The following is a 57,671-nucleotide window of genomic DNA, read 5'->3' on the forward strand; positions in this document are numbered from 1 at the left end:
AAACCGTCGTGATGCTTGGCGGTGAGGATGATGCCGCGCATCCCGCCGGCCTTGGCGGCGGCGACGATCTGGTCCGGCGCGAAGTCGGTCGGGTTGAACAGCGCCGGGCTCTCGTCGCCATAGCCCCATTCGCGATTGGTGAAGGTGTTGATCGAGAAATGGACGAAGGCGTAGCGTTCGCGGCGATGCCAGGCGAGCTGGCGCGGCGAGGGCGTCGCACCATAGGGCTTGGGCGCACCGGCCGTGAAGGCGGGCGCGGCGAGCGCGGGCATGGCGGTGGCGGCGAGGCCGGTGGCGAGGATGGTACGGCGGCTGAGGTCGGTCACGAAACTCTCCGATTGGATGGCGGTCAGGCGCTGGCAGCGCGGCCGTGCGATGGCGGCCGGTCGGCCTTGGCGGCACCGAAGGCCGTGTTGGGCATCGCGCTCATCGTGAAGCTGAGGCGGCCGCCCTGCATCAGCTCGGCATGGCTGATCCACGACTTGGTCCACGGCCGGCCGTTGAACGTCACCGCGCGGATATACGGCGTGTCGGCGCGGTTGCCCGGCGCCTCGATCGTCAGGCTCTTGCCGCCAGGCAGGCGCAACTCGGCGCGTTCGAACAGGGGCGAGCCGAAGACATAGACCGCCTCGACCGGATCGACCGGATAGAAGCCGAGCGACGACAGCACGAACCACGCGCTCATCTGGCCGCAATCGTCGTTGCCGATGATCCCGTCGGGGTCGTTCTTGTACATTTCGGTGCACAGGCGCCGCACCATCGCCTGCGTCTTCCACGCCGCGCCGGCATAGACGTAGAGATAGGCGACGTGATGGTTGGGCTCGTTGCCATGCGCATATTGGCCGACGAGGCCGCTGATGTCGGGCGGCGCATTGGCCGGCAGCGTCGACGGCGCGGTGAACAGCGCGTCGAGCCGCGCCTCGAACCTCGCATCGCCGCCCATATGGTCGATCAGGCCATAGACGTCATGCTGGTTGAGGAAGGTCGCCTGCCAGCCGTTCGCCTCGGTATAGTCGCGCCACCACGGCTTGGGCATATGGCCGAGCTGGACGGGATCATAGGGCGACCACCACTGGCCGTTGGCGAAGCGCGGCTTGGCGAAGCCCGCCTTGCCGTCGATGACGTTGCGCCAGTTGCCCGACCGCTTGAGCAGCCGGTCCGCCGCGGCGCCTTCCCCCGCCGCGCGGGCGAGGTGCGCCGAGGCCCAGTCGTCATAGGCATATTCCTGCGTCCGGCTGACGCTTTCGAACCAGACGTCGGCGGGGACATAGCCCTTGGCGTCATAGACGTCGCGGCCCTTGCTGTTGTCCAGGTCGGGCGCGGTGAAGTCGAAGCTGCGCTTGGCGATCGCCGGCCAGGCGGCGGCATAATCGGCGGCGATCCCCTTGGCCTGCGCCTCGGCGAGGACCGATACCGCGTGCCAGCCGATCATCGTCCCCGTCTCGACCCCCTGCAACGGCCAGACCGGCGGGCCGTAGACGCTCTGCTGCGTCTGGCGGATCAGGTCGTGGACCAGCGCCTGCGCCTGATCGGGGGCGACGATGGTGAGCAGCGGATGCAGCGCGCGATAGGTGTCCCACAGCGAATAGCTGCTGTACGCGCGCTCGCCCGCGCCGAGCCGGTGCGGCTTGCGGTCGAGCCCGATGTAGCGGCCGTCGACATCGGAGAAGAGCGTCGGCGCGAGCAGCGCATGATACAGCGCGGAGGCGAAGATGACGCGCTGATCGGCGCTGCCGCCGGCGATGCGCACGCCGGCGAAGGCCTCTGCCCAGCGGTCCTGCGCGGCGCGGCGCACCGCGTCGAAATCCCAGCTCTTGCCCTCGGCGGCGAGGTTGGCGCGCGCGCCGGCGACGTCGACGCCCGAAATGCCGCAGCGGACCAGGATCGGTGCCCCGCCGGCCTCGTCATAATGGAGCACCGCCTTCAGCCGGTTGCCCCGCACTGCGCGCGCGCCGGCGGGTTGTTCGGCATCGCCGTCGCCATAGAGCGTGACGCGGCTCGGCGTGCGCGAGGTCTGGAGCGCGAAATGGATATGCCGCCCCTTCGCCCAGCGGTTGACGGTGCGGCTCCCGGTCAGCGTGCCGTCGGCGTCGAGCGTCAGGCTCGCGTCGGTGATCAGCGGCGGCTGGTCGCTCTTGTCGAGAACGAGATGCGACAGGTCGATCAGGATATGCCCCGCACCCGCGGGAAAGGTATAGCGGTGATAGCCGGTCCGTTCGGTGACGGTCAGCTCGGCGCGCACGCCGCTTTCCAGCGCAACGCGATAATAGCCGGGCTCGGCCTGTTCGGCGGTGAACCGCTGGCGGTAGCCGGCATCGGGATCGGCGAGCGGCCCCGGCAGCAATTCGACCTTGCCGCCCGTTTTCGTGCCGGCCGTCGGCACCACCAGCACGTCGAGCATGTCGCCGATGCCGGTGCCCGACAGATGGGTATGGCTGAACCCCATGATCGACGTATCGTCGCGGTGATAGCCGGAGCAGGCGTCCCATCGCTCGACATCGGTGTCGGGGCTGAGCTGCACCATGCCGAACGGCAAAGTCGCGCCGGGATAGGTATGGCCGTGGCCGCCGGTACCGACGAACAGATTGGCCTTGGCCGGCGCGGTCGCCGCGGCGAGGACCGGCAACGGCAGGGCGAGCGGCAGGCCGGCGGCGGCGGTGCCGGCGAGCAAGGCGCGGCGGGAGAGGGTGCGATCGGTCATAGGGGCGCCTTGAGCAATGCGGGCCGGGTCGCGGCGAGATGGAGGATGAGTTCCGCGAACAGGCCATTCGCCCAGGCGAACCAGGCGCGGGTGAATTTGGCGGGATCGTCCTGGTCGAAGCTTTCGTGGATGAAGCCGGTGCCGCCGTCGGTATGGCGCAGACTGCGCAGCGCGGCGCGGATCGTCGCGTCGTCGGTCGCGGAAAGCGCGCGGATAGTCAGCGACATCGGCCAGATCTGGCCCGCACCGACATGCGGGCCGCCGATGCCCTCGCCGGCGCGGCCGCGGAAGAACCACGGATTGGCCGCGCTCCAGCACGCGGCCTGCGTCCGCCGCCACAGCGGATCGGCCGAGTCGACGCAGCCGAGATAGCCGAGCCCCGACAGCGACGGCACGTTGGCGTCGTCCATGAAGATGGCGTTGCCGAAGCCGTCGACCTCATAGGCCCAGACCTCGCTGCCGTCGCGCAGCCGCATCGTCCCATAGGCCTTGAGCGCCGCCTCGACCTCCGCCGCCAGCGCGGTGGCGGCGGCGGCGAGGGCGGCATCGTGCCGCGCCTCGTTGGCGACGACGGCGAGTTCGCGTAACGCCGTGACCGCGAACAGATTGCTCGGGATCAGGAAGGGATAGAGGCAGGCATCGTCCGACGGGCGGAAGCCCGAATGGATCAGCCCGACCGGCCGCGTCGGATGGCCGTGACCCCAGAGCAACGTCTCGGTCGGCTGCGGCGCGGAGCGGCGGAAGCTGTACGGGCCGGGGCCGTCCTTCCTCTGCTGTTCGCGGAAGGTGCGGATGCTCGCGCGCGCGGCCTCCGCCCAGGTCGCGTCGAAGGGCGCGGCATCGCCGGTCGCGCGCCAGTATCCATGCGCGAGCCGCATCGGATAGCAGAGCGAGTCGATTTCCCACTTCCGTTCGGCGACGCCCGGCTTCATCTCCGTTTCGTCCTTCTGCGACCATTCGAGGTTCGACCTGGCGGTCGGATCCTCCATGAAGGCGTTGGCATAGGGATCGATCAGGATGCAGCGCGCCTGCCGGGCGATCAGGCCGCCGATCAGTCGGCGCAGCTCGGGCGCCTTGCGGGCGAGGTGGAGATAGGGCTTCACCTGCGCCGACGAATCGCGCAGCCACAGGCAGGGGATGTCGCCGGTGATGACGAAGCTGTCCGGCTTGCCGTCCACCGTGCCGACCTGCGTCACCGTCGTGTCGAGCGTGTTCGGATAGCAATTGCCGAACATCCAGCGCAGCTTGTCGTCACCGATCCGGCCGGCGACGCGGACCAGCTCGCGCTCCACCGCGGGGCTGGTGAAGCGCCGGTCGGCCGGCGCCGGTCGTTTCGACGGCAGGGATGCGGCGAAGGCCGGCGTCGCCAGCCCCGCGGCGGCCACGACCCCGCCGGCGAGCACGCTGCGGCGGGGCAGGGCGATGTCGCCCGCGGCACGGAGTTCTCCGCTCATTTCGGCAGCTCCATGTCCGTCCCCGTCACGGTGAAGTCGAACCATTGCCCCGCGCCGTCACCCGGCTGACCACCGCCGACGTAGAGCCGGTAGGCGCCGGGGACGACGTGGCGGCGGCCGTCGCGATCGACGATGCTCATGCCGCGCGGATCGATCGTGAAGCGCACATTGCTGCTGCGCCCGCGCGCGACGGCGATGCGGCGGAAGCCGACGAGCTGGCGTTGCAGCACCGCGTCATTGCCGCCGAGGCCGGTTCCTGCCGGCGGGACGAGATAGGCCTGCACCACCTCCTCGCCGTCGCGTGCGCCGCTGTTCGTCACCATCGTGTCGATCGTCAGCGTGCCGCCCGCCGCGACCGAGGCGGCGCCGCGCGGTGCCGCATAGCCGAAGCGCGTGTAGCTGAGGCCATGGCCGAAGCCCCACAGCGGCGTGCCGGTGAAATAGCGATAGGTGCGCTCCTTCATGTTGTAATCGGTGAAGGCGGGCAGGTCGGCGGTGGTGCGGTACAGCGTCACCGGCAGGCGCCCGGCGGGATTGGTCGCACCCGACAGCACGTCGGCGAGTGCGGTGCCGCCCGCCTCGCCGCCATACCAATTGGCGAGGATCGCATCGGCGGCGGCGGGATCGACCGCCACCGCGCTGCCGCTGGTCAGCACCAGGACGATCGGCTTGCCCGTCGCCTTGAGCGCGGCGAGCAGCCGGAGCTGCGGCTCGGGCAGAGCGATGTCGGTCCGGTCGCCGCCGACGAAGCCGGGGACGGAGACGGAGAGCGCCTCGCCTTCCAGATCGGGCGACAGGCCGGCGACCACCACCGCGACGTCGGACTGGCGCGCCGCCTCGACCGCCTGCGCGAGCAACGGCTCGGCGGGCGGCAGCCACAACAGACGGAAGCTGTCGTCCTCCGACCGATGGTCGAGCCGGATGTCGATCGGCTGCGGCGTGCCGTCGCTGTCGATGACGAGGTCGACGCGGCCCTTGGGCAGATCGCCGTCGTGCAGCGTCTTGCCGCCGAGCGTCAGCGTCGCGCGGTCGTGGACCGTGCAATCCTTCCAGCATTGCGTCTGGTCGAGGATCAGATGGTAGCGGCCGGGCGCGGGCGGCACGAACTCGCCGGTCCAGCGCGCGGTATAGCCGATCGCGGGCAGGCCGGGCGCGGGCGGCGCGCGGTTGACGTCGAGGTCGATGCGACGGTCCTGCCGCACGGTCGGTGCGCCGCTGCCGCCGGTATAGGTGGCGCGCAGGCCGGGCTTGCCGTCGGCGCGCAGCGCGGTCTCCGGCACGACGATCGCCGAGCTTTCGGCGAGCAGCGAGCCTTGCGCATAACGGACATTGGCGGTGCCGAAACGCTGGCGAAGGCCTTCGAGCGGCGTCACCGGGTGCATCGCCGTGCCGTGGTAATTGCCCTGCAGCACGCCGAGATCGTCGGCATTGGCGCCGATCACCGCGATCCGGCTCCCGGCGGCGAGCGGCAGGCGCGCGTTGGTATTCTGCAACAGCACGATCGCCTTGCGTGCCGCCTCCAGCGCGACGGCATGATGCGCGGGCGTCGCCAGCTCGCTGGGCTTGATGCTCGCCCAGGGGCTGGTGCCCCCGTAAGCGATGCCGAGCGCGCGGCGGGCGCGCAGCGCGCGGGTCAGCGCGGTATCGACCTCCGCCTGGGTGACGAGGCCCTTGGCGAGCGCTTCGGGCAAGGCGGCATAGGCCGTACCGCAATTGATGTCGGTCCCGCCACGGATGCCCGCCGCCGCCGCGCCGGCCGCGTCGAGCCGGTAATGATGGTAGACCGAGATGTTCGACACCGCGTCGCAGTCCGAGACGGTGAAGCCGGCGAAGCCCCAGTCGTGGCGCAGGCGATCGTTCATCAGCCACGAGGCGGCGCAGGCCGGCACGCCGTGGATGCTGTTATAGGCACACATCAGCGACTGTGCCTTGCCCTCGGTGATCGCGCGGCGGAAGGCGGGAAGATAGGTCGCCTCGAGATCGCGCGGGCTGACGTCGACGTCGAAACTGTCGCGTCCCGCCTCGGGGCCGCTGTGCACCGCGAAATGCTTGGGCGTCGCGACGACGCGCGGATGCCGGGGGTCGGGGCCTTGCAGTCCGGTGATGAAGCCGACGCCGAGCGACCCGGTCAGATAGGGGTCCTCGCCATAGGTTTCCTGCCCGCGACCCCAGCGCGGATCACGGAAGATGTTGATGTTGGGCGACCAGATCGTCAGCCCCTGATAGATGCGGCGATCCGCGGCGGCGGGTTGCGCGTTGAACTTGGCGCGCGCCTCGATGCTGACGACGGTGCCGACCTTGTTCATCAGATCGACGTCCCAGGTCGCGGCAAGGCCGATCGCCTGCGGGAAGACGGTGGCATAGCCATCGCGCGCGAGGCCGTGCAGCCCTTCGTTCCACCAGTCATAGGCGGGCAGGCCCGCGGCGGCGTCGGCGGGCGCGGTGCTCTGCAATTGCGCGGCCTTGCGCTCGGGCGACATCGCCGCGACGCTCGCGGCGACCGGATCGGCGGCCTGGGCGAGCAGGAGGAGGGCGGGGATCATAAGGTCGCTCCGAGACAGGGGGAGGAAAGGGTCATCGCGCCAGCGTCCGCAGTACCGGCGTCTGCTGGCCGGTCAGTGTCACCGTGATGCTCTCGCCGGGCAATAGGTCAAAACCATTGTCGGAAGCCTGGCCCGGCATATCGCCCATGTCGATCATCACCGCGCGCGCCAGCCGGGTGGCGGTGATCGTCGCCCGGTCGCCGTCGCGGCGCAGCGTCAGGCCGGGATCGGGATAGGCCATGTCCTTGGGCGCGAGCCGCTCGACGATCGTGCGGCTGACGCTGCGCCCGTCGATCAGCAGCTCGGCGACCGCATAGCTCTGCGCCGGCGGGGCGGCGCCGAACAGCGCCGGATCGGGCAGCGTCGCCACCGTCGCGGCGGAGAGCGGCGCGAGCGTCGCCGCCGCCTCGCGCGTCGCCAGCGTCGCGCCGGTCATGTCGCGCACCGTCACCCGCCAGCGCGCCGCGATCGGCGTCGTCGCGTCCGAGATCAGCGTCACCTGGGTGCTCGCGTCCTTATGCTCCGCGACGATCGCCTGCGGTGCGAAGAACCGCCGCGCCTCATACTGGAGCAGCTTCCACTGGCCGAGGTGATCGATGCTCGCCCAGCTGATCGACGGCCAGACGTCGTTGAGCTGCCAGAACAGCGACCCCATCGTCACCGGCCGGCAGGCGCGGTGGTGGCGCGCGGCGAGGCCGATCGCCTGCGCCTGATTGACCTGCGTCAGATAGACGAAGTCGGCGAAGTCCTTGGCCGGCCGCAGCCGCTGGTCGAGATACAGCCGCAGCCGGGCATTGCCTTCGCCCGCCAGGAACTTCTGATGCGCCTTCATCACCGCGCCGTCAGCATCGAGCGCGCCCGGCCCGGCGAAGTCGCGGATCGTCGCCATCGTCGGCATCGCCTGGAAGCCATATTCGGACATGAAGCGCGGGCAGTGATCGAGATATTGCTCGACCGGCTTCGATCCCGACCAGACGTCCCAGAAATGGCGATCGCCATTGGCGTCGGTATCGGTCGGGCCTTCGTAATCGCTCGACGGCGATCCCGGCATATAGGGCGTGCCGGGACTGTTGCGCGTGACGGCATCGCGCAGCACCCGGTCGAACAGCACCGCCATGCCGGTGCCGATCCGCTCCTGCTCGTCTGGGCCGACCGCGGTCTTGAACGCCTTGCGGTCGCTCCAATTCTCCCAGCCGGACAGGACTTCGTTATTGCCCGCCCAGAGGACGATCGAGGGATGGTCGCCGAGCCGCGCGACCTGCTCGTCCGCCTCGATGCGGACGTTCTCGCGGAATGCGGCCTCGGGCGGCGTCACCGAGCCGCCGAACATGAAATCCTGCCAGATCATCAGACCCAGCCGGTCGGCCATTTCGTAAAAGGCATCGTCGAGATAATAGCCGCCGCCCCAGACGCGGATCATGTTCATATTGGCGTCGCGCGCCGCAGTGAGCAGCCCCTGCATCTCGGCCGCCTCGACACGCGCCGGGAAGCTGTCGAACGGGATCAGATTGGCGCCCTTGGCGAAGACGCGATTGCCGTTGACGACGAAGGCGAAGGCGCCATCACGCCGGTCGAGCGACACGGTGCGCAGCCCGATGCGCCGCGCCCGCTGCTCGCTCGCCGCGCCGTCGACCAGCAGGGTCGTCGCGACGGTGTAGAGCGGCTGCGCGCCATAACCGGCGGGTTGCCAGCGCTGCGGCGCGGCGACGGTGAGCGGGATCGCGACGCGGTTGAGCCCGGCGGCGACCGCCACCGCCTGTTCGACGGTGCGCGCGGTGCCGTCGGGCGCGGTCATCGTCGTGCGCAGCGTCACCGTCTTCGCCCGGTCGGCGACGATCGTCGCGCGCGCGGTCAGCCGCGCCTCGGCATCGTTGAGCGCATCCTGTTCGACGCGCAGCGTCTCGATCCGCGCCGCGTCCCACGCCTCGAGCCGCGCCGGCCGCCACAGGCCGATGGTGACGATCCGCGGGCCCCAGTCCCAGCCATATTGGTATTTCGGCTTGCGGATATAGGGCGAGGTCTGGCGGTCGCCGGGATCGTCCTTGAACGCCGAGACATATTCGCCGGGCAGCGGGTGCTTGGCGGCGAGGACCAGCGGCGCGAGCTGCTTGATCGGCGAGGCGATGGTGACGAGGATCTCATTGTCGCCGGCCTTGAGCAGCGACTTGGCATCCGCGCGCCAGCGGCGATGCGCATTGTCGGCGGAGAGCAGCACGCGACCGTTGACGCGCACCGTCGCGAAGGTGTCGAGCCCGTCGAAGACGAGGTCGAGATGATCGCGCGCCAGCATCGCCGGCGACACCGCGATCTGCGTGCGGAACTGCCAGTCGGTCAGGCCGACCCATTGGATCGCGGCTTCGTTGGTGCCCTTGAACGGATCGGGGACGCGGTGGGCGGCGATCAGATCCTGCTGGACGCTGCCCGGCACGTGCGCGGGCAGCCAGCGCGTTTCCTTGGGATGCGCCTGTCCGGCAGCGCTGTCGGCGGGATCGATCCGCACCTGCCAGCCACGGTCGAGCGCCACGTCCGTACGCGGCGCGGCGAAGGCCGGCGTCGATGCGAGCAGGGCGAAGAAAAGGGGGAGGGCGGGCTTCACTGGACAGGCTCCGTCAACTGGACGTGATCGACCACGTAGAGCGGGTCGGCTAGCGGCGAGGTGAATTGCAGGCAGAGGTCGGCGTCGCGCGTCTGCGGCGGCAGCGCGGCCTCGAAGCGCATCCGGTTGGGCGCGCTTGCCGGATCGGGCAGCGGGAAGGTCGCCAGCACCGCCGGCCGCGGCGCGTCCTTCGTCGGGCAGCCGGCGGTGACGACCAGCTCGCCGTGCGGCGTGACGTTGTAATGCGCGCGCACCTTGGTGAACTCGTGCGCGAGCCCGAACGGCCGCGGCAGTCGCGCGACGTCCAGCGCGATCGTCCTCGCGCGGGCGATCGGCGAAGCAGGGAAGACCGAGCAAGTGTCGAACAGGTCGATCTTATAGGCGGGCGCGTCGGCGGGGGGGTCGGCGGTCAGCGGTACGTGCAGCGCCAGCGATCCGGTCGGGCAGGCGGTGAGCGCGTCATTGCCGGCGCCGAGCAACGCCTGCCGGTCGGTCGCGAAGCTGCGCGGCGCCGCCAGCGCCACGCCCGCGGCATCGAAGGCGGCGGCGCGGATCGTCGCGCCGGGTGGCAGCGTCAGCGGCGCGGCGTAGCGCCGGCTGCTGGCGGCGGGAGCGCTGCCGTCGAGCGTGTAGCGGATCGTGCCGAGCGGGGCCTGTGTCGCCAGGGCGACCGTCACGCGCCCGCTGCGCAGCACGTCGCCGCGCTTGCCCTGCAGCATGTACGTGACCGCAAAGGCGCTGTCGGCGACCTCCAGCCCTGCCCGCCGCCAGCGCGCGATTTGCGGCTGGAGCCGTGCGACGAAGCCGGGAAAGTCGCGCGCACCCGGCGCCGACCAGCTGATCTCGGCGAGCGCCGCGGCGCGCGGGAAGATCGCATGCTGCACCTGCCGCGCGGTGATGAGATATTCGCTGAACGCATTGCCCTGCGCGCCGAGGATATGTCCGGCGGCGGCGGCATCGATGCCCGCGGGCAGCGGATCGTAGCGATACAGGTCGGCCAGCGTCTGGATCGCCAGCCGGCCGGGCGGCTCGTCCGCCTGATCGCTCTGCGCATTGTCGAGGTAGAGCGTCGGCCCCGGCGACAGCACGACATCGTGCCCGCGCTTCGCCGCCTCGACCGCGCCCGTCTCGCCGCGCCACGACATCACCGCCGCCGATTGCGGCAATTCGCCTTCGAGGATCTCGTCCCAGCCGATCAGCCGCCGGTTGCGCTTGGCGAGATAGGCGGCGAGCTGGTCGATCAGCCAGCTCTGCATCTGCATCTCGGTCTTGAGGCCGAGCGATGCCATCTGCGCCTGCACAGCGGGCGAGCGCTCCCATTGATCCTTGACCGCCTCGTCGCCGCCGAGATGGATATACGGGCCCGGAAACACCGCGAGCAGCTCGTCGAGAATGTCCTCGACGAAACGCACCGTTTCGGGGCGCGGGTTGAGCAGATACGGGTTGACGCCCCAGTCGTGGCCGACTGCGGGCCGATCGCCGAGCACGCCATGTTCGGGATAGGCGGCGACCAGGGCCTGCGCATGGCCGGGCAGGTCGATCTCTGGCACGATGACGATACCACGCTCGGCGGCATAGGCGACGAGGCCGCGCAGCTCCGCCTGCGTATAGAAGCCGCCGACGCGCGCTCCCGGCGGGCCGCCGGCGGAGGGCGGGGTGCGCCAGGCGCCGACCTCGGTCAGCTTGGGATAGCGTCTGACCTCGAACCGCCAGCCCTGATCGTCGCTGAGATGGAGATGGAGCGTGTTGAGCTTCACCGCCGCCATCTGGTCGACGATATCGCGCAGCACCGCGACGGGCTGGAAATGCCGCGCCGGATCGATCATCAGCCCGCGCCAGGCGAAGCGCGGCGCATCGGCGATGGCGAGCGCCGGCACCGCGACCGGCCGGCCATAAGCGCGATCCGGGCTGAGCAATTGCGCGAGCGTCATCGCGCCGTGGACGAGGCCGCGATCGCCCGATGCACTGATCCGGATGCCGTGCGCATCGCTGTCGAGCCGATAGGCCTCGTCGCCGGTGACGGTCGCATCGCGGACGAAGCGGATCGCGGCCTCGCCGGCGACTGGTGCGAGCGCGATCCCGCGCGCGACGCGGACGTGCTGGGCGAGCAACCGCGCGGCGGCCGCCGCACCGGCATCGCCCGGCGGTGTGCCGACCCGCGCGCCGTCGGCGACGAGGAAGCTTCCGCTGCCCTGCGTCACGCTCTGCGGCAGGGGGACGAGCGGCAGCTCGCCCGCAGCCGGCGGGGCGGGGCGGGCGGCGGCGGGCGCGGTCAGCAGCGCCAACGCAGCGCCGACGACGATCGCGATTCCCGGTTGCTCCCTCATGGCCGCCCCTTGGTCCTGTTTTGGTATTGATGGTATCTTGGCCGACGCTTTCCGCGGCGTCCATGCCTGATCTGCAAAAAAGCCCCGGCAGCCGCATCACGGGCTGCCGAGGCAATGATTTTTTACACACGTTATTTGAGTGGTTTGGTCGGGGCGTCTTACATCCGGAACGACACCGCCGCCGCAAAGGTGCGGCCGTTCTTGTAGAAGGCGGTGGGCCGGTCCGGCGTCGCATTATATTGCAGGTACGTCTCGTCGAGCAGGTTCTGCGCGTTGACGCTGAGCACGATGCCCTTGGTGATGTTGAGCGAGGCGGAGGCATCGAGCTGGCTGTAGGGCGCGACCATTTCGCGCGAGCCGAGCCGGCCGATCGTGCGGAAATAGCTCGACCGGTAATTGTAACTGACCCGCGCCTGGAACGGTCCCTTTTCGAAATAGGGGATCACGTTGACCGTATGCTTCGACAGATAGGGCAGGTTGAGCGTCGTGCCGGTCACGTCGGTATTGGAGGTCGAACTCTCCTGATAGGAATAATTCGCCTGCAAGCCGAAGCCGCCCCAGATGTCGCTCTGCGCGGAGATCAACGCGCCGTTAACCTTCGCCTTGCCGCCATTGATCGGCTGGTTGACGTTATAGGTCGCCAGCGCGCCGGTCAGTGAGTTGAAGAAGACCGCATTGGTCCGCGTGTTGAAGATATAGTTGCTGATCTCGCGTCGGAACAGCTCGACCGCCAGCAGGCTGCCGGCGCGGGGGTAATATTCGGCGGTCAGTTCGTAATTCGTCGACTCATAGGGCTTGAGGTTGGGATTGCCGCCGCCACCGTCGAGCGTGACGTTGTTGAGTGAGGTCGCCGCCGCCAGATCCTCGTAGCGCGGCCGCGCGATGACCCGCGCCGCCGCACCGCGGACGATCACCTTCGGCGTGATCGAATAGGCGATGTTGAGGCTCGGCAGGAACTTGAGATAGTCGTTCACCGTGCGGGTCGGCACCGGCACCGGATTGACCGTGTTGCTCAGCGTCGTCGCGTAATTGGAGATGTCGCGGGTATAGACGAGCCGGCCGCCGATATTGCCGCGCAGCCCGTCCTGATCGAAATTGGCCTGGGCATAGGAGGCCATCACCGTTTCGCGCACCTCGGTCGAGGCACCGACCTTGGTGACCAGCGGGCTGTTGATCGCATTGGCGAGGATGTCGATCACCGACTGCTGCGGCAGGTTGAGATATTTGGTGGCATTGCCCATGCCGCCGCTGCCGTCGAACGTACCGTCGGGCGTGGTCAGCGCGGTGACGCCGAGCTGGGTGACGTCGAGCGACTGCTGCAGATAGGTGTTGATCCCGCGCGCATCGACGCGATTGACGTGATCGGTGACGCGGCTGCCGAGCAGGATCTCCGTGAACGGCCCGACGCTGACCGGGATGGTCGCGTCATAGCCGCCGAAGATATCGCGATCGGTGGTGACGCTATAGTCCAGCCCGCCGATCTGCGCCGCGATCAATTGCGCCCCGGTTGACGTCAGCACCGGCCGCCCCTCGATCTGCGCGGCGTTGTTGTTCGGATTGGTGAAATAGTTCGCCGGATTGGTCAGGTCGCCGACGAAATTGACCGTCGCGGTGTTGTTGGTGAAGGCGTAGCTGTACGGCAGCTTGGTCTGCACGTTGAACAGATATTCGGGATTGCGGCCGCCCTTGGCGCGCGACCAGCCGCCCGAGAAGTTGACCTTGGCGCCGCCGTCGCCCTCCCAGTCGGCGAACAGGTTGAGATTGTCGGTCTTGAGGCTGGTGCGGCGGACGAGCGTATCGAGCTGCGCGCTCTGGCTCGTCGCCGCGCCGAAGCTCGCGGCGGTGACGACGCCGTTGCTGATCGTCGCGGACTGCAACACGTTCCCCGTCCAGGCGCCGGGGATGGTGTACATCGACTGGCTGTAATTGTTGTAATTGCCGTCGATATGCGTGCCGTTGAGGGTGAGAGTCAGATCGCTGCTCGGCCGGAACTGCATCGTGCCCGACACGCTCTTGCGCTCGCGCTGCTGCTGGAAATAGGCGTAGTTGATGCCGAAGGGCGAGGCCGCCTTGTACAGATCCTCGATCGTGCCGCCGGTGATCGTCGCGCCGGGGCTCTTGAGGCTGAGGGTGCCGTCGCTGGCGCGATTGACGAACGGGCTGTTGTAGGTGCCGTCGGCATTGGGTGCGGTATTGTCATAGCCGAAGAATTCGACGCCGGCGCGGGTCAGGTTCTGCTTGTCGTAGGTGGCGGCGACGAGCACGCCGAACGTCTCGTCGGCGTTGCGCCAGCTGTACAGGCCCGAGCCGCGGGCGTTGCCCTTGTCCGACCGGTCATTGTACGAATAGCCGCCCGAGGCGAAGATCGAATTGGCCGGCAGATCGAGCGGCCGGCGCGTGCGGACGATCACCGTACCGCCGAGGCTGCCCTCCTCGATCCGCGGCTCGGGCGACTTGTACACTTCGAGCCGGTCGACCAGTTCGGGAGCGAGCAGCGAATAGTTGAAGGTGCGGCTCGACGGATCATTGTCGTTGCCGCCCCAGTCGGCCGAGGCGAGCGCATGGCCGTCGAGCAGCATGCGGTTGAGCGCCGGATCGGTGCCGAGGATCGCCACCTTCTCGCCTTCGCCGAAGCGCCGGTCGATGCTGACGCCGGGAATGTGCGACAGCGATTCCGCGACGTTGCGATCGGGGAATTTGCCGACGTCTTCCGAGGTGATGACATCGACCACCGCATTGGCGTTGCGCTTGACGTTGATCGCCTTTTGCAGACTGCCGCGATAGCCGGTGACGATGATGTCGCCGTCGGCCGGTGCGTCCGTCGCGGTCGTCGTCGCCGCCTGATCGTCGCTGCCGGGTGGGCTGGCGGTCGGCGCGGTCTGCGCCGTCGACGGAAGGGCCGCGGCAAGGCCGGCCAGTGCCGTGGTCACGAGGATCGCATGGCGAAGGTGCATCAGCTTCAGTCCCCTTTGTGGCGCACGCCCGGCCGCATGCCCCGTTCACACAGCCGCATCGGCCGGCGGCGATCCACGAGCGTGCCATTTTGGCATATAAATCCGCTCGCTATGGAAAGGTTATAACCAATCCATGCCAATCCATGCATTAAAAGTGTAACATCGCTCGGCGAATGCGGCGAATTGTGTGACCGGTGGCGTGACCGCTCTGGGACCGGTACGGTCCGAAAGCGTGTAGCGCAGGTAAAGTGTAAAGCGATCAGTGATTTGGGAGAGAGGATCATGCGGGACGACGGATACGGCGGCGGCGGGTGTTGCAACGGTTCGTCGCACACGATCGCGACGGACGAGCGCCGGCAAACGCGGCAAGTGCGGGTGATGCGGGCCGAATCATGACGATGCAGGCGAATCGTCACGACACTTCGGACACCGCTCCGCGAATCACTCTGGAGATCTGCGTCGAGACCGTCGCGGGTGCCGCCGCGGCGATCGCCGGTGGCTGCGACCGGATCGAATTATGTGCCGCGCTCGCACTCGGCGGGCTGACCCCGTCGGCGGGTCTGGTCGCGGCGGTGCTCGATGTGGCGCGACCGGCCGGCGTGGCGGTGCGCGCGATGGTGCGACCGCAGCCGGGCGGCTTCACCTATGACGCGACGACGCTGGCGCTGGCGCAGCGCGAGGCGGCGGCGCTGGTCGCGGCGGGGGTCGACGGCCTCGTCTTCGGCGCGACGCGGGAGGGGGTGCTCGACACGGCGGCGCTGGCAGGCGTCCGCGACGTGTTGCCCGCCACCGTCGGCATGACGCTGCATCGCGCGATCGACGTGGTCGACGATCCGGTCGCCGCGGTCGATACGGCGGTCGCGCTCGGCTTCGACCATATCCTGACCTCGGGCGGTGCGGCCTCGGCGCCCGCCGGGGCGGCGACGATCGCCCGGATGGTGGCGCGCGCCGCGAGCCGCTGCACCGTCATGGCCGGCGCCGGTGTCGCCCCCGGCAATGTCGCCGCGCTGATCGCCGCCACCGGCGTCCGCGCGGTCCACGGCTCGGCGAGCACGGCCGCCGCACCCGCCTCCGCCGAGCGTATCGACTTCGGGCCGCCGCCGCGGATCACCAGCGCCAGGCTCGTCGCGCAGCTACGTCAGGTCATTGACGACCAGTCCAATCTAGGACAATTGTAGGGCAAGGCGCCACTGGCGCCGCTCTGCGAGCCGTGGCACCCGTTGACGCCACAAGCAGCAGAACAGGGAGTGAGGGATGAGTTTCGTGAGCCGGGTGGGGCGGTTTCGTGCCGACAATCCCTCACCGCTCTATCTGCAGCTGCAACAGCTCATCCGCGACGCGATCGGTGGCGAGGTGATCACGCGCGGCGATGCGATTCCGGCCGAGCGCGATCTCGCCGTCGAATATGGCGTGTCGCGCATCACGGTGCGCAAGGCGATCGAGGGGCTGGTCGAGGAAGGCCTGCTCACCCGTCGCCGCGGCGCGGGCACCTTCGTCGCCGGGCGCGTCGAGAAGAATTTCAGCAAATTGTCTTCCTTCTCGGAGGATATGATCGCACGCGGCCTGACGCCGAGCAGCAGCTGGGTTTCGCGCAGCGTCGGGACCGTCAGCCCCGAGGAATCGATGGCGCTGGCCTTGTCGCCGAGCGCGCCGGTGTTCCGCTTCCAGCGGCTGCGCTTCGCCGACGAGGTGCCGATGGCGCTGGAGGTGGCGACGATCGCCGGTTTCTGCCTGCCGTCGATCGATGCGGTCGAAAGCTCGCTCTACGCCGCGCTGACCGAGGCGGGGCATCGCCCGGTGCGCGCGCTTCAGCGGCTGCGCGCCGTGCCGTTCGGCACCGACCACGCGCGGATGCTCGGCGTCGATCCGGGCTCGCCCGGTCTGCTGATCGAGCGGCGCGGCTTCCTGCGCGACGGCCGCGCCGTCGAATTCACCCGATCCTATTACCGCGGCGACAGCTACGATTTCGTGGCCGAGCTCGCCGACAGCTGACACGAGCCCGGGGGCCCTGAACCAAGTGACGACCGATACGATGACGGGCACGCTGATGCGCGCCGAGACGCTGGAGGCGGAAGCGACCGTCGCCCGGCTGGTGGCGCGCAACACCGCCGCGCTGACCGCGCTCGGCGAGCGGCTGCGTGCGACCCCGCCCGACGTGGTCGTGACCTGCGCGCGCGGATCGTCGGACCATGCCGCGATGTACGGCAAATATCTGATCGAGACGCTGGTCGGCGTGCCGGTCGCCTCGGCCGCGCCCTCGGTCGTATCGCTGTTCGACGCGCCGGTGACGACGCGGCGCGCATTGTGCATCGCTATCTCGCAGAGCGGTCGCAGCCCCGATCTGCTCGCGACGGTCGAGGCGCATGCCAAGGCCGGTGCCGACGTGGTGGCGCTGGTCAACGACGAGACGTCGCCGCTCGCCGAGATGGCCGACACGTTGCTCGCGCTCAGCGCCGGGCCGGAACGCTCGGTCGCCGCGACCAAATCGTGCATCGCCGCGATGGCCGGCCTCGCCGCTCTGGTCGCAGCCTGGTCGGGTGATGCCGCGCTTGCCGAGGCGGTGAAGGTCTTGCCCGAACAGCTCGAACGCGCCGTCGCGCTCGACTGGAGCGCGGGCGTCGAGCCGCTTGCCGAGGCGAAGCAGATGTTCGTCATCGGTCGCGGCTATGGCTTCGGCGTCGCGCAGGAATGCGCGCTCAAGCTCAAGGAGACCTGCCAGTTGCAGGCCGAGCCGTTCAGCGCCGCCGAGGTGCGCCACGGCCCGATGGCGATCGTCGGCGAAGGCTTTCCGGTTCTCGCGCTGGCGACCTCCGACGCGGCGGGCGACGACGTGATGGCGGTGGCGGAAACCTTCGCCGGCCGCGGCGCGACCGTCCTGTCGGCGCATGCCGGCGATGCGCGCGCCAACCTGCCGGCGCTCGACGCGCATCCGGCGGTGCAGCCGATCCTGATGCTGGCGAGCTTCTACGGTCTCGCCGAGGCGCTGTCGCGGCGGCGCGGGCTCGATCCCGACACGCCCCCGCACCTCGCCAAGGTGACGCGCACGCTATGAGCGAGGCGTTCCGATATACCAACGGCCAGGTCGTCGTCGCCGATGCGGTGTGGCGCGGTGCGGAGATCGTCGTTGCGGGGGATCGCATCGCGTCGATCCGCCCGCTCGACGGCGAGGCGGGTGACGCGGTCGATCTCGACGGCGGCTGGCTGATGCCGGGCTTCATCGACACGCAGGTCAACGGCGGCGGCGGCGTGCTGTTCAACGACGAGACCGACGTCGACGGCATCGCCGCGATCACCGCGGCACATGCGCGCTACGGCACCACCGCGCTGCTGCCGACGCTGATCAGCGACACGCCCGACCGTATCGCGCTCGCGCTCGATGCGGTGGATGCGGCGATCGCGGCGGGCGTGCCCGGCGTGGTCGGCGTGCATATCGAGGGGCCGTGGCTCAACGTCGCGCGCAAGGGCATCCACGACCCGGCGCGCTTCCGCCTGCTCGATGCCGAGATGATCGCGCTGCTCACCCGGCCGCGTCGCGGCAAGGTGATGGTGACGCTGGCGCCCGAGCTGGCGCAGATCGATGACATCGCCCAGCTGACCGCCGCCGGCGTGCTGGTCAGCGCCGGTCATACCGAGGTGAGCTATGACGGGGCGCTCGCCGCCTTCGATGCGGGGCTGAGCGGCATCACCCATCTGTTCAACGCGATGCCGGCGATGGTGCAGCGCACTCCCGGCCTCGTCGGCGCAGCGCTCGACGATCCGCGGCCGTGGTGCGGGCTGATCGCCGACGGCGTCCACGTCGCTCCGGCGGTGCTGCGCATTGCGCTGCGCGCGCGCGGGCTCGACCGGATGATGCTGGTCACCGATGCGATGTCGTCGGTCGGCGCGGAGGTGAAGGATTTCGTCCTGCAGGGGCGGCAGATTCGCGTGCGCGACGGCATCTGCTCCTATGAGGATGGCACCTTGGCCGGATCGGACCTCGACATGGCGGCGGCGGTCGCCAATGCGATGGGGATGCTCGGGCTCGAGCCGGTGGCGGCGGCGCGGCTCGCCGCGGGCAATCCGGCGGCCTTCCTCGGCCTGTCGGCGGAACGCGGGGCGCTCGCCGCCGGGCTGCGCGCCGATTGGGTGCAACTGACCGCGGCGATGGCGCCGGTCGCCACCACCATCGGCGGCCATCCGGCATGACGATCGACCGGCGGCAGCTGCTCGGGTCCGCCGGTGCCGGTCTGACGCTGACCCTGCCCGCCGCCGCGCGCGCAGCGCGCGGGCCGGATTATGGCGCGCTGCCGATGCCCGCCCCGGTCGACGGCCTGCGCGCGCCGCTGCCGGTGGGGGATCCGTCGCGGATCGGCTTCGACCAGGGCTGGCTGTTCCACGAAGGCGACATCGCGGTGCCGCCGGCGGCGACGCATAACGAGACCTATCTGCGCGCCAAGGCGGGCAATGCGGTCGGCGCGGCGGCGATCGATTATGACGACAGCGACTGGCCGCTGGTGACGCTGCCGCATGACTGGGCGTCGTTCCAGCCGTTCGTCGAGAGCGCCAATGTCGCGCAGGGCTATCGGCCACGCGGCATCGGCTGGTACCGGCGCAGCTTCCACCTCGATCCCGCCAGCCGCGGCCAATATTGCGAATTGCAGTTCGACGGTATCGCCACCAACGCGACCATCTGGGTCAACGGTAGCGTCGTCGCGCATAATTGGTCGGGCTATAACAGCATCTACGTCGACATCACGCCGTTCGCCCGCTTCGGCGACGAGCGCAACGTCGTCGCGATCCGCGTCGATGCCGAGGCGATGGAGGGCTGGTGGTATGAAGGCGCCGGCCTCTACCGCCATGCCTGGCTCGCCCGCCGCGCGCCCGTGTCGATCGTCACCGACGGCGTGCATTGCGACCCGCGCGCCGGCAGCGGCGGCGGCTGGAGCGTGCCCGTCACGGTGACGGCGCGCTCGACCGAGGCCGCGGCGGTCGGGGTCCGCGCCGTGGCCCGGCTGCTCGATTCAGGCGGCCGGACGGTCGCGACCGCGACGACCGATATGGCCACGGTGCCGCCGCTCGGGCAGGGCGACCTCACCACGACGCTGACGATCGCCGATCCGGCACTCTGGTCGGTGGCGACCCCGACGCTGTACACCGTCACCGTGGCGCTCGAACGCGACGGCGCGACGGTCGATGCGCGCAGCGTGCCGGTCGGCTTCCGCACGATCCGCTTCGATGCCGACCGCGGCTTCTCCCTCAACGGCGCGCCGGTCAAGCTGAAGGGCGTGTGCATCCACCACGACCATGCCGGCGTCGGCGTCGCCCTTCCCGACGCGCTGATGGCGTGGCGGCTGGAGCGGCTCAAGGAGCTGGGCTGCAACGCGATCCGCTGCTCGCACAACGCGCCGCCGGTGGCTTTCCTCGACCTATGCGACCGGATGGGTTTCCTCGTCATGGACGAGAACCGCAATTTCAATCCCTCGCCCGACTATATGGCCCAGCTCGAATGGCTGGTGCGGCGCGACCGCAACCATCCCAGCGTCATCCTCTGGTCGGTGTTCAACGAGGAGCCGATGCAGGGCACCCACGCCGGCGTCGAGATGGTGCGGCGGATGGCCGCCGCGGTGAAGCGGCTCGACGACAGTCGCCCGGTCACCGCGGCGATGAACGGCGCCTTCTTCAATCCGGAGAATGTCTCGACCGTCGTCGACGTCGTCGGCTTCAATTATTATCCCGGCGATTACGACAAGTTCCACGCGCTCAACCCGACCAAGCCGATGACCAGCTCGGAGGATACCAGCGCGTTCGAGACGCGCGGCGCCTATCAGACGATCCCGGCGAAGAACATCCGCTCGTCGATGGACGACGATGCGGCGGGCTGGGGCGAGACGCACCGCAAGGGCTGGGCAGAGATCGCCAGGCGCCCGTTCGTCGCCGGCGGCTTCGTCTGGACGGGCTTCGACTATCATGGCGAGCCGACGCCGCACGTCTGGCCGACGATCAGCAGCTTCTTCGGCATCCTCGACCTCTGCGGCTTCCGCAAGACGGCCTATGACATCCATCGCGCCGGCTGGATCGACGATGCGCCGGTCGTCGGCCTGGCGCCGCACTGGACCTGGCCCGGACGCGAGGGGCAGCCGGTGCCGATCCTCGTGCTCAGCAATGCCGAGCGGATCACGCTCAGGCTCAACGGCCGCGTCGTCGGCGAGGCCGCGGTCGACCGGCTGATGGGCAACAGCTTCACCGTGCCATATGCCCCCGGCACGATCGAGGTGATCGCCTCAATCGGCGGACGCGAGGTGGCGCGCGCTGGGCATGAGACGGCGGGGCCACCGGTGGCGCTGCGCCTCACCCCGGCACGGCGCGCGATGGCGGGCGACGGCGAGGACGTCCAGCCGGTGACGATCGACGCGATCGACGCGCGTGGCCGCCACGTCCCCACCGCCAATCTGCCGACGCGGTTCGTCGTCACCGGCGCGACGATCATCGGTGTCGGCAACGGCGATCCCAACAGCCACGAATCCGAGAAGGGCGACAGCGCGACGAGCGGCGCGCGATCGCTGTTCAACGGGCTGGCGCAGGTCATCGTCCAGGCCGACGCCGGCGGGCGCGGTCGCATCACGCTGCGCGCCACCGCGCCCGGTCTGCGCCCGGCGGCGCTGACGATCGACCGTATCGCCGCGGCGCCGCGCGCGCAGGTCGCGCCGCTCGCCGCGACGCGGACGATCGACGACTGGCGGCGCTCGCCCTTGCTCGCGGCGCGCCCCGACGCGTCGCTGGCGCCGGCAGAGAATGACAATAACAGCTGGGCCTTCGTCCACAGCGGCACCGCCACCCCGGCCGAGGCGCAGGCGGGCTGGCAGGTCTATCGGGCCAGCGTCACGCCGGTGCGCGTCATCGCCGCGAAGGGCGGCCGGATCGCCTTCGCCGCGGTCGCGGGACGGGCCGAACTGTGGGTCGATGGACGCAAACTCGCCGACAAGGCCGGAGCGGCGGTCGGACCGATCACGGCGGCCTTGCCGGCGGGCGCGGGGCCGCGTGCGATCGTCCTGATCGTCGCGCCCGAGCCGGGCCGGCCCTCCGGCATCGTCGGCCCGGTGACGATCAGCGCGGGCTGAGGCGGTCACAAAGGTATTCAATAGGTATTGTCAGCGGGTTGCCGCGCGATACACTGCGCGTCCGACCGGCGAGGGATGATGGAATGACCGACAAGCAGCTGCTGGCGCCACTCGCGGGATGGGTCCTGCCGCTGACCGCCGTGCCCGATCCGGTCTTCGCCGAGGGGATGATGGGGCCGGGCGTCGCGATCGATCCGACCGGTGACACGCTTCACGCGCCCTGCGATGCGCGCGTCCTGACGCTCCACGCTGCCGGTCATGCGATCACCCTCGACCTCGGCGACGGCGTGTCGCTGCTCGTCCATATCGGCATCGACACGGTGCGGCTCGGCGGCAGCGCCTTCACCCCGCTCGTCGCGCCGGGCGACAGCGTCTGCGCCGGTGATGCGCTGATCCGCTTCGACCTCGATGCGATCGTCCGGCAGGCCGCCTCGGCGGTGACGCCGGTGCTGCTCGTCGAGGGCGCGGCGACGATCGCGCCGATCGTGGGCGAGGGGCTGATCGCGGTCGGAGCCCCGCTCGCGCGGATCAGCGCCGCCACCGCCGAAGGCGGCTTGGCGGACGCCGCGGCGGGCGAGACGCTGCGACGCGACGCCACCGTGCTGCTGCCCCATGGCCTGCACGCGCGGCCGGCGGCGCGGATCGTCGCCGCGGTGCGCGACAGCGGCGCCGAGGTGACGCTGACCGCCGGTGACGACAGCGCATCGGCGACGAGCCCGATCGCCTTGCTGTCGCTCGGCCTCGCGCAGGGGCGCGCCGTCACCATCACCGCGCGCGGCGGCGATGCGGCCGGCGCGATCGACGCCGTCGTCGCCTTGCTCAGTGCCGAGGTCGACGCGCCGCCGCCGGCCGTCGCGCCGCCGCCTGCCGCCGCGCCGTCGCTCGAGCCGGGGGCATTGCCCGGCGTGCCTGCCGCACCGGGCGTGGCGATCGGCCGCGCCGTCTGGCTGCGTCCCGACATTCCCGAGCTGCCGACGACGGGCGAGGGGGTGACGATCGAACGGGCGCGCCTCGCCGAGGGTATCGCCGCGGTCACCGCCGACCTCGCCGCCACGGCGGGCGGCGGGCAGATCGGCGGCGTGCTGGCCGCGCATCGCGCGATCCTCGACGATCCCGACCTGCGCGGTCGCGCCGAGGCGGGGATCGCCAACGGCATGGCGGCGGCGGCGGCGATGATGACCGCGGCGGAGGCGCAGGGGGCGCAGCTTCGCGCCACCGGCAACGCCCGCATCGCCGAACGCGCCGACGACATTCGCGACGTCGCGTTGCGCGTCGTCCACGCCATCCTCGGCACGCGCGCCGCAGCGGTCAGCGTGCCGGCCGGCGCGATCGTGCTCGCCGACGATCTGCTGCCCTCGCAATTCGCCGCGCTCGCCGCGGCGCAGGTCGCCGGCTTCGCGGTGGTCGGCGGTGGCCCGACCTCGCACGTCGCGATGCTCGCCGCCGGCCTGGGCGTGCCGATGGTCGTCGCGGCCGGCGACGCGCTGCGCGTCATCTCCGACGGCACGATGCTGATCCTCGACGCCGACGCCGGTGCGGTCGTCGCCGATCCTGCCCCCGATCGCATCGCGCAGGCGCAGACGGTGATCGACCGCCGCGCCGCCGCCGAGGCCGCCGCGCGCGCCGCCGGTGACGCTCCCGCGGCGACAGCCGATGGTACGGCCATCCACGTCTATGCCAATCTCGGCTCGATCGCCGATGCCGAGGCGGCGGCGGCGGCCGGTGCCGAGGGCTGCGGCCTGCTCCGCACCGAGATCCTGTTCCTCGACCGCGCCGTCGCGCCGGACGTCGCCGAACAGGCGGCGGATTATCGCGGTGTCGTCGCGGCCCTGCCGGGGCGGCCGGTGGTGATCCGCCTGCTCGACGTCGGCGGCGACAAGCCCGCGCCCTATCTGGCCATTCCCCCCGAGGAGAATCCGGCGCTCGGCCTGCGCGGCATCCGCGTCTCGCTGGCGCGGCCGGAGGTGCTCGACACCCAATTGCGCGCGATCCTCGCCGTGCCCGAGATCGACCGGGTGCGCATCATGGTGCCGATGGTGGCGAGCGTCGCCGAACTGATCGCGGTGCGCGCCGCGCTCGACCGGCTGCGCGACGAGCTCGGCATCGACCCGGTGCCGCTCGGCGCGATGGTCGAGACGCCGGCGGCGGCGGCGACCGCCGATCTGATCGCCGCGCATGCCGACTTCCTGTCGATCGGCAGCAACGACCTGACCCAATATGTGCTGGCGATGGATCGCGGCAATCCCGCCGTGGCCAGCGGGATCGACGGCCTGCATCCGGCGGTCCTCCGCCTGATCGGCATGACCTGCGACGGTGCGGCGACACGCGGCGTGCCGGTCAGCGTCTGCGGCGGGCTTGCCGCCGATCCGCTCGCCGCGCCGATCCTGATCGGGCTCGGCGTCCGCACCCTGTCGGTGCCGCCGGCGCGCGTGCCGGCGACCAAGGCGCTGGTCGGGCGGCTGACGCTGGCGGCGGTGCGGACGCATGCCGCCGCGGCGACCGCCGCCGCCGGCGCCGCGGAGGTCCGCGCGCTCGCCCGCCAATTCGCCGAGGAGATCAGCCGATGACCCGTTCCACCGCCGGCGCCACCATCATGGGCTTCCTGCAGCCGCTTGGCCGCGCGCTGATGCTGCCGATCGCGGTGCTGCCGATCGCCGGGCTGCTGCTTCGCCTCGGTCAGCCCGACCTGCTCGACATCCCCTTCGTCAGCGCGGCGGGGGATGCGATGTTCTCCAACCTCGGCCTGCTGTTCGCGGTCGGCGTCGCTACCGGCTTCGCACGCGACGGCAATGGTGCCGCGGCGATGGCGGGGATCGTCTGCTATCTCGTCTCGGTCAACGCCTCGCAATCCTTTCTGACCGTGCCCGCCGCGACGCTCGCCAACGTGCCCGACGCGCTCGTCGCCGGCGTGTCAGCTGCGTGGAAGACCGCGGCGATCGATCGGCTGGAGGTGCCGGTCGGCATCCTCTCGGGGCTGGTCGGCGGCGGTTTCTACAACCGGTTCGCGACCTTCAAGCTGCCGGATTATCTCGCCTTCTTCGGCGGCCGTCGGTTCGTGCCGATCATCGCCGGCATCGCCGGGCTGGTCATCGCGCTGCTGCTCGGGCTGAGCTATGCGCCGATCGACGCCGGGATGGACGCGCTCAGCCACGGCGTCGTCGCGGCGGGCGGCTACGGCTATTTCGCCTTCGGCCTGCTCAACCGGCTGCTGCTCGTCACCGGCCTGCACCATATCCTCAACAACGTCGCCTATTTCGTCGTCGGCGATTATCACGGCAAGACCGGCGACCTGACCCGCTTCTTCGCCGGCGATCCGACCGCGGGCGGCTTCATGAGCGGCTTCTTCCCGGTGATGATGTTCGGCCTGCCCGCCGCCTGTCTCGCCATGTACCACGCGACGGCGCCGGAGCGGCGCAAGGAAGTCGGCGGGATGCTGTTCAGCCTCGCGCTGACCTCGTTCCTTACCGGCGTCACCGAGCCGATCGAGTTCAGCTTCATGTTCCTCGCGCCGGTGCTCTACGGCATCCATGCGCTGCTCGCAGGGCTCGCCGAGGCGATCATGAACGCGCTCGGCGTCCGGCTCGGCTACGGCTTTTCGGCAGGGCTGTTCGATTATGTCCTGAACTACGGCAAGGCGACGCGGCCGCTGATGCTGCTGCCGGTCGGGGCGGCCTATGCGATGATCTACTACGTGCTGTTCCGCTGGGCGATCGTCCGCTTCAACCTGCCGACGCCGGGGCGCGAGGCGCCCGAGGCGGTGCCGGCCGGACCGGCGGTGGCGGCCGATGCCAAGGCGGCGGCGTTCGTCGCCGCGCTCGGCGGTGCGGCCAATCTGCGCGGCATCGACGCCTGCGCCACCCGGCTGCGCCTGTCGGTCGCCGACGCCCAGGCGATCGACGAGCCGCGGCTGCGCCAGCTCGGCGCGCGTGGCGTGCTGCGCCCGTCGGGGACGGCGGTGCAGGTGATCGTCGGCGGCATCGCCGACGGGCTGGCGATGGAGATGCGCGCGGCGCTCGACGCCGGCGGTACCGCGACCGCGCCGGTCGCGGCCCCGCCGGCCGCCGCACCGGTGACGCTGCCCGGGACGATGGTCGCTGCGCTCGGCGGCAGCGGCAATGTCGGCGCGGTCAGCCGTCATGCCGACCGCTATCGCGTCGTCGTCACCGATCGGACGCGGGTGGACGAGGCCGCGCTGCCGCCCGAGGTCCGCACCATCGCCTGGCCGAGCCCGGCGGTCGCGCACCTGCTGCTGCGCTGAGCGGCTAGCGGAGGATGCGATGCGCGCCCGGCGCCAGCCCGTCGAGCGTCCATTCGCCGATCCGCCAGCGCACCAGCCGCAACGTCGGATAGCCGACCGCCGCGGTCATCCGCCGCACCTGCCGGTTGCGCCCTTCGCGCAAGGTCAGCGACAGCCAGCTGACGGGGATGTGCGCGCGGACCCGGATCGGCGGATCGCGCGGCCAGAGCGCGGGATCGTCGATCCGCGCCACCTCTGCGGGTCGCGTCGGCCCGTCGTTGAGCACCACGCCGTCGCGCAGCCGCGCCAGCGCCGCGTCATCGGGCTCGCCCTCGACCTGCACCCAATAGGTCTTGGCGAGCTTGAAGCGCGGATCGGCGATGCGCGCCTGCAGGCGGCCGTCGTCGGTGAGCAGCAACAGCCCCTCGCTGTCGCGGTCGAGCCGTCCCGCCGGATAGACGCCGGGCAGGGCGATATGATCGGACAAGGTCGCCCGCGTCGTCGGCGCGCCGCGATCGGTGAACTGGCTGAGCACGTTGAACGGCTTGTTGAACAGCACCAGCATCGCGACGCGGTATCGCGTCGCCGCGCCGCTGTCGATTGCCCCGTTGCATTGCCGCCGCCGCCGGCTTACAGCCCGGATCGCGTCGCCGATCGCGGCCCGGCGCGGGTGTAGCTCAATGGTAGAGCAGAAGCTTCCCAAGCTTACGACGAGGGTTCGATTCCCTTCACCCGCTCCATCGTTACCGTAATCGGCTTCGGCGCGGCATTGCCGCCAGCAATTGCGAGCATGGCCGCAAGGCGACCCTCCACGCTGATGTCGACGCCGCGACCCTCCGCGGCCGGGACGAGCACGATCCGGTCGATCATGGAGCGCAGCTTCGGGACGGCCTCGGCCTTCGCCTCCGGGTCAGCGAACATGGCGTGCAGCTCCTCGACCTCTCGCCGGTAGGACGTAACCACGGCGGGGTGCAGCGCGACGACGGGAAGCGCCTCCATCTCTGACAGCGCCTCTTGAGCCGCATCGCGCTCGGCGCGGGCTTGCTGGAGCGCTTCACGAACCTCGGCAAATTCGCCAGCGCCGGCGCTGATCGCGGCGACCAGGCGGTCGACCTTCACGGACGCCTCCGCCAGTCGCCGCTCGTAACGCGTCCGGTTCTGGCGCTCCTCCCGGAGGCCGCGAGCGCGAGCCTCGTGATATTCCTTGACGAAGATTGCGACCAAGTCGGGATCGAGCATCTGCTCGCGCAAGCCATGCAGCACCCGGTCTTCGTAGCGAGTTGTCGAGACGGTGCGCTCGTTCGTGCAGTTGTTGCCTTCCTTGCGGCCGGCGCAAGCCCAATAGCCGTTGCCCTTCACGATCCAGCCGCTTCCGCAGACGCCACAGACGCCAAGTCCGGACAGCATGTGCTTGGGGCGACGCGCGGTCTGCGGTTGCGGTGTCTCATAGCTGCCGCGGCCCTCCTGGACGGCCTCCCAGAGGGCATCACCAACGATGCGCAGCGATGGCACCTCCTCAATGATCCAGTCCGAGGGCGGGTTGGGCCTGATGCGAACCGATCGTGTAACCGGCTCGACGATCTTCGATGTCCGATTATGGATAATGCGGCCGATGTAGAGCTGGTTCTGGATAAGCCCATTGCCCCGCGTCCTGTCGGCCGCGATCGTCGTCGCCTTCCACGCACCGCCGCGCGGGCCGGGGATGCCGTCGGCGTTGAGCCGCTGGGCAATGCCGCGCGGGCTGATGCCGGCGGCATACTCGCGAAAGATGCGACGCACGACTTCGGCCTGCTCCTCATCAATCGCACGCAGACCGCGGATGGGCCGACCGTTCGGATCGATGCGGTTGGCGGTTCGATAGCCATACGCGATGCCGGCCGGGCTCCGGCCCTGCGCCACGGTGCCGCGCTGGCCGCGCTTGATCTTGGCGCCCAGTTCCTTGCGGAATTGGGCGTCCATAAGGCCCTTGATCGTCCCGGTGAGGTTCGTGACCTCGCCGTCGGAAAGGGTGAAGAGACGCGATCGAGCGAACTGAAGCCGCTCGCGGATCGCGAAGCTGTCGCCCTCGTGCCGGGCGATGCGGTCGGTTGATTCGGTGAGCACTTGCTCGACGCCGCCTGCCTCGACCCGCGCCAGCATGGCGGCGAGGCCGGGGCGCTGCGCCTCGCCGATCCCGGCTGCGCCGCTGATGGCGTAATCGGTATAGATGTCGACGATCGTCCAGCCTTCCCGGTCCGCGCGCTCGCGGCAGACCGCGATCTGATCGTCGATCGACCGGCTATTCTGAAGCTGGCTGGAGAAACGGGCGTAGATGACGGTCCGCACGGGTCGGGTCCTTAGGTCGCAAGGCTGCTATGTCCCGCGCGGCTGCTGCCCGCGCAAGGGCCTTCACCAGATCGATGAGGGCGGGGTCGTGCTTCATGCTGCCCTCGCGAGCGCCTTGGCGGCAGCGGAGCGCTCGACGTCGACGATATGGACGATCCAAGCCACGCCGGCATGCGTCTGCTGATGCCACGCTAGCGCCTCGTACAGGTCGGCCAGCTCCATAGCCGCCGCATCGTCAGGCTTGCGCCTGGCGATTAGACGCTGACGCTCGGCAGCGCGCGCCAGCTCAACCGCCAATTCGGAATTATAGGCGCCGAACAGATCGGTGTGATCGTCAAAGTCGGGACAGGGTGGTTTCGTCTTGTTGAGAACCCACCGCCACTGCGTCACGATGCAGCGCGCGAGGTAGATGCCGCGCTCAGCATCGGCCGCGGTGATCTTCCCGGCCTCGACCGCAGATGGATAGCCCTGCTCGCGAGCGTGCAGCAGCGTCAGCGCCGCAAGGGCGCACACCCGACGGTGTTGGGGGGCGATAAAAGCGGGGGCGGGCATCGTCAAATGCTTTGGTCTAAGCGTGATAATGCGAAGCCGAGCCAGAACGGCCCGAACATTAGCGCGAAGCCTCGTGACCGGCCGGTGATTAGCTCGGCGCCGATCGCGAAGAACGTGGGCGCGAAGCCAAGTACGATCCCGCCGGCATGACGCTTGGTGGCGCGAAAGAAGGTACGCGTCGCCCACTTGATCGGGGCCTCCATATTGACGTGCACGTCACGAACTTCGTGCTTTCGAGTATTTGTCACCAGAGCACCTCCTTCACGGCCATGCCGATGTCGTTGAGGGCGAACTCGCGCCCGCCGTCGCCTGGGCGGCTGATCGCCAGCGCCGGACGCTTGGGGCTGCGGCGCTCCAGACGCTTCGCCACGTTGGCTGCGCAGCTGAGCGGAGCGAACTGTCGGTCGAGGTCGCGGATGGCGAGCCGCTGACCGATCGACAGGCTAGCGGCGATGGAGCGAGGGTGTTGCTCCATCATCACCCGCCCCGGACCGCGCTGATCGCGAAGTAGATCGCGACCGCCATGCCGATCGTTGCCGCGAGCCACGCCACGGTTCGGGCGGCAGACCGGCTCATCCGCATACGGCAGTCAAGGCACTCGCAGCCGCGAGGGCATACAAAGAGGCTGCCGCTGTAGGGGCTGCGAACCTTACGACGCATCGGCGCGCGACTTGCCATCACAAGCACCCCGCGAGCATGGCGAACGCGACGGGCGTGCCGGCGTAGATCGCGATTGCTGCCGCGGTCAGACCTGCCAGCTTCTCGTCGATGCGCGACGAAAGGCGTTGCGCGCCGCTGCCGCAGTGGATCGGGTGCCCCGGCGAACGGCCGCGCGCGCGGGCAACGACCGCCTTCAGGCGTGCCGCAGTCGGATCAGGATCTGCGAGCACCATCGGCAGGCGGCCGATCGGCCGATCCGCCATGTGACGGCTCAGCGTGTGCGGGATTAGGCGCCGCGCAACCGGCGGCTCCTTGTCGATATGGAAGTCGGTGATGAGCCCGCTCGGCGCGTCGGCGTCGCGGGTCAGAGTGGCATGTTGCACGGCGTGCTCCCATCGGGCGGGGTGCCCTGATGGCCTTACATGCTATAATAGCAAGTCATATGTCAATTTGTTTTGCTATTATAGCATATCATGCAAACCGGCTTGCCATCCGTTCTTCTTATGTTCCATTTTGTTGCCGTGGAAGCGAGTCGAGGGCGTGTGTCTGGGATCGTAGCAAAGTGGTACCGAGCGACCTGTTTCGGCGTGCCGATCGGTCCCTGGCGGGACACGATGCAGGAGGTTCGCGCGGATCTGGAGGCTCAGAAGCTCGGAAGCTTCGACGAATGGTCAACGTTCTACATCACCGTGCCGGGTGGCATTGAGGTTGTGCAGGAGTGGATGGATTTCGAACAATGGCAGCGGCAGCATCCATCGCGCCTTAATCGGGCATCCGGGATGCCTGCCAGATCACGCGGCCGACGATGGTGAAGTGCTCATCTCCACCTAGGATGATGGGCTTATGCTCCGGATTAGAGGAGCAAGGTTCAAGGCGTGCTGGATCTGCAAAAAACCTTTTAAACGTTGTCTCGCCGGAGCTGTTCTGAACTACGTAGAAGCGGCGCGGCCAAAGGCCTTTATCTTCCGGGTCGAAGATTATCCGCCCCCCGTCCGGCACGAACAGGTCCATCGAATCGCCTTCAACATCTAACGCGATTGCTCGATCCGGTATCGCAGCGTCTGGTTTATGCATGCGGCTTCGAGAATGCGAGACCGCCTCGCGCCAGTTGCCCGCAGTGACATTCGACAATACCGGTATGGTGCCGACCTGATGGCCACCAACGTCAACGTTCGGGCCGAGCCAGTTTCGGATCTTGTCCATCTCTTCAGCGGTGAACCGACGCTTCCCAGCAAAGGCCTTGGAGACGGCGGTGGGATCGATGCCGAGGAGGTTTGCAAGGGCTGACTGGCGATGGCCGTTCTCGTCCATCTGCTCTCGGATGTCTTCGTAAGCCATAGCGCGATCAAGCCGAGTGCTCCCACTATAGCAATTGCTACTATGGCAAATTCTGCCTTGCGGAGAAGATGCTATTATAGCATGTAGCTGTGCATGGACACGTTCCCCGCAGCCTTGATCGACGCGATGGGTGGCACGACCGTGGTCGCCCGCCTGATGAACGCCCCCGTATCGACCGTGAACAATATGCGCACTCGTCGCGTCACGGGATCTCGTCTCAATCATCTACGCCGTATCGCATTGGCGGAGTTCCCCAACCTCGATGTGGAAGCCATTGCCGCGAACCACGGCGTCGAGCTTCCTACTATGGGGGATGGCTCAGGGGCGTCATCGGGAAGCTCAATCGAAATTTCCCGACAGGCTGCGGCATAATGGGCGCGATCGTCCCCAACGCTGTGCGCGAGCGGAAGCTCAAGATAGCCTTCGGTGAACTCGTCGGCATGGTTGGTGGCATCGAAGCTGCTGCGAGCGCTTGCCGCGTCGGCAAAAGCACGATCGCGCGTTACGCGTCCTTGTCGCCTGCGGATGCGGAATGTTTCGCCCCGGTAGATGTCGTGAGAGCGCTCGAAGCGGTAACTGGTCAGTCGGTGGTGACCGCCGAGCTGGCGAACATGGCCGACGGCGTCTTCACGAAGCTGCCAAGCGTCACGAGACCAGCGGACCTCTTCGCCGCGCTGTCCGATCTTAGCCGCGAAGCCAGCGAGCTGACCGCGGCGATTTGCGCCGGTTTTAACGACGGGAAGTTCTGCGACCTCGATGCCGCCAAGGCGCGGAGCGAGTGCGACGACGTCATCGAGCGCGCGGCGCAGATGCGCGCTCTCCTCGACACCATCATTGGAGATTGCGCATGAAGAAGCTGCACCTGCCGGCCGTTGTGCCGAACGAAGGCGCGCGCCTGCTCGCCCGCCGTATCCAAGCCGCTTACAGGGGCGACCTCCCTTTCGCTTCGCGCTGCATGAAGATCGCGATGCGTGACCTTCAGATGATGGTCGACGGCACGCTCGTGCCCGGCGAAGAACTGGTGCGCGACGTTGCCCGAGCGACGGCTCACGGCATCGGCCGCAGCGACTGGCGCTCGCGCCCGGTCGGCGGCTGGTTCGACGCGGAGCGGATCGCAGCCTGATGCTCAACGAGATCACACACGGCGCTGACGGGCGCGTGTGTGCCGAGGGGGCGGGGGCGTCCCCCTCGGCTCCCGCCCCCTCGGATTCGATGCACGACGAACTGACCGGCCTCGTTGCCGGCGTCGCGCGCATTGACGCTTGGCTTGCCGTCGCGAAGCCCGGCGACCGCTTCATCTACGCCACGCGGCTGACGTTACCTATCGCCTCGGCGGGTGCTGCGAGGATGCGCGATCTTGCGAAGCGCGGTCTTGTGACGCTGGTCCGGCCACGCTCGACACTTGATCCGACGGTGTTCAACTACACCGCATATCGAACCTCGACCCCGACAGCCGCTACCAAGCTGGAACGCCCCCGCCTCGCAGCGAAGGTCGAAACGATCGCGGACAGCGAGGCTGCGGTGATCGACGCGCTGCTGCCGGTGCTGGAGCGGTTCGCCCGCTACGGCCGGCCGTGTCCAACTGACCGGCAGCTCGCGGCGAAGGCGGGGCTCAGCGAAGAGGACGTGAAGGCGGGGCTGGAGGCGATGGCATCCGCGCACCTGATCCGCGTCCAAGGCTGCGCTGCACCGACGTACCGGCGGATCATTATCCTTTCCAGCGGCCTCGTCACAGGAATCGCTGCATGACGAACTTACTGGTCGGACGCTGACCATGGCGCATGCAAAGCTCAACCTCGCACGCATGCTGTCTTGGATCGAGCAGCGGCTCGACGCGGGGCAGGCTACGCCGACCGACGCCGACATTTGCGCGCTGTTCGGCTTCGACAGCACCGAGTCTGCGCGCACGCTGCTCGCCGAGCTGGCCGACGCGGGCAAGATCACGATCAAGGGCTACGGTCCCGATCGCAGCATCGCTCTCGGCCGCTCGAAGAGAGCTATCGCCGGCGTCGGGCGCGTCGCGCCCACCGTGAAGAAGGCGGATGCCGACGTCGACCGCGCCGCGGCGCGCCTCACCGAGATCGTGCGGCGGTGTCGAAAGCCAGCCGCTGCCGTCGTCGCCGAGAACGCCGCGGCCCTCCTGAAGACTGTCAATCCGAAACCGGCTCGACCGAAGCCGGAAGCACCCATGCCGAAGGAAGTCCCGATGCCCGCAGACAAGAACGCCCGGACGGTCAAGGCCGTCGCCCCCACCTCGATCGAGGATCTCTGCGAACAGCTGCGCGAGCTGTTCGAAGCCAAGGTGCAGGACGCGATCAACGCCGCGGTGACGCGGGCGGAGATCGCCGAGAACCGCGCGGCGCGAGCCGAGGAGAAGCTCGCGCAGGCCAAGGCGCTGTTCGCCTGATCGACATCACCGCGGGCTGACGCCTGCGACCGGGGGTATCCAGTACGTGTCCACCAATTCCCCGTCGCTCTCGCCTTTGGGGCAGGCGGCGATAGCGTTCGCTCGTCGCGGCTGGTTCGTCTTTCCCTGCAACCACAGGAACGGACGGCCGCTCGTCGTCGGCGAGCCCGGCCCGGAGGGCAAGCCGGTTCCCAAGACGGGCGGCCTGCACCAGGCTACGCGTGACGAGGAGCAGATCGCCGCATGGTGGCGCCAATGGCCGCGCGCGCAGATCGGCCTCAACGCCGGCGCGAGCGGCCTGCTGCTGATCGACTTCGATCCCCGCACCGACTCCGCCATCCCGGAGGTGATCGACGAACAGACCGGCGAGGTCCTGCGCGAGGGCGTCGAGGAGAAGGTCTGGTCCGTCGATCTGCTGAAGGCGGCGCTGATGGTCGAGATGGGCGTGGCACTGCCCGACACGCTGACGTCGCAGACGCCGTCCAGCGGCGAGCACAAGTTCTTCCTGATGCCCGACGGCGAGCCGATCGGGAACCGCGGCAACCTGCCCGATCACATCGATGTGCGCGGGCAGGGCGGTTACGTCATCGTGCCGCCATCGGAGCGGATCGGCGATCTCGAGTCCGGCGGTTCCAAGGGGCCGGGACCGTACACCTGGTTGCATGGCGACTGGGCCGACGCGGCGTCGATCGCGCCGGCACCGCCCGAGCTGGTCCGCATCCTGCGCGAGCCGAAGAAGAAGCGAGACGGCAAGGGCGCCAAGCCCGTGGCGGCGCGGCGGGCAGGGGTGGCGGCCGCGCTTGCCGGCGACGTCGACGACGACGTGCGCAAGTACGCCCTCGCGGCGCTCGACGGCGAATGCCGCGACATCGCGCGCGCGGGGTCGGGGCAGCGCAACGCGCAGCTCAACGAGGGCGCCTTCAAGGTTGCCACGCTCGTGGCGGCCGGCGCGCTGTCCGAGGCGGTCGCCCGCGCTGCGATCGAGGGCGCCGCGCGCTCCAATCCCGGTCACGATGACGATCGGCAGCTCATCGCCACGATCGACAGCGGATGGACAGCCGGTCTGCAAAGCCCGCGCGATCTGGCAGAGATCGCTGCCGCCTCGCGCGCCCGCAGGGAGCGCGGTCCTCCTCGACAATCCTCCCGCGGTTCACCCCCCGCCCCCGGCCCGGAGGGGAATGGCAAGCCAAGCTCCCAGATGGGAGCCACCGGTGGTCATCATATGGGGAAGGGGTCCGGGGGCGAGGATCTCGCGCGGGAATGTGCGTTCCTGCCTCAGACCGATCTCGGCAACCTCCAGCGATTCCTGCGCCGCTACGGTCGCGACTTCCTGTTCGTCGAGCAATGGGGCTGGCTCGCGTGGGACGGCCGGCGCTGGAACCGCGACATGGCGGTGAGCCTCCTCGGCCGCGCCGTGCAGGATACGGTGCGTGCCATCCAGGAGGAGGCGACCTTCATCCGCGAAAGCGGCATCGCCACCGATCCGCCGGCGGACGCCGACGACGCGCAGCTCGCCGCTCACGCTGAGCAGCAGAAGGGCCGGCACGATCACGTCGTGCTCAAGAAGCGCGACGGGACGATCGTTCTCCTGTCCGAGACGATCTCGAAATGGGGTCGCACGTCGGAAGGGGCAGGGCATATCGCCAGCCTGCCGAAGATGGCCGAGGCGCGCATCACTGCGCGACCGGCCGACTTCGACGCCGACCCGCTGCTGGTCAACATGGCGAACGGGACGCTCGCGTTCACCCGCGCGGAGGATGGCCACGCCGCCTCGGTCGAGCTGCTCGAACCGCGGCGCAAGGACCTGATCACCAAGATCGGCACCGCATCGTACGAGCCGGGCGCCAAATGCCCGTCCTACGACGCATTCCTCGCGCGGGTGCAGCCCAAGAGCGAGATGCGCGAGTTCCTCGACGTCTGGGCCGGGTACAACATGCTTGGCGACGCGTCGGCGCAGAAGATGGCGATCTTCTACGGCGAGGGCGCGAACGGGAAGGGCGTCTGGATCAACACCAAGCGCGCGATCCTCGGCGACTATGCCTGGGCGGCATCGATCAACACCTTCATGGAAGCCGACCGGTCGCGGAAGGGCTCGGACGCATCGCCCGACCTCGCCGCGCTCGCCGGCCGACGCATGGTCTACGCCAACGAGGCGGAGGAGGGATCGAAGCTCTCCGACGGCCTGGTCAAGGAACTGACCAGCGACGAGCCGAAGGGCGGCGTGCGCGAATTGATGAAACCGCCGTTCGAGCTGATCATCACCTTCAAGAACACGATCATCGCAAACAACAAGCCGCGGATCGGCACCGATCACGGCATCAGGCGCCGCATGCAGCTCGTGCCCTGGGACGTCATCATCCCGCACGAGGATCAGGACCCGCTGCTGAAGGCGAAGCTGGTGAAGGAAGCGAACGGCATCCTCAACAGGATGGTCGCCGGTGCGCTTCAGTATCTCACCACCGGCCTGCCGCTGCCCGAGACGATCAAGGAGGCGACCGAGGCGTATCTCGACGAGAACGACATCCTCGGCAAGTTCCTCGCGCTATGCATCGAGCGTGTGCAGGGCGAGACGATGGGGTCGAGCGCCCTCCACGAGCTGTTTGCCGCGTGGCAGACGTGGGCGCAGCTGCTCCCCGCCAGCGGCAAGCCGTGGTCCCCCAAGTATCTCGGGCAGCAGCTGGAGCGGAAGAACTTCCACAAGCGCAAGTCCAGCTCAATGGTCTGGAGCGACGTCTGGCCGCTCTACGTCGCTACCGACTTCGTCCGCGAAGGACGCGCCGTCGAGACCGATCTCCCCGCACCCCGACACAAGGACGGCCGTGGACCGCCCCCCGCACCCCCTGAAATGGGTGACGATAACGACGATCTGCCGCCTTGATCCTCCCAACCTCCCTGATCTGGGAGGATAGCACCCGACCGGGAGCCGCGGTTTTCTGCGGGTTTGGGAGGGTGTGGGAGCTTGGGAGGCAAAACGCAGCCCCCCTCGTAGCGCGCAGGCGCAGGCGCACACACGATCATCCTCCTGTTATTTACCTCCCAACCTCCCAAAGGATTTATAAGTGGCTGATTTCTCCCGTTTATACCCTCCCAATCTTCCTCCCATCGTTGGGAGGGACGATGTTGACCCTCCCAAAGGACAGTTCCTGTCATTCACGGCGGTCGAGGATCGTCTCGTCGAGGCGCTGCTCACCTGCTGGCGCTATCCGGACCGGGAGCGGGGCTGGCAGACGCTGCGCTCGGCATGGCCGGAGATCACCCGCGACGTTTGGGCCGGCGACTACGATGCGCGCGGTGGCGACGGCACCAGCGCCGTTCTGCGGCCTGCGGCGCAGACGCGTGCCGAGATCACCGAGATGGAGGAGGCGTTCGGCTGGCTTGACGGCGTCGCCCCCAACGATCGCAAGCTGATCGGGCTGGCGATCGCCCAATTGGCGCAAGGCAAGCGAGAGGTGTCTTGGATCGAGCTGATGCGGAAGATGGGTGTGGAGCGGGGCGCTGACGGGCTGCGGATGCGGTATTCGCGAGCGATCACGCTTATCGCTCAAGCGCACAGCCGCAGAAGTCCTAGCTTAGACGTGTCAATGGCCTAAAGTAGCTGACGCGAACATTTTACCTGTTCGCCTATGCGACGAAATCAGCCTATCTATTGACACGCTGGGTTGGGCCTTCGGACGCAACACGGTGACTTCCCTCTCCTCGACGGGCGGCGCGGCTTCGGTCACGTCGCCCGTCGCCGTTTCAGGTGATCGACTTGGCCAAGCTGACGAGCCTGCGACCGCGGCTCGGGACCTTGCGCCCGCGCCTCGCTGACCTGCCGACTGATCGCCAGTCGTTTGATCGGCATCGCGATCAGCGTGGCTGGCGGAAGTGGTACAAGACAGCGCGCTGGCAACGGCTGCGCATGGCGATCCTGCGGCGCGATCTGTTCACCTGCCAGTGGCGCGGCTGCGGTCGGGTCGAGGCGGACACGTCGCTGCTCGTCGCCGATCATCGCGAGCCGCACCGCGGTGACGAGGCGCTGTTCTGGGACGAGCGCAACCTGTGGTGCCTGTGCAAGCCCTGCCACGACAGCCGGAAGCAACGCGAGGAGCGGAGCGGCGGCTGACGGGTGGGGGGGGGCTAAATCGTCAGAGGGGCCGCCGCCCCTAGACCGCAACGGTCTCACTTGGAGATTTTTTTCGCTCATGGCTGATATTTTGGGGTGCGATCTGTTCGGCGACCCCATCCAGCCGAGCAAAGACGGGCGTGGGCGGCCGGAGCATTCCTGGTCCCTCGCAAACTCGAACAAGGTACTGCTGGCGTTCGCTCGCGGCCTCAGCGTGAAGGAAGCGGCAACCGCGATCGGGGTCTCGGTCCCGACGCTGCGAAAGCATTATTCTTCCGAGGTGGCGAAGCGGACGGATGCCCGCCTGCGGATGGAGATGACGCAGCTGGCGCGCCTCAACAGCGCGGCGACCGAGGGCAACGTCGCGGCCGAGAAGGAATTGTTCAAGCGGCTCGACAAGGCGGAGATCGCCAACATGGCAGCGCGGGTCGCAGACCGAGGCAACACCGGTCGGACGCCGGCCCCGCCCAAGCTGGGGAAAAAGGAAGCGGCTAAGGTCGAGGCAGGCAAGGTGACCGGCAAATTCGCCCCCCGCCCGGCGCCGTCGCGACTGGTCAACTGACGTGACGGAGCGGACCTGGTCGACGGCTTGCCCCGACTGGCGCGAGCGGATCGTCCAGCGCCGTTCGCTGATCGCCATGGACCCGCTGTTCCCCGACGAAGCGGAGGCGGCGCTGGCCGTGTTCAAGTCGCTGCGGATCGTCGACGTGCCCGGGCAGCCGACGTTCGGCGAGGCGTGCGAGCCGTTCGTCTTCGACTTCGTCGCTGCGATCTTCGGAGCCTACGACCACGAAACCGGCCGCCGGCTGATTTGGGAGTTCATGCTTCTGATCAGTAAGAAGAACGCGAAGTCGACGATCGCCGCTGGCATCATGGTCACGGCTCTGGTCCTCAACTGGCGGCACTCGGCCGAGCTGCTCGTGCTCGCGCCGACGAAGGAGGTTGCCGACAACGTCTTCATCCCGGCTGCCGCGATGGTACGCGCTGATCCGGAGCTTCTCGTCATCCTGGAGCCGATCGATCACCAGAAGAAGATCAAGCACCGGGTCAACCAGGCCGAGCTGAAGGTGATCTCGGCCGATACAGGCGTGGTCAGCGGCAAAAAGGCCGCTTTCATCTTGGTCGAAGAGCTTTGGGTGTTCGGCAAGCAACCGACCGCCGATGCCATGCTGATGGAGGCGACAGGCGGGCGGATGTCGCGACCCGAAGGGTTCGTTGTCTACCTCTCGACGCATAGCGACGAGCAGCCGCGTGGCGTGTTCAAGGCCAAGCTCGATCAATTCCGCGGCGTGCGCGATGGCGTCATCGCCGACAAGCGCAAGCTCGGCATGCTGTACGAGTGGCCGGAGAAGATGCTGGAGGACGAGGCGTACCTCGAACCCGCCAACTTCTACGTGACCAACCCCAACATCGGCCGATCGGTCGACGAGGAGTATATCGAGGAGAAGCTCGCCGAGGCTCGCAACGGCGAAGCGGGTACGCTCCAGATATTCCTCGCCAAGCACCTCAACGTCGAGATCGGCACGCGGCTGAGCCGCGACCGGTGGACGGGTGCCGAGTTCTGGGATGCCGCGGCAGAGCCGGGCCTGACGCTCGACGCGATGATCCGCCGCTGCGAGGTGATGGTCGCCGGCATCGACGGCGGTGGCTTGGACGATCTCCTCGGCCTGTGCCTGATCGGCCGCGAGAAAGGATCGAAGCGGTGGCTGGTCTGGGCGCATGCCTGGGCGTGGTCGATCGTTTGGGATCGGCGGAAGGACATCGTCACCAAGCTCGACGAGCTGGTGAAGGAAGGGTCGCTGACCAAGTGCCTGATGCCCGATCATGCCGCGGTCGACCTGACCGCGGATGACGACGAGGATTTGACCGAGGATGTCCGCGGCGTCGTCGAGGTGCTGGTTCGCATCCGCGATGCCGGGCTGTTCCCGGATACGCAGGCGGTGGGGCTTGACCCGGTCGGCGTCGCCTCGATCATCGACGAGCTGGCCGACAAGGGCTTCACGCAGGAGCAGCTCGCGCCGATCGGGCAGGGCTACAAGCTCAGCAGCGCGGTCAAGGGCTCGGCCCGCAAGCTCGCTGCCCGCACGATGCGCCATGAAGGCAAGGCGCTGATGCAGTGGTGTGTCGGCAACGCGAAGATGGAGCCGCGAGGCACCAGCGCCGTCGCGATCGTCAAGACTTCGGCCAGCGCCAAGATCGACCCGCTCGCCGCGATGTTCAACGCGGTGATGCTGATGAGCTACAACCCGGAAGCCGCCGGCGGCTTCGTCTACGAAGAAAGGGGCATGTTGGTAATCTGATGGCGAGCCCCGACGACTATCGCCGCGCCGCAGGTGGCCGGTTTGATTCCGCTTACGGTCCGATGGCCGTGGCACCCGTCGCCGGGCGTCCGGCGCCGACCAACGTAACCGATGGCCGCTTCTTTGGCGATGACGACGTCTGGACGTCGTTGATGGCGGCAATGCCGATGGAGGCAAACACTGCCGAGAGGGCAGCGCGCGTCGCGGCCGTGTTCTTCTGCGTCTCGATCATCGCCGAGGCGGTCGGCAGCCTGGGGCTGGAGTTCAAGGACGCGAACGGCCCGCGAGACGATTTCCCGCTCGCGAACGTGCTCGCCTATGAGCCGAACCACCTCCAGACCGGTGCCGAGTTCTGGGCGGCCATGGCGTTCACCGCCGTCCTGCGGGGCGAGGCGTTCGCCGAGCCGACCGTCGGTGTCGACGGGCTGGAGGTGTGGCCGCTCAATCCGCTGCGGACCATCTCGGAATGGGGTGAGCGGAGCATGCGGGTGCGCTACCTGTCGGAGAACGGGCCGCGCACGCTGCTACCGCAGGAGCTGTTCTGGTTCACCGGCATATCGGACGGCTCGCTTCGTCCGCTGGTGCCGTGGCGGCAAGCCAAAGGCGCGATTGACTTCCAGCTTGCACTGGAGGTCGGCTCGCGCGCCTTCTTCCGTAACGATCGCCGCCCGTCGGGGATCGTGACCACCGACCAGAAGCTGACCGATCCGGCAGCTGCCCGCATCGCCGATGGCGTGCGCAAGTGGCAGCGGGGCGGAACGCCGGTGTTCGAGCAGGGGCTGACCTACAAGGCGGTCGGCAGCAGCAACACCGATGCGCAGCTCGTCGAGCTGTTTCAGCAGCGCACGCTGGAGCTGGCGCGCTACTGGCGCATCCCGCGCTCGATGATCTCGGACGAAGGCGGGAACGCGGGCAACAATGAGCAGGACACCCGATCCTTCGTCAACTGGGCGCTGCGCCCGCTGACGCGGCGGATCGAGCAGGCCATCACCGTGCGCATGCTGCCGCCCGACCTGCGGGTGCAGGGCGTGCGCGCCAAGTTCAACCTCGACAGCATGCTGCGCGGCGATGCGGCGACGCAGTGGAAGAACGCCGTGCTCGCACGCACCGCGTCGGTGATGAGCGTCGACGAGCTGCGCACCGGCTGGTTCGGCCTCGCGCCGCTCGGCGAGGATTGGTCAGCCGATCCGCGTGCGGCGCTCAACAGCAACCGGGCCGCGGATACGGCCACGGGCGGCGAAACCGCCCCGCAAGACAAGGTGCAGTGACGATGGACAGGTTTCTTGCCGCCTCCGCCCTGTGGGCGATGCACCCGGCCTTCCTCGAAAGCATGCTGAAGAGCGGGTCGATCGACGCGATGCTGCCGGACTCGTTGCGGCAGCTGGCATCGGCGATGGGCGGTCAGCAGGCGGCAAAGCCCGCCGACCCGATCCGTGACGGATCGACGCAGATCATCCCGGTGCGGGGCACGCTCGCGCCGCAGGGGCTCTACGGCACGACCTATTACAACGTGCTCGCCGACCAGGTGCGCGAGGCCGCTGCCGACAACAAGATTGGTGCCATCGTGCTCGCGATCCGCTCGCCCGGTGGCTACGTCTGGGGATGCGCCGAGGCCGGCGACGCCATCTTCGAAGCGCGCTCGGCAAAGCCCGTCATCGCGGTCGCCGACCCCTATTGCTTCTCGGCGGCCTACTGGTTGGCCACACAGGCGAGCGCCTTCTACTGCACCACCAGCGGGGAGGTCGGTTCGGTCGGCGTCCGGTCGGGGCATACCGACATGTCGGGCTTCGAAAGCAAGATCGGCATGGTGACGACGCTGATCGCCTCGCACCCCGACAAGATCGCTGCGCATCCCTACGGGGCGCTGAGCGACGAGGACCGCGCCGACATCCAAGCCGGGGTCGACGAGTCGAACGCCGCCTTTGCCGCGGCCATCGCGCGCGGGCGTGGCATGAAGGCCGGCGATGTCGCCGCGGTGCATGGCACCGGCAAGACCTTCTCGTCCCGCCGCGCACTCGCGAACGGCGCGATCGACGGCGTGTCGACGCTGCGCGACGTCGTCGCGCAATACAATTCGAGCCGCGCCCGACTGTCGCTGATGCGACGGCAGGCGGAGGCGATGGCGCAGGCCATCTGACGATCCTCCCCGCGAGGGGATGACGGGCGGACCATTCGGGTCCGCCTGATGCGGGCGCACGCCCATTCACGATGAAGAAGGAAACCACGATGAACCTTGCGGTTCTGAAGGCGGAGGCGCGTGCGACCGCTCAGCGGCGTCAGGAGCGGCTCCAGAAGGCGATCGACGAAAATCGCGATATGACCGCCGAGGAGGAGGCCGAAGAGGCCAAGGACAAGGCGTCGGCCGATCGGCTGCAAAAGCAGATTTCGCGCGCTGAGGAGCTGATGGCGTCCTCGTCGGCGATCGGCCTCACCGGCACCAGCGATCAGCCCGGTCAGCAGCAGGATGGCCAGCGCGAGCAAACCGGCAGCCGTTCGGGAATTACCTTCGTGGCGACGGCCGAGAACGCCGGCTTCCGCAACCTCGCCGAATTCGCCCAGGCGGTCCGCTGCGCCAATCCGGCAGCCGGCCAGAACTTCCGCGTCGACGATCGTCTCGCCGCCCCCGGCAACGTCCACATGGAGCAGGGCGACGCGGCGGGCAGCTATCTCGTCCCCGCCGAGTTCCGGCAGAACATCATCAACCTGGTGTTCGACGACGGCAACGATCCGATCATGGATCTGATCGACCCCGATCCGACCGCGTCCAACCGCGTCGTCGGCCTCGGCGACGAGACCACGCCGTGGGGCAACAGCGGTATCGTCGCCGCGTGGCGTTCGGAAGGCGAGCAGATGCTCCCGAGCCGCATGGCGCTCACCCCGCGCGAAACCAAGCTCAACGAGCTGTACGCCTTCGTGCTCGCCACCGAGGAGCTGCTGGAGGACGCACCGCGCGTCGCCACGCTGCTCACCAGCCATGCCGCTTCGGCTATCCGCTGGAAGGCGGCCGACGCCTTCATGTACGGCGACGGCATCGAGAAGCCGCTCGGCTGGATGAACTCGCCGGCGACGATCGCCGTGGCGAAGGACGCCGGTCAGGCGGCGATGTCGATCAGCGCATCGAACATCGCGCGCATGTGGGCGCGGATGATCATGCCCAGTCAGGCGAGCTGGCTGGTCAACAGCGACGTCATGCCGTCGCTGATGGGCCTCAAGAACGATGCCAATCAGCCGGTGTGGTTCCCGAACTATCAGGAAGCGCCCGGCGGCACGCTGCTCGGCCGCCCCGTCGTGTTCAACGAGCATTCGCGCTCGGTCGGCCAGTATGGCGACATTCAGTTCGTCAATCCGAACGGCTACGAGGCGTTCCGCAAGCAGAACGGGGTCAGCTTCGCCGACTCGATCCACCTCTACTTCGATTACAACATCCGCGCCTTCCGGTGGGTGTTCCGCATTGGCGGTCAGCCGGTGCTCTCAAAGCCGGTGCAGCCCGCGAATGGCGGCAGCAGCAAGTCGCACTTCGTCGCGCTCGCCGAGCGCGCCTGATCCTTCACGAACCGGACCCGCGCCTGATCGCGCGGGACCGGGCGGGCTGACCGTCCGGTAGCACAGGAGACTTCAACATGCAGGGCAACCTGGACCCCTCCTCGCGTACCGCCATCGCCGGCGTCATTCCGGCGCAGCAGGCGAACGTGGGGACCGTCACCTCCGACTGGGTGGACATGCGCAGCTTCTTCGCGCTGCTCGCCGCCTTGAACGTCGGCGTGATCGGTGCGGCCGGCACGATCGACGTCAAGATCGAGCAGGCCACGAGCAATGCCGGCGCCGGCGCGAAGCCGGTCGGCAACCTCGCCACGGCGCAGATCGTGAAGGCGGGCGGCGACAACCGTCAGGCCGCGATCAACGTCCGGCAGGAGGACCTCGACAAGAACAACGGCTTCCGGTTCGTCCGGCTGTCCGTGACGGTCGGCGGTGCCGCCTCGTTCCTGTCCGCCATGCTGGTCGGCTTCGACGCGCGCTACGGCGCGGGTGCCGCCAACCAGATCAACACCGTCGCCCAGACGGTCAGCTGAGGAGGCTGGAAATGATCGAGTTCCTTCAGGACTATACCACCAAGTCGCTGCCGCCCGAGGTATTCAAGGACGGTCAGCAGGTCGAGCGCTCGGCGGAGAGCGAGCTGTACTTCGTCCGCCTGGGCGTCGCCGGCTACCTCGTCGACGGCAAGCTGCTCGGCGAGGACTATCAGCCGATCGAGCGCCAGACGGTGGCCGTCATCGTCACCACCGATCGCCGCTTCGGCGGTGGACGTGCGGGCGAGGTGATCGGCGTCGATGCGCCGCAGCGGGCGAGCACCGGCCCCGGCAACGACGTGGTCTTTTCGGGCCAGCCGGACAGCACGTCGCTCGATCCGGTCGAGGTCGCGCAGCTGCGTACCGATCTCGCCGCATCGATCGAGCAGCTCGACGATCATCGGACCTCGACCACGGCGCAGATCGAGGAGCTGACCGGCAACCTCACCGCGGCGCAGGGCGCGCGCGAGGCGGCCCTCGCTGATCTCGCCACCGCTCAGGCCGATCGCGACGCTGCGGTACGTGATCGTGACGAAGCGGTCGCGGCGCGGACCTCGGCTGAGGCGCGCGCCGAGAAGGCGGTCAATGACTATGACGAGCTGCGTCATTCGGCCGATGCGGGCACTGCTCGCATCGGCGAACTCGAAAAGCAGCTCGCCGCGGCCACCAAGCCGAAGACCACGGCCAAGTAAGCGAAGGGCGGGGCGGCATGGCCATGACATTGAAAGCTGTCGCCCCGCTCGACGCGGAAGCTGCGCTGCCGATGAAGCTGCTGATGCAGCATCTGAAGGACCCGGAAGGCGAAGACCTGATCGTCGCCTCGGCGCGCACGGGGGCGCTCGACTGGCTCGAAAAGCGCGTCGGCATCTCGCTGACGCGGCGCAGCTGGCGAGCGACCTACACCGATCTGACGCCGCACGAGCGTGCGATCGGTCTGCCAATGGGGCCGGCGTCGATCGATGCCATTACTTACAGCCGGTTGGGCGTGGCACCGCAGGTGTGGCCCGCGGCGAGCTATTTCTTCGACGGTATCGATCTGCGCACGACGTCGGGCATATCGATGTTCGCGGCCTTCGGCGACCTGACGGTAACGATCGACTATCAGGCCGGCTATCTCGACCTCGGTGCCGAGGAGCCGGCGTTACAGACCGCCGCGCTGCTGCTCGCCGGCCACTTCTACCGCAACCGCGAGGAGAACACCGCCGCAGCGCTCGCGAGCATGCCGTTCGGCGTCGAGATGCTGATCGGCGACATCCGCACCCCGGTGATGGCCTGATGGCCGGGCTTGCCGCCGGCTCGCTCGATCGACGCATCCGGATCGAACGGCCTGTCGCCGATACAGCGCTGGAAGGGGCCGGCTCCGGCACGTGGGAGCTGGTCGCGGAAGTCTGGGCGAGCGTCCAGGATGCGCTGCCGAGCCGCGGCGAACGCCTTGCAGAAGGGATTAACGTCTCGGCGCGGCCGGCGCGCGTGCGCATGCGCTTCCGCAAGGACGTGACCGCCGCGATGCGCTTTGTGATGGGCGAGCGCGTCATGCAGATCATCGCCGGCCCGGCCGAGATCGGCTGGAAGGACGGGCTCGAGTTCATGGTCGAGGATTACTCGTCGGCCGGCAACGCCGCCTGATGTCCGGCGTGCGAGGCCGCGCCGAGGTGTCGCGCTACCTTCGCGATCTGCCAGCCGACCTCGCCAAGGTGCTGCGCGGCTCGGCGCGCGCCGGGGGCGCGGTGATCGCCGAGGAGGCCAAGCTACGGTGCCGCTCCGACTTCGTCAGCGAGAACATCGTCGCGAACAGCCGGATCGAGGCAGACCATGCCCGCGTCACCGTCACGGTGAAGCCTGGCTATGCCCGCTCGATAGCGATCTGGATGGAATACGGCACCTCGCCGCATTTCATCACCGTCGATGATCAGGTGCGGCAGGGCCGGACCGCTCGGCGGATCAACCGCAATGGCGATGCAGCCTTCAAGGCAACGCTCGTCATCAACGGCAAGCCGGTCGGCTCGACCGTCTACCACCCCGGCGCGCAGCCGTTCCCGTTCCTGCGGCCGGCGCGCGACGCGAAGGCGAGCGAGGCTGTCGCTGCGGCGCAGACCTATCTCAATTCGCGGATCAGCGGCGGTAGCGTCCGCCCTGAGCCCGACACCGACGAGGATCAAGAATGAGCGGCGTTTCGATCGTCGGCGAGCTGATGCGCGCTGCGGCCACCCTCACCGCGCGCGTGCCGGTCGAGAACATCAGGGCGGGGCGGCTACCCGATGGCGTGACGCTGCCGGCGATCCTGCTGCGGACGGTCAGCTCGACCGAGCGGCAGGCGCTGACCCGCGGCGATACCGTGCCGACCACCGATCGCGTTTCGGCGACGGTCCGTGCCGCCAGCTACCGCGAGCAGCGCGACATCATGAAGCTGATGCTCGCCGCGTGCGCCGGCAAGATCGGCACCATCGCTGGCTTCGACAGCGTCGCCGTCCTGTCGGCCGGCGCCGGCCCCGACGTGGCCGGCCCAGCCGACAGCTACGAGCAAACGCAGGATTTCCGCGTGTCCTTCGACGCGCCTTTCTGAGGAGACGACCCTATGGCCGCAAAGACCACCGCCGCCACGAAGAACAATCTCGCCACCCGGTTCTTCAAGGACGCTGGCACCGGCAAAAGCTTCAAGGCCGGCGAGCCGGTTGACGTCGATGACGGCACGCTCGCCAACTACGAGGCGGCCGGGCTGGTCGGTAGCGCCAGCGACGCGCAGCAGCCGACCGGCGATGCGCCTGGCGCCGACGCGTAACCCGCTTTCCTGCCCGCGACAGGACTGACCCGCCGGCCCCGCCGGCTCGCTGACCCAAGGAACAGACTATGACTTCGATGACCGCGGCGGGGTCCAAGCTCGCCATCTCCGCCGGCAGCCCGGCGACGCAGGACGTCGCCGGCGCGTCGGCGCTCGCCTACACCTCGATCGGGCAGGTCGAGCAGCTCGGCGCGTTCGGCGCGACCACGGAAGTGGTGAACTTCCAGCCGCTCGACGGCCCGTTGCAGAAGTACAAGGGGCCGAACAACTCCGGCGCAATCCAGCCGCAGCTCGCGCACGACGACGACGACGCCGGCCAGACGCTGCTGCGCACCGCGGCTGACGACAAGACCAGCAAGCTCTACTGGTTCCGCATCACCTTCCCGAACGGCGCCCGCCGCTTCTTTGGCGGCCGCGTGTTCGGCTACCCCGAGAACATCGGCGCGGCCAACTCGATGCTGATGGCCAACCCGTCGATCGAGATCAGCACCGACGTGCTGAAGGCGCCCGCCGCCTAACCTTCACCAGTTCCGGCGCCCGCGACGCCGTCCATAACGTACCGGCTCGCCCCGCTATCGCGGGTGCGGGGCGGGTCGGTGCGACCATCCCCCGCGAGGATATACCCATGAAGATCAAGACGCTCGCCGTCGCCACCACCGCCTTCCTGCACTTGAAGGGGCCGGACGGCTCTTTCCTGTACGAGGATGACAAGGCTGCCGTCGGCATCGACCTCTACAGCCCCGGCTCGGCCGAATATGCGCGGATCGAGGAGCGCCAGTCCGCGCGCACGATCAAGCGCATGCAGGACAACGACAACAAGGTCGCGCACGTCCCCGTCGAGCAGCGCCGCACCGAGTCGAGCGAAGACCTCGCCGATCTGACGGCGGGCTTCCGCAACATCGAGCATGATGGTGCCGATGGCCAGCCGCTGACCGGCCGCGCGCTCTACGTCGCCGTCTATTCTGATCCGGCGCTCGGCTGGATCAAGGAACAGGTGGTCAAGTTCCTGGGCGACTGGGGAAAGTTCACGGGCGGCTCGGCGACCAGCTGAGCCTCTACGTCCGGCACATGGCATGGCTCAACGCCGTGCCGAAGCCGGACCCGAATAGCGCGCGGGGCAAGAGCGAGGCAGCTCAGACCAAGCTCACGCGACTGGAAGACATGAAGCGGCACAAGATCACGCCGCAGATGCCGCCGAACCCCGCGCCGCACATCGTCGATCGTCTGATCGAGATGGGTATCACCGAGGCCGCCGGAATGGGTGCCGCGCCGCTCAGCTGGCGCGAGATCGTCGCATGGCAAGAGGGGACGTGCGTTCGCCTCGCGCCATGGGAAGCGCGCCTGATCCGCACGCTGTCAAAGGCGTACCTCACCGAAAGCCGCCTCGCCGAAAGCGAGAATCATCCGGCGCCGTGGCACTCAGGCCCGGATCGCCGCGCTGTCGAAACCGAGCAGGCCCGCCTGGAGGCGGTCCTTGGCTGATTGAGAAAGGGAGGGTGTGAGCATGGATACGGGCTCTCCCGATCTCGGCGTCGATTTCGTCATCAACTTCGGCGACAGCTTCGGCGGGCTGAAGTCGCTCGACGATCTGATCGGCACCACCAGCGCCAATGCCGTGCGCGACTTCCAGCGTATCCAGGCATCGGTCGCCAGTGGGCTCGATCTCAGCGCCGCGTCGGCCGAGTTCAAGGCGCTCGGCGCGACCGCTACCCGCGAGCTGCGTTCCGCCTCACTGGAAGCGGCCAAGGCCGAGCGTGCTGGCGAATCGCTGGTCCGCCAGCTGGAGCGGCAGAACGCGACCTATGGCAAGAGCCGTACCGAGGTGCGCGCGATGCGCGTCGAGGAGGCGGCGCTGGCCGCCGAGCGCACGCGCAACACCGATCTAGCCGTGCGTCTGCGGTCCGAGCTTTCGTTGCTCGTCGCTGCCGAGGCGAAAACCGCACAGGCGGCGGAAGCCGAGGCGCAGGCGATGCGCGAGGCGGCGCACGCGCATGACCTGTTCGAAGCGGCGGCTCGCCGCGGCGTGCTGGCGATGAAGGAAGAAGAGGCCGCCCTGAAGGCCAACGCCATCGCGAGGCAGGCGCAGGAGCTACGCGAGGCGGCGCAGGCGCACGACATGTTCGAAGCGCGGGCGCGTGCCGGCGTCAAGGCGCTGAAAGAGGAGGAGGCCGCCGCCAAGGCCGCGTCGCTCGCCGCCTATGAGCAGGAGCTGCGCTCGGCCGCCTTCGCACACGATCAGTTCGAGGCGGCGGCTCGCCGCGGTCTTGTCGCGATGCGGGAAGCCGATGCGGCGGCCGAGCGGGATGCCGCCACGCTCGCGCGGCTGCGGGCCATGCTCGATCCGGCTGCCGCGGCGCAGGAGCGCCTCAACCGCGAGATCGTTGAGGCTCGGCGCGTCATGACCGCGGCGGGCCTGTCGGCCGAGGATATGGCGCGGGCGGAAAGCATGCTCGCCGACCGCGCTAATGTCAGCGCCAAGCAGCATGACGTCATGGCAGGATCGGCCCGCCGGAGCGGCTTTGCGTTGCAGACGATCGCGCTCCAGCTCCCCGACATCACGCAGGGCCTGCTCACCGGGCAGAAGCCGATGACGGTGTTCATCCAGCAAGGTTTCCAGATCGTCCAGGTCGCGCAGATGGCCGAAGGCGGCCTGCGCGGGTTCGGCAAGGAAGTGGCCGGCCTCGCCCTCCGCTTCGCACCGCTGCTCGTCGGTCTCGCCGCGGCGGGTGCCGGCTTCGCGCTGTTCACCCGTTGGGTGAACCAAGGCGTCACGAGCGACCAGCTGACGCGCAACCTCGGTGACATCACGGGCGGGGCCGACGCGACCAAGCAAGAGCTGTTCAAGCTGAAGGATGCGACCATCGAATGGGGCGACGTGTCGTCGGCACTGTTCTCCGAGGTCGGCAAGGACATCGCCAAGGTGTTCGTCGGCGACATGAAGGCGATGGGCAAGGACGTGAAGAGCGTCCTCGATGACATCACGTCGTATGGCCGCAAGGCGCTCGCCGGCATGTACGCAGGCGTCGCCGGCATGAAGGCGTACCTCGGCGAGATCAGCAGCCGCAAGGGGCTGGTGAACCTCTTCATGGGCGATCCGACGTTGATCGACCGTACCTTCGGCAAGGCATACCGGGCCGCGGACGATTATCTCGGCAAGCTCGGCGCGCGCGTGAAGAAGACGTCGATCGAGAATGCCCGCGAGCGGAACGCCAAGACGATCGGGTTCAACAACGTGCCCCGGCCGAAGACCGACCACCATGCCGAGCAGCTCGCCCGTGAGGCGCAGGCCGTCGAGGCGCAAATTCGCAACCTTTACGAGCTGGCCAAGGCTTATGATCTTTCGGGCGCGGCTGCGCTGATCGCCGAGGCGCGGGTGAAGGCGGAGAGCGCCGCGATCAAGAAGCGCGGCGACATCGAGGCGATGGTCGACCGCGAAATCCGCCTCTCGATCGCGCAGCGGGTGTCCGATGCGTCGAAGTCGGCCGCGGCGACGCGCGAGGAAGCGCGCATCCAGACCGAGGTGAACGCCATGATCGCGGCCGGCCTGGTGCCGGCTGAGCGCGCCAATGAGCTGGTCCGCGACCGCATCGCCGATCTACCGCTGCTCGCCGCGATCGAGGCGGCGCAGCAGCGCGGCCTGACGGTCGAGGTGGAGAAGGCGACCGCGGCGCTCAACGCGCAGCAGAGCGCCCGCCGCGATGCCAAGGCGGCCGAGATCGGCGCGTTCTACGCCGGCGCCGATCAGCAGGCCGATCGCCAGCTCGCCATGCAGCGCGAGGAGCTGCGGCTGGTCGGCGCGACCGACGAGGCCCGTGCCGAGGCCATCGCACGTCTTCAGGCGCAGCAGACCCTTCAAGCCAAGGGCTATGAGCTGGGCACGACCTACGCCAACGACTACGTCGACAAGCAAGGCCAGATCGCCAAGGGCGCCGAGATCAACCGGCAGGCGCAGGACAGCTACAACGCCTCGCTGTCGGCGACGTCGGAGCTGTTCGACACCATCGATCAGACGGCGCAGCGCGCCGCGCAGGGCATGGCGGATGCGTTCGGCACCGCCGGCCGCGCGATCGGCGACACGCTGACGATCATGACCGGCTACTACGCCGATCAGGCGCGCTTGCAGGAGGCCCACAAGGCTGCGCTGCACGCTGCCGGCAAGGATCAGGCGCGTATCGATCGCGAGAACCGCCTCTACTCGCTGCGCTCCTCGTCGATGCAGATCGGCGCATTCGGCGACATGGCGGCGGCAGCGAAGGGCTTCTTCAAGGAAGGCTCGGCGGGCTATCAGGCGCTCGGCACTGCCGAGAAGGCGTTCCGCACCGTCCAGCTCGTCATGTCGGTCCGCGCCATCGCGCAGGATGCGATCGAAACCAGCTCCAAGATCGCGAACAGCGTGGCGCGCACGGCCGCCGGCGCGACCGAGGCGGTGGTCAACGCGATCAAGAGCCTGCCGTTTCCCCTTAACCTCGCCGCAGGCGCCGCGACCGTCGCCGCCTTGGCGTCGATCGGCGTCTCGATTGCCGGTGCCTTCGGCGGCAGCGGCCATACGCTTCCCAAGGCGAACGACGGCAGCGGCACGGTGCTCGGCGATGCCTCGGCACAATCGGAAAGCCTCAAGCGGTCGATGGACGCGCTGAAGGAAGTGGACACGTTGACCAACACCTATGCCCGCCAGATGGCCGCCTCGCTTAAGTCGATCGACAGCCAGATCGGCAGCGTCGCAACGCTGGTGGTGCGTGCGGGCGACGTCAACGCATCGGCCGGCGTCAAGGAAGGCTTCGCCTCGGACACCACCGGCAAGCTCCTGTCCGGCATCGTCACAGGCGGTGGCCTGTTCAGCAAAATCCCGGTTGTCGGCAGCATCATCGGTGCGGTCGGCGGTCTCGTCAGCTCGCTGTTCGGCTCCAAGACGACGGTGGTCGGCAGCGGCCTCTACGGCAAGGACCAGTCGCTCGGCAGCGTGCTGTCCGGCGGCTTCGATGCCTCCTACTATTCCGACATCGAGAAGCAGAAGAAGTTCCTTGGGATCAAGACCGGGACCTCCTACTCGACCAAGTACAGCGGCGCGGATGCGGGGCTCGAAAACCAGTTCACGCTGATCCTGCGCCAGTTCAACGATGCCATCGCCGCGTCGGCCGCGCCGCTCGGCGTCGCCACCAGCGAGGTGCAGGCGCGGCTCAACAGCTTCGTCGTCAGCATCGGCAAGATCGACCTGAAGGGCCTGACCGGCGAGCAAATTCAGGAGAAGCTCTCGGCCGTGTTCGGTGCGGCTGCCGATCGCATGGCGAGCACCGCCATCCCCGGCATCGAGCGGCTCCAGAAGGTCGGCGAGGGTGCGTTCGAAACCCTCATCCGCGTCGCTTCGACGATCGAGGCGGTCGGCAATTCGCTCGACCAGCTGGGCGGCGCCGCGCGCGGGCTCGGCATCGATGCCAAGCTCGGCCTCGCCGACCAGTTCGACAGCGTCAGCGATCTGACCAGCGCCGCCAGCTCCTACTTCGAAGCCTTCTACACCAAGGAAGAGCAGGCCGCCGCCAAGACCGCCGAGTTCGCCCGCGTGTTCGACAGCCTCGGCGTTGCCATGCCCTCGTCGCTGGCAGCCTTCCGCGCGCTGGTCGACGCGCAGAACCTCAACACCGCCGCGGGTCAGGCGACCTATGCGACGCTGCTTAAGCTCGCGCCGGCCTTCGCCGATCTGCAATCGGCGATGGAGGGAGCGAAGAGCGCAGCCGACATCGCGGCCGAGCGCGCCGACCTGGAGCGCCAGCTGCTCGAACTCAACGGCGATACCGCGGCGATCCGCGCGCTCGACCTCGCCAAGCTCGATGCGAGCAATCGAGCATTGCAGCAGCAGGTGTGGGCGCTTCAGGACGCGCAGGAGGCCGCCAAGGCGGCCGAGGCGCTGCGGGATGCGTGGACGTCGGTCGGCGACAGCATCATGGATGAGGTAAAGCGCATCCGCGGCCTCACCGACACCGCCAACGGCGGCAGCTTCGTGACGCTGATGAGTCAGTTCAACGCCGCGACCGCGTCGGCACGTGCCGGCGATCAGGATGCGGCAAAGAGCCTGCCCGCGCTCAGTCAGGCGCTGCTCACCGCGGCGGCCGATCAGGCGACCAGTCGGCAGGAGCTGGCGCGCATCCAGGCGCAGACGGCGGCAAGCCTCGAAGCGACCTATGGCGTGGTTGGTGCGCTGGCAAAGGCTTCAGGCTCGTCGGGCAACGGGGCATCCGTCACCGACGTCATCGCCGCGGCGGGCGCAGCGCAGGCGGCGTCGGCGCCGGTGGCTGCCAACGACGATGCCGCAACCGATGCGGCTTCGCTGGCGGCCGAGCTGGCCGCACTGCGCAGCGACATGAACGATGGGCTGGCGTCGATCGCGAGCAACACCGGGCGCACGGCGCGCCGTCTCGACGACGTCACCGCCGCGAGCAGCGGGCAGGCCATCGCCGTGGCGGCCGGCAAGTGAAGGCGGTCCTCGACAGCGGTCAGGTGATCGACCTCGGCGCGACCAAGGCGACGCCGACGATCGGCATCACCGACTACAGCCGGCGGGTGACGGACGATTTCGGCGTCACCACCGTCGTCGAGCGCGGCTTCTCGCGCACCATGTCGGTGCAGGTCGCCGTGCCGTTCGACCGGGTTGACGAGTTGCAGCGCACGCTCGCCGGCCTGCGCGCGACGCCGGCGCAGTGGGTGGCGGACGATCGCTTCGCCAGCCTAAGCATCCGGGGCTTCTACAAGGAGTTCTCGATCGACGTCGCGACGTCGTCGCTCAGCTTCTGCACCCTCAGCGTCGAAGGGCTGGCGGGGACGGACGTCGTTGCTGATGCCGGCGGTGACCCGGCACCCGAGGCGCTGCGGTCGACGTTGCAGCTGTTGCGGCCGATCGCCGTCACCGGTGCGCAGCTCGTCGCGAGCAACGTTGCCGAGGCGGACGCGCCGGAATGGGCGGCGAACAAGGCCTATCCGTCCGGCGTCCGCGTGATCAAGGCGGCGACGCATCGGATCTATGAAAGCCTCGCCGCGGTGCCTGCCGGTGATGATCCTGCCGCCGCGTCGGGCAAGTGGCTCGACGTCGGCCCGACGAATCGCTGGGCGATGTTCGACCAGGCGCTCGGCTCCGTCACGACGGCGAACGGCTCAATCGCGGTGGCGGTCGACGTCGGCGCGATCGACGCGGTCGCCGTGCTCGACGTCGTCGGCGCGACGGTGCGGGTACAGGCGACAGACTACGATCGCACCGTGCCGATCGCCGGCGGCTCGATCAGCCTGCTCGATCTGCCGAACAAGGCCGGGCGGGTCACCGTCACGATCGCCGGCAACGGCACCGTCTCGGCCGGCACGCTGCTGGTCGGCCATCGGGTGGCGCTTGGGCTGACCGAGGCGGCGCCGACCGCCGGCATCACCGACTTTAGCCGCAAGGTGGTTGACGACTTCGGCGAGGTGACCGTGGTCGAGCGCGCTTGGGCGAAGCGGATGACGGCGAACTCGCTGATCCGCACCGACGCCGTCGACGCCGTCGCGAGCCGGATCGCCGCGGTTCGCGCACAGCCGGTGCTCTGGATCGGCCGCGTTGGCACTGACAGCCTGACGATCTACGGCTTCTTCAAGGACTTCTCGATCGAGATCGGCAAGGCGGTCAGCAAGCTGTCGCTGTCGATTGAGGGGCTGAGCACGGCGGGCAAGATTGAGCCGCTCGGCACGCTGGTCGAATGGCCGGACATCGCCGACCCGACCGGCACCAAGCCGGCGAACAACGCCGACAAGACCAGCGAAAATACGTCCAAGGACACTGCGGCTGTGGGAGGCCGTCCCTCGGGCACCGTGATCGAGACGATCGACAAGGCGCGCACCGACATCGATGGCCTGATCGAGGCGGTTAGCGAGGGGCAGACGGACCTGTCAGAGCAGGTCAATGCGGCGAACGCTGCGCGCGATGCTTCTCAAACTGCCCGCGATCAGTCGCAGGCGGCGCGGGATGCGGCGAGCGCCGCTTCGACGCTGTCAGGCGCAGCGCGCGACGCGGCTAAGACGGCGCAGACGAACGCGGAAGCTGCGGCGTCGACAGCGGCACAGCGTGCGACCGACGCGAGTGGCTATGCGCAGACCGCGACCGGGCAGGCGACGATCGCAACGCAGCAGGCGGACGCGGCGGGCCAGTCGGCGAGCAGCGCCAGCGCCAGCGCCACCACCGCGTCGACGAAGGCCGGCGAGGCGAGCACGTCGGCGCAGAGCGCCGTTACCGCGAAGAACGATGCCGCCGGGTCGGCGACATCGGCCGGCACGAGCGCCGGCGTCGCCACGCAGGCGAAGACGGACGCGCAGGCCGCTGCAACTGCTGCGTCGACGAGCGCGTCGACCGCGAGCAGCAAGGCGGATGCGGCGGGCCAGTCAGCCACTTCGGCCGCCGGCAGCGCCACAACGGCAGCCACGAGGGCGGGGGAAGCCTCGACCAGCGCGGGGCAGGCGAGCACCAGTGCGAGCACGGCCGCCGGGTCTGCGACCAGCGCTGCGACCAATCAGGCCCTCACCGCTACGGCGCGCGACGCTGCACAGGCGGCGGCTCAAAAGACGTTCCCTTCGACGTTCGAAGACGACAAGCTGTATTGGGATCATCAGTTGACGCGGACGTACTCGGCAGAAGCCGGTGCTTACGTTATCTCCAACACGGCTGGCTCGTACGGCGGTCTTCAACGTCGCGGGACCATCCCTAATGTAGCAGGTAAGAAGTGGCGGCTGAGGGTTAGAGCTAAAGCTGACCGAGCCTCCTACAGCATGCTTGTGCGGGTGCTTGGTTTTCCGAACCAAGACCAAAGCGGCGCGCAGGCAGGTAATTACTATAGCGACGCCACCATCACTCTTACTACGGCCTATGCGTGGTATGAGGTCATAATAGATGCGCCTGCGGATGGCACGGCTAGGTGGATCGCGCCGGTGTGCTACCCCGGCTACCCCGCCAACACGGGTGTGGTAAGTGTCGCGGCTTTCGAAATGACCGATGCCACGTCGGATCAGGCCGCCGCGGCCTCGGCTAATGCGTCGAACACCAGTGCGTCCAGCGCGGCTGCGTCGAAGACCGGAGCCGACACTGCCGCGTCGGCTGCCAATCAGTCGAAGCTCGACGCTCAGACTGCTCTTGGCGGAGCTAACGCGGCTCGTGATACAGCGGTCACCAGCGCTTCAAATGCCAAGGGGTCGGAGAATGCCGCAGCTTCTTCGGCTACGCTGAGTGCCCAAACTGCGACCCAAGCAGGCGTGCTCGCCTCGGGTAATCTCGTCCGTAAGCCGTCGTTTGAAGACGGTAGAAAAGACGGGTGGGAATATTGGGGCGATGGCAATGCTACGTATGGCAAAGACGGCAGCTTGTACTTCGCCCGCACCTATGGCCTAGACACCTGCGTTTACTATCCGTCTTCGGGTAACGGTATCAAGAAGCAGTGGGGCGGACGCACTGTCCGTATTCGCGCGCTTATCAGCACGGCGGAAACCGACGGCAGCTTCGGCGCGGGTCTATTCATTGAAGCGGATACGGGCAATCGCGGCTACCCAATCCAGTATCTAGGCGCACGTAAAAGCTGGACGTGGATCGACTACAACTACACAATCCCGGATGGGATTATTGCTATTAACCCGTGGTTCCAGCTCACTACACCGGGCAACGGCAGCGCCGGTCTGATCTCATACTTTGAGGTCACAGACATCACGGAGAGTTCCAAAGCCGCAGGGTCCGCTAGTGCTGCCGTTACCAGTGCGTCTGCGGCTAAAACCTCGCAGGACGGGGCAGGCGCAAGCGCGGTAGCTGCAAACCAAAGCCGTATTGACGCCCAAGCGGCCAACGGCGCTGCGCAGGGCTCGGCTAGTGCTGCCGCCAGCTCTGCGGCAAGCGCCACCGCGTCTGCATCCAGTGCTCAGACCTCGGCGACCTTGGCGTCGTCGTTTGGTGCTAGCTCGCTCAACCGTAATCCGTTTTTCGCTGACCCAGCGTGGACCCGCACGGATGGTGACAACAACGTCCCGTCCGGCAACTACGCCCCTTGGGCGAGCGACGGCGCAGGTTATATCGGCCCGTTCGGGGGCACCGGCAGGTTCCCCGCGGCCAACCCGTACACTGGAAAGCGGCAGCTCCAGATTGACCGACAGGGTACGAACGCTGGTGTTCGTTACCCCTTGGGCGCGATGCCGAAAGGCAACTACATCATCGAAGTCGACGTGTCGGGCGAAGATGGCATTTGGGATACGTCCGGCGTCCACATCAATTTCAACAATGGGTACGCCTACAACTTCCACTTCGCTTCAATTGCCGACACCGCGGGAGCTACCGGAGGCGGCGCGAATAATCGCCGTCAATGGAGTTTCTTGGTTTGGAACGGAGCGGATACCAACGATACCCAGATGTATGCAATGGCGGGTTGGTCCGGTTTCACCGGTCAAGCCTATCCCGGTTTTCTGCGCACGATCTGGGCGAAGTGGTCGATCCGCCCCGCCACAAGCACAGAGGTCAATCTTCCGACCACCGCTGCACGCATCGAGTCGATCAACCAAACGCTGTCTAACCAGTACGGCGCCTTGGCGCAGCGGATCAGCAATACCGAAGCAACGGCGGGAAATTTGTCGGCGAGGACCGGCGTCACCGAGTCCGCCGTCGCCGATCTGCGAACCAAGTCTGCCGCGGCGCGGCTAGAGTTTTCCGCAACCTCCCCCGGCGGCCGGGCGGCAGTCACTATCCGATCGGACAGCAATAACGGCGCCGGCATCGATCTGGTGGGGGACGTCGCCTTTACCGGCAACCAGGGCGGAGCGGTGACGGTGGTCAACGGATTGGGGGTCAAAACCTACGACGCCAATGGCAATCTCGTCTTCCAGTGCGGTATCTACTGATGGGCCTTGGCGTCCAACAGCGACTGGCGAACGGCACGATCTACCTCGACACTAGCGTCATGGACTTCATGGGGCTGATCGGGCGGATCAGTGTGCCCAGCAACTCGGCGGGATCATTCACTGACAACACGATCATCGGGCGTCCGATCATTTGGTTCTGGTACGGCGCTGCTGGTGCCAGGCGAAGCCAAGTAACGACCTCGGGCAACACGATCTCGTGGGACGGCAGTGGTGGTGGTGGCACGCTGATCTACGGCGTCGCTGGCGGTGGTACGGATGGCCCGATCGCGGGCAATCAGCGCCGTGGCTTCCAGATCATGAAGAATGGCAAGCGCGCGATCGATGAGA

At 68.3% G+C, this 57,671-nt stretch carries 47 protein-coding genes and 1 tRNA gene (2 of these 48 cut by a window edge); 34 read left to right on the forward strand and 14 right to left on the reverse strand.

Annotation, left to right across the window (positions count from 1 at the left end):
* The 7 genes from BW41_RS00300 to BW41_RS00330 form a co-directional block, all read right to left on the reverse strand.
* Window positions 1–326, reverse strand: the 5' portion of a protein-coding gene (locus BW41_RS00300; RefSeq protein WP_037530192.1) for an alpha-L-fucosidase. The gene continues 1,585 nt to the left of window position 1, outside the view; only the first 326 of its 1,911 coding nucleotides appear in the window; it begins with the start codon at window positions 324–326; the stop codon falls past the left edge of the window.
* 23 nt (window positions 327–349) lie between these two features.
* The gene (locus tag BW41_RS00305; RefSeq protein WP_037530194.1) at window positions 350–2,701 is read right to left on the reverse strand and encodes a GH92 family glycosyl hydrolase; all 2,352 of its coding nucleotides are present in this window, start codon (window positions 2,699–2,701) and stop codon (window positions 350–352) included.
* Entirely contained in the window at window positions 2,698–4,155 is a 1,458-nt protein-coding gene (locus BW41_RS00310) for a glycoside hydrolase family 125 protein (RefSeq protein ID WP_051583138.1), read from the reverse strand. Before BW41_RS00310 ends, BW41_RS00305 begins: the two co-directional genes overlap by 4 nt.
* Complete coding sequence (locus BW41_RS00315) at window positions 4,152–6,698, reverse strand: glycoside hydrolase family 3 C-terminal domain-containing protein (protein ID WP_037530196.1); 2,547 nt, start codon at window positions 6,696–6,698, stop codon at window positions 4,152–4,154. Before BW41_RS00315 ends, BW41_RS00310 begins: the two co-directional genes overlap by 4 nt.
* A 31-nt stretch (window positions 6,699–6,729) precedes the next feature.
* Complete coding sequence (locus BW41_RS00320; RefSeq protein WP_037530198.1) at window positions 6,730–9,294, reverse strand: beta-mannosidase; 2,565 nt, start codon at window positions 9,292–9,294, stop codon at window positions 6,730–6,732.
* Window positions 9,291–11,621 carry a beta-N-acetylhexosaminidase gene (locus tag BW41_RS00325; RefSeq protein ID WP_037530200.1) on the reverse strand — a complete coding sequence of 777 codons (2,331 nt, stop codon included), beginning with the start codon at window positions 11,619–11,621 and terminating at the stop codon, window positions 9,291–9,293. Before BW41_RS00325 ends, BW41_RS00320 begins: the two co-directional genes overlap by 4 nt.
* A gap of 158 nt (window positions 11,622–11,779) precedes the next feature.
* Complete coding sequence (locus BW41_RS00330; RefSeq protein ID WP_037530202.1) at window positions 11,780–14,575, reverse strand: TonB-dependent receptor; 2,796 nt, start codon at window positions 14,573–14,575, stop codon at window positions 11,780–11,782.
* A gap of 392 nt (window positions 14,576–14,967) precedes the next feature.
* Here BW41_RS00330 and BW41_RS00335 point away from each other — a divergent pair, with 392 nt between their 5' ends.
* The 7 genes from BW41_RS00335 (at window position 14,968) to nagE (ending at window position 25,930) form a co-directional block, all read left to right on the forward strand.
* Window positions 14,968–15,753: a copper homeostasis protein CutC gene (locus BW41_RS00335; RefSeq protein WP_235199437.1), complete on the forward strand. Its 786-nt coding sequence runs from the start codon at window positions 14,968–14,970 to the stop codon at window positions 15,751–15,753.
* Between the two features lie 76 nt (window positions 15,754–15,829).
* Complete coding sequence (locus BW41_RS00340) at window positions 15,830–16,567, forward strand: GntR family transcriptional regulator (protein ID WP_037530205.1); 738 nt, start codon at window positions 15,830–15,832, stop codon at window positions 16,565–16,567.
* A 40-nt stretch (window positions 16,568–16,607) separates the two neighbouring features.
* Window positions 16,608–17,627 (forward strand): SIS domain-containing protein, encoded by a 1,020-nt coding sequence (locus BW41_RS00345; protein ID WP_037530207.1) that lies wholly within the window; start codon window positions 16,608–16,610, stop codon window positions 17,625–17,627.
* A complete protein-coding gene (nagA, locus tag BW41_RS00350) occupies window positions 17,624–18,760 on the forward strand; it encodes an N-acetylglucosamine-6-phosphate deacetylase (protein ID WP_037530209.1) in 1,137 nt (378 codons plus the stop codon). The genes BW41_RS00345 and nagA overlap by 4 nt, the downstream gene beginning before the upstream one ends.
* The gene (galA, locus tag BW41_RS00355) at window positions 18,757–21,672 is read left to right on the forward strand and encodes a beta-galactosidase GalA (protein ID WP_081792810.1); all 2,916 of its coding nucleotides are present in this window, start codon (window positions 18,757–18,759) and stop codon (window positions 21,670–21,672) included. The genes nagA and galA overlap by 4 nt, the downstream gene beginning before the upstream one ends.
* Window positions 21,673–21,755: 83 nt before the next feature.
* Window positions 21,756–24,239 carry a phosphoenolpyruvate--protein phosphotransferase gene (gene ptsP / locus BW41_RS00360; RefSeq protein ID WP_037530210.1) on the forward strand — a complete coding sequence of 828 codons (2,484 nt, stop codon included), beginning with the start codon at window positions 21,756–21,758 and terminating at the stop codon, window positions 24,237–24,239.
* The gene (gene nagE / locus BW41_RS00365; RefSeq protein ID WP_235199438.1) at window positions 24,236–25,930 is read left to right on the forward strand and encodes an N-acetylglucosamine-specific PTS transporter subunit IIBC; all 1,695 of its coding nucleotides are present in this window, start codon (window positions 24,236–24,238) and stop codon (window positions 25,928–25,930) included. Before ptsP ends, nagE begins: the two co-directional genes overlap by 4 nt.
* A gap of 4 nt (window positions 25,931–25,934) precedes the next feature.
* Here nagE and BW41_RS00370 read toward each other — a convergent pair whose 3' ends face one another.
* On the reverse strand, window positions 25,935–26,474 hold the full coding sequence (locus BW41_RS00370) for a pseudouridine synthase (protein ID WP_037530789.1): 540 nt from the start codon (window positions 26,472–26,474) through the stop codon (window positions 25,935–25,937).
* A 101-nt stretch (window positions 26,475–26,575) separates the two neighbouring features.
* Here BW41_RS00370 and BW41_RS00375 point away from each other — a divergent pair.
* Window positions 26,576–26,649, forward strand: a tRNA-Gly gene (locus tag BW41_RS00375).
* Here BW41_RS00375 and BW41_RS20275 read toward each other — a convergent pair.
* The 6 genes from BW41_RS20275 to BW41_RS00410 form a co-directional block, all read right to left on the reverse strand.
* Window positions 26,615–28,234: a recombinase family protein gene (locus BW41_RS20275; RefSeq protein WP_081792811.1), complete on the reverse strand. Its 1,620-nt coding sequence runs from the start codon at window positions 28,232–28,234 to the stop codon at window positions 26,615–26,617. The genes BW41_RS00375 and BW41_RS20275 overlap by 35 nt on opposite strands.
* A gap of 93 nt (window positions 28,235–28,327) precedes the next feature.
* A complete protein-coding gene (locus tag BW41_RS00390) occupies window positions 28,328–28,786 on the reverse strand; it encodes a hypothetical protein (RefSeq protein WP_037530217.1) in 459 nt (152 codons plus the stop codon).
* A 2-nt stretch (window positions 28,787–28,788) separates the two neighbouring features.
* Window positions 28,789–29,034, reverse strand: a complete 246-nt coding sequence (locus BW41_RS00395) for a hypothetical protein (RefSeq protein ID WP_152542010.1) — start codon at window positions 29,032–29,034, stop codon at window positions 28,789–28,791.
* Window positions 29,031–29,264: a hypothetical protein gene (locus BW41_RS00400; RefSeq protein WP_037530221.1), complete on the reverse strand. Its 234-nt coding sequence runs from the start codon at window positions 29,262–29,264 to the stop codon at window positions 29,031–29,033. Before BW41_RS00400 ends, BW41_RS00395 begins: the two co-directional genes overlap by 4 nt.
* 199 nt (window positions 29,265–29,463) lie before the next feature.
* Window positions 29,464–29,829, reverse strand: coding sequence for a hypothetical protein (locus tag BW41_RS00405; RefSeq protein WP_037530223.1), 366 nt, complete (start codon window positions 29,827–29,829; stop codon window positions 29,464–29,466).
* Window positions 29,830–30,208: 379 nt separating this feature from the next.
* Window positions 30,209–30,784 carry a LexA family protein gene (locus BW41_RS00410; RefSeq protein WP_037530226.1) on the reverse strand — a complete coding sequence of 192 codons (576 nt, stop codon included), beginning with the start codon at window positions 30,782–30,784 and terminating at the stop codon, window positions 30,209–30,211.
* A 93-nt stretch (window positions 30,785–30,877) separates the two neighbouring features.
* On the opposite strand from BW41_RS00410, the gene BW41_RS21325 reads away from it, so the two are divergent.
* From BW41_RS21325 to BW41_RS00535, 26 genes are all read left to right on the forward strand, one after another.
* Complete coding sequence (locus BW41_RS21325) at window positions 30,878–31,156, forward strand: hypothetical protein (protein ID WP_161773104.1); 279 nt, start codon at window positions 30,878–30,880, stop codon at window positions 31,154–31,156.
* Entirely contained in the window at window positions 31,156–31,635 is a 480-nt protein-coding gene (locus tag BW41_RS00415) for a hypothetical protein (RefSeq protein ID WP_037530228.1), read from the forward strand. The genes BW41_RS21325 and BW41_RS00415 overlap by 1 nt, the downstream gene beginning before the upstream one ends.
* Window positions 31,632–31,907 (forward strand): hypothetical protein, encoded by a 276-nt coding sequence (locus BW41_RS00420; protein ID WP_037530230.1) that lies wholly within the window; start codon window positions 31,632–31,634, stop codon window positions 31,905–31,907. Before BW41_RS00415 ends, BW41_RS00420 begins: the two co-directional genes overlap by 4 nt.
* An 89-nt stretch (window positions 31,908–31,996) precedes the next feature.
* Window positions 31,997–32,533 (forward strand): hypothetical protein, encoded by a 537-nt coding sequence (locus BW41_RS00425; protein ID WP_152542012.1) that lies wholly within the window; start codon window positions 31,997–31,999, stop codon window positions 32,531–32,533.
* 25 nt (window positions 32,534–32,558) lie between these two features.
* Window positions 32,559–33,191, forward strand: coding sequence for a hypothetical protein (locus BW41_RS00430; protein ID WP_037530232.1), 633 nt, complete (start codon window positions 32,559–32,561; stop codon window positions 33,189–33,191).
* A gap of 46 nt (window positions 33,192–33,237) precedes the next feature.
* Window positions 33,238–36,069: a phage/plasmid primase, P4 family gene (locus BW41_RS00435; protein WP_081792813.1), complete on the forward strand. Its 2,832-nt coding sequence runs from the start codon at window positions 33,238–33,240 to the stop codon at window positions 36,067–36,069.
* A gap of 181 nt (window positions 36,070–36,250) precedes the next feature.
* Window positions 36,251–36,781, forward strand: coding sequence for a DUF6362 family protein (locus BW41_RS00440; RefSeq protein WP_235199439.1), 531 nt, complete (start codon window positions 36,251–36,253; stop codon window positions 36,779–36,781).
* A gap of 161 nt (window positions 36,782–36,942) precedes the next feature.
* Complete coding sequence (locus tag BW41_RS00445; protein ID WP_037530794.1) at window positions 36,943–37,296, forward strand: HNH endonuclease; 354 nt, start codon at window positions 36,943–36,945, stop codon at window positions 37,294–37,296.
* 91 nt (window positions 37,297–37,387) lie between these two features.
* Window positions 37,388–37,858 carry a helix-turn-helix transcriptional regulator gene (locus BW41_RS00450; protein WP_235199440.1) on the forward strand — a complete coding sequence of 157 codons (471 nt, stop codon included), beginning with the start codon at window positions 37,388–37,390 and terminating at the stop codon, window positions 37,856–37,858.
* 1 nt (window position 37,859) lies between these two features.
* Window positions 37,860–39,596 (forward strand): terminase large subunit, encoded by a 1,737-nt coding sequence (locus tag BW41_RS00455; RefSeq protein ID WP_037530238.1) that lies wholly within the window; start codon window positions 37,860–37,862, stop codon window positions 39,594–39,596.
* Entirely contained in the window at window positions 39,596–40,864 is a 1,269-nt protein-coding gene (locus tag BW41_RS00460) for a phage portal protein (protein ID WP_037530241.1), read from the forward strand. Before BW41_RS00455 ends, BW41_RS00460 begins: the two co-directional genes overlap by 1 nt.
* Before the next feature lie 2 nt (window positions 40,865–40,866).
* Window positions 40,867–41,733, forward strand: a complete 867-nt coding sequence (locus tag BW41_RS00465; RefSeq protein WP_037530242.1) for a S49 family peptidase — start codon at window positions 40,867–40,869, stop codon at window positions 41,731–41,733.
* 89 nt (window positions 41,734–41,822) lie between these two features.
* A complete protein-coding gene (locus tag BW41_RS00470; RefSeq protein ID WP_037530798.1) occupies window positions 41,823–43,139 on the forward strand; it encodes a phage major capsid protein in 1,317 nt (438 codons plus the stop codon).
* Window positions 43,140–43,216: 77 nt separating this feature from the next.
* Window positions 43,217–43,666 (forward strand): hypothetical protein, encoded by a 450-nt coding sequence (locus tag BW41_RS00475; RefSeq protein ID WP_037530244.1) that lies wholly within the window; start codon window positions 43,217–43,219, stop codon window positions 43,664–43,666.
* Between the two features lie 11 nt (window positions 43,667–43,677).
* A complete protein-coding gene (locus BW41_RS00480; RefSeq protein ID WP_037530246.1) occupies window positions 43,678–44,355 on the forward strand; it encodes a hypothetical protein in 678 nt (225 codons plus the stop codon).
* Window positions 44,356–44,378: 23 nt separating this feature from the next.
* Window positions 44,379–44,939: a head-tail connector protein gene (locus BW41_RS00485; RefSeq protein WP_161773105.1), complete on the forward strand. Its 561-nt coding sequence runs from the start codon at window positions 44,379–44,381 to the stop codon at window positions 44,937–44,939.
* Entirely contained in the window at window positions 44,939–45,289 is a 351-nt protein-coding gene (locus tag BW41_RS00490; protein WP_037530249.1) for a head-tail adaptor protein, read from the forward strand. The genes BW41_RS00485 and BW41_RS00490 overlap by 1 nt, the downstream gene beginning before the upstream one ends.
* A complete protein-coding gene (locus BW41_RS00495; RefSeq protein WP_051583139.1) occupies window positions 45,289–45,828 on the forward strand; it encodes an HK97 gp10 family phage protein in 540 nt (179 codons plus the stop codon). The genes BW41_RS00490 and BW41_RS00495 overlap by 1 nt, the downstream gene beginning before the upstream one ends.
* Window positions 45,825–46,226 (forward strand): hypothetical protein, encoded by a 402-nt coding sequence (locus BW41_RS00500; protein ID WP_037530250.1) that lies wholly within the window; start codon window positions 45,825–45,827, stop codon window positions 46,224–46,226. The genes BW41_RS00495 and BW41_RS00500 overlap by 4 nt, the downstream gene beginning before the upstream one ends.
* Window positions 46,227–46,238: 12 nt before the next feature.
* Window positions 46,239–46,442, forward strand: a complete 204-nt coding sequence (locus BW41_RS00505) for a hypothetical protein (protein WP_037530252.1) — start codon at window positions 46,239–46,241, stop codon at window positions 46,440–46,442.
* A 68-nt stretch (window positions 46,443–46,510) separates the two neighbouring features.
* Entirely contained in the window at window positions 46,511–46,960 is a 450-nt protein-coding gene (locus BW41_RS00510) for a hypothetical protein (RefSeq protein ID WP_037530254.1), read from the forward strand.
* A gap of 107 nt (window positions 46,961–47,067) precedes the next feature.
* Window positions 47,068–47,493 (forward strand): hypothetical protein, encoded by a 426-nt coding sequence (locus BW41_RS00515; protein WP_037530257.1) that lies wholly within the window; start codon window positions 47,068–47,070, stop codon window positions 47,491–47,493.
* Between the two features lie 17 nt (window positions 47,494–47,510).
* On the forward strand, window positions 47,511–47,924 hold the full coding sequence (locus BW41_RS00520; protein WP_235199441.1) for a phage tail assembly chaperone: 414 nt from the start codon (window positions 47,511–47,513) through the stop codon (window positions 47,922–47,924).
* A 22-nt stretch (window positions 47,925–47,946) separates the two neighbouring features.
* Window positions 47,947–52,911 carry a hypothetical protein gene (locus BW41_RS00525; protein ID WP_037530261.1) on the forward strand — a complete coding sequence of 1,655 codons (4,965 nt, stop codon included), beginning with the start codon at window positions 47,947–47,949 and terminating at the stop codon, window positions 52,909–52,911.
* Complete coding sequence (locus BW41_RS19875) at window positions 52,908–57,323, forward strand: hypothetical protein (RefSeq protein ID WP_051583140.1); 4,416 nt, start codon at window positions 52,908–52,910, stop codon at window positions 57,321–57,323. The genes BW41_RS00525 and BW41_RS19875 overlap by 4 nt, the downstream gene beginning before the upstream one ends.
* Window positions 57,323–57,671 carry the 5' portion of a hypothetical protein gene (locus BW41_RS00535; RefSeq protein WP_037530264.1) on the forward strand. Its footprint extends 638 nt past the window's final position, so 349 of the gene's 987 nt are visible here — the first part of the coding sequence; it begins with the start codon at window positions 57,323–57,325; the stop codon falls past the right edge of the window. Before BW41_RS19875 ends, BW41_RS00535 begins: the two co-directional genes overlap by 1 nt.

It is taken from the genome of Sphingomonas sp. RIT328 (assembly GCF_000632225.1).
GTDB lineage: Bacteria > Pseudomonadota > Alphaproteobacteria > Sphingomonadales > Sphingomonadaceae > Sphingomonas > Sphingomonas kyungheensis.

What these genes read in the sequence shown, in the direction of transcription:
- BW41_RS00520 (WP_235199441.1), top strand. Translation starts at nt 47,511, where the DNA reads ATGGCATGGCTCAACGCCGTGCCGAAGCCGGACCCGAATAGCGCGCGG.
- BW41_RS00335 (WP_235199437.1), top strand. Translation starts at nt 14,968, where the DNA reads ATGACGATGCAGGCGAATCGTCACGACACTTCGGACACCGCTCCGCGA.
- BW41_RS00475 (WP_037530244.1), top strand. Translation starts at nt 43,217, where the DNA reads ATGCAGGGCAACCTGGACCCCTCCTCGCGTACCGCCATCGCCGGCGTC.
- BW41_RS00495 (WP_051583139.1), top strand. Translation starts at nt 45,289, where the DNA reads ATGTCCGGCGTGCGAGGCCGCGCCGAGGTGTCGCGCTACCTTCGCGAT.
- nagE (WP_235199438.1), top strand. Translation starts at nt 24,236, where the DNA reads ATGACCCGTTCCACCGCCGGCGCCACCATCATGGGCTTCCTGCAGCCG.
- BW41_RS00305 (WP_037530194.1), bottom strand. Translation starts at nt 2,701, where the DNA reads ATGACCGATCGCACCCTCTCCCGCCGCGCCTTGCTCGCCGGCACCGCC.
- BW41_RS00525 (WP_037530261.1), top strand. Translation starts at nt 47,947, where the DNA reads ATGGATACGGGCTCTCCCGATCTCGGCGTCGATTTCGTCATCAACTTC.
- BW41_RS00340 (WP_037530205.1), top strand. Translation starts at nt 15,830, where the DNA reads ATGAGTTTCGTGAGCCGGGTGGGGCGGTTTCGTGCCGACAATCCCTCA.
- BW41_RS00485 (WP_161773105.1), top strand. Translation starts at nt 44,379, where the DNA reads ATGACATTGAAAGCTGTCGCCCCGCTCGACGCGGAAGCTGCGCTGCCG.
- BW41_RS00460 (WP_037530241.1), top strand. Translation starts at nt 39,596, where the DNA reads ATGGCGAGCCCCGACGACTATCGCCGCGCCGCAGGTGGCCGGTTTGAT.
- BW41_RS00500 (WP_037530250.1), top strand. Translation starts at nt 45,825, where the DNA reads ATGAGCGGCGTTTCGATCGTCGGCGAGCTGATGCGCGCTGCGGCCACC.
- BW41_RS00420 (WP_037530230.1), top strand. Translation starts at nt 31,632, where the DNA reads ATGAAGAAGCTGCACCTGCCGGCCGTTGTGCCGAACGAAGGCGCGCGC.
- galA (WP_081792810.1), top strand. Translation starts at nt 18,757, where the DNA reads ATGACGATCGACCGGCGGCAGCTGCTCGGGTCCGCCGGTGCCGGTCTG.
- BW41_RS00470 (WP_037530798.1), top strand. Translation starts at nt 41,823, where the DNA reads ATGAACCTTGCGGTTCTGAAGGCGGAGGCGCGTGCGACCGCTCAGCGG.
- BW41_RS00330 (WP_037530202.1), bottom strand. Translation starts at nt 14,575, where the DNA reads ATGCACCTTCGCCATGCGATCCTCGTGACCACGGCACTGGCCGGCCTT.
- BW41_RS00390 (WP_037530217.1), bottom strand. Translation starts at nt 28,786, where the DNA reads ATGCCCGCCCCCGCTTTTATCGCCCCCCAACACCGTCGGGTGTGCGCC.
- BW41_RS00515 (WP_037530257.1), top strand. Translation starts at nt 47,068, where the DNA reads ATGAAGATCAAGACGCTCGCCGTCGCCACCACCGCCTTCCTGCACTTG.
- BW41_RS00425 (WP_152542012.1), top strand. Translation starts at nt 31,997, where the DNA reads ATGCACGACGAACTGACCGGCCTCGTTGCCGGCGTCGCGCGCATTGAC.
- BW41_RS00490 (WP_037530249.1), top strand. Translation starts at nt 44,939, where the DNA reads ATGGCCGGGCTTGCCGCCGGCTCGCTCGATCGACGCATCCGGATCGAA.
- BW41_RS00410 (WP_037530226.1), bottom strand. Translation starts at nt 30,784, where the DNA reads ATGGCTTACGAAGACATCCGAGAGCAGATGGACGAGAACGGCCATCGC.
- ptsP (WP_037530210.1), top strand. Translation starts at nt 21,756, where the DNA reads ATGACCGACAAGCAGCTGCTGGCGCCACTCGCGGGATGGGTCCTGCCG.
- BW41_RS00325 (WP_037530200.1), bottom strand. Translation starts at nt 11,621, where the DNA reads ATGAGGGAGCAACCGGGAATCGCGATCGTCGTCGGCGCTGCGTTGGCG.
- BW41_RS00400 (WP_037530221.1), bottom strand. Translation starts at nt 29,264, where the DNA reads ATGATGGAGCAACACCCTCGCTCCATCGCCGCTAGCCTGTCGATCGGT.
- BW41_RS00465 (WP_037530242.1), top strand. Translation starts at nt 40,867, where the DNA reads ATGGACAGGTTTCTTGCCGCCTCCGCCCTGTGGGCGATGCACCCGGCC.
- BW41_RS00315 (WP_037530196.1), bottom strand. Translation starts at nt 6,698, where the DNA reads ATGATCCCCGCCCTCCTCCTGCTCGCCCAGGCCGCCGATCCGGTCGCC.
- BW41_RS00310 (WP_051583138.1), bottom strand. Translation starts at nt 4,155, where the DNA reads ATGAGCGGAGAACTCCGTGCCGCGGGCGACATCGCCCTGCCCCGCCGC.
- BW41_RS00505 (WP_037530252.1), top strand. Translation starts at nt 46,239, where the DNA reads ATGGCCGCAAAGACCACCGCCGCCACGAAGAACAATCTCGCCACCCGG.
- nagA (WP_037530209.1), top strand. Translation starts at nt 17,624, where the DNA reads ATGAGCGAGGCGTTCCGATATACCAACGGCCAGGTCGTCGTCGCCGAT.
- BW41_RS00480 (WP_037530246.1), top strand. Translation starts at nt 43,678, where the DNA reads ATGATCGAGTTCCTTCAGGACTATACCACCAAGTCGCTGCCGCCCGAG.
- BW41_RS00430 (WP_037530232.1), top strand. Translation starts at nt 32,559, where the DNA reads ATGGCGCATGCAAAGCTCAACCTCGCACGCATGCTGTCTTGGATCGAG.
- BW41_RS21325 (WP_161773104.1), top strand. Translation starts at nt 30,878, where the DNA reads ATGGACACGTTCCCCGCAGCCTTGATCGACGCGATGGGTGGCACGACC.
- BW41_RS00415 (WP_037530228.1), top strand. Translation starts at nt 31,156, where the DNA reads ATGGGCGCGATCGTCCCCAACGCTGTGCGCGAGCGGAAGCTCAAGATA.
- BW41_RS00510 (WP_037530254.1), top strand. Translation starts at nt 46,511, where the DNA reads ATGACTTCGATGACCGCGGCGGGGTCCAAGCTCGCCATCTCCGCCGGC.
- BW41_RS00370 (WP_037530789.1), bottom strand. Translation starts at nt 26,474, where the DNA reads ATGCTGGTGCTGTTCAACAAGCCGTTCAACGTGCTCAGCCAGTTCACC.
- BW41_RS00345 (WP_037530207.1), top strand. Translation starts at nt 16,608, where the DNA reads ATGACGGGCACGCTGATGCGCGCCGAGACGCTGGAGGCGGAAGCGACC.